The organism is Listeria immobilis (assembly GCF_014322845.1).
Taxonomy (GTDB): domain Bacteria; phylum Bacillota; class Bacilli; order Lactobacillales; family Listeriaceae; genus Listeria; species Listeria immobilis.
The window spans coordinates 173,014-227,776 of record NZ_JAASUA010000004.1; the positions used below are offsets into that span (position 1 = coordinate 173,014).

Sequence of the window (54,763 nt, forward strand, 5' to 3'; positions counted from 1 at the left end):
CAACAACAAAAAGTCGCGTTATTCGCAGCAGGAGCCATTCTTGCCGCTTTACCGATTTGTTTACTGTTCTTCTTCTTGCAAAAGAATTTTGTTTCTGGCCTAACTGCTGGTGGAACAAAAGGATAATCGATTTTTAAAAAGGCTGTGATATCAATGAAAAAAGTTCCATTTATCATTCACTATGTAAAAAGCACATTAGGTCCAAGCGCCATTTTTGACGGACGAAAAGCACTTAAATTTTGGCAAATGGTGATTGTATTTATTTTCTTAAATGCATTACTGTTACTACCAGTTTCGGCTCATTTTGCTAATCAAACAAGTTTTGACTTACCAGAAATAATGCCGGGAATGGCTGCGCTTGGAACAGATCAGTTGGCAAATGATATACAAGGCTTATCGCTTGAAAATGGCGAATTAACGGATAAAAATGCTCATCTAGTAGAGAAATCGGCTAATGGCGTTTCTGGGGTTAATTTAACTGATGCAGAACTTGGCAATGCTAAAAATGTGATTAATTTCAAAAATAATGAAATGGTGTTAAAAGATGCAAGTGGCTATACATTCCAAGTAAGCCACCCAAAAGATGCCACATTAGCGGAAATTACTTCTGGTGAATCATTAGTAAATTGGATTTCAGCTCAATGGTATTTAGAAAACCAAGCATTTGTCTTTCTTTCGATGGTTATGATGATTGGTTCGATAATCTTTGTGAGTTCGCTTATGCTAGCTATATTCACGTCGCTTTTCATTTGGATGACAAAACGGAGCAGCTTTTCAAAGATTGGCTCTTTTAAAGAATCTTTTAATTTAACGCTGAATGCACTGGGAATTCCAGTGATTGCAGCATGCGCTATCGGCTTTATCTATTTTGATATAACCATCATTATGGCTGTCCAATCACTTGGAATGGTATTAATGATAGCTTGGACATTTTTAAAGACAAGATTTTATAAGACTAGTGAGAAAAATATGGCTGCTAGTCGCTAATTAGGAGGATTTAGTATGGCACAGAAACAATTATTTGAGATTAGTCCATGGACATTACGAACAACCAAACTAGATAAAGAAAATAGACGGTTGCAAGAGAGTTTAACTTCCCTTGGTAATGGTTACATGGGAATGCGCGGGAATTTTGAAGAAGGATACTCCGGCGATGGCCATATTGGAACATATTATGCAGGTGTTTGGTTTCCTGATAAAACGCGTGTTGGTTGGTGGAAAAATGGCTATCCGGATTATTTTGGTAAAGTCATTAATGGATTAAATTTTATTGGGATTGACGTACGACTGGACGGTGAAAAACTAGATTTATTTACAGATGAAGTAAGTGATTTTGAACTTACCTTAGATATGGAAAAAGGAACGCTGAGTCGTCATTTTACAGTAGTTAAAAATAACAAGTCTTTCCGGATTTCAGCAGAACGTTTCTTAAGTGTAGCCACAAAGGAACTCGCAGTTATTCATTATCAAGTGGAAGCGTTAAGTGATGCTACAGTCGAATTATCTTCTTATTTGGATGGCAATGTGCAAAATGAAGATGCTAATTATGAAGAAATGTTTTGGCAAGAAGTAGAACAAAGCGCTAGTGAACATCAGGGAGCGCTAGTTACAAAAACAATTCCAAATAACTTTGGGACACCGCGCTTCACTGTTTCAGCCGTGATGGAGAACCGCAGCAATGCGAAAAAAGAAACAAACCAAACGAAATCACTTTATGCAGAAAATAGCTATTATTTTGAATTAAAGGCGAAGGAAGTGGCACGAATCGAAAAACGAGTTGTGATTACAACTTCTCGTGATTATGAAGATGCAGCGCTTTTAAATGCTGGTAAAAACATTTTACAAAACCTTCAAGCTAGTTCCTATGACGAGTTGCTCGCAGCACATATTGCTGGATGGCGCGAACGATGGGACAAAGCAGATGTTGAAATTGCTGGGGATGATTCAGCGCAACAAGGAATCCGTTTTAATATATTTCAATTATTTGCTACTTATTATGGAGAAGATGCCCGTCTTAATATTGGCCCTAAAGGATTTACTGGAGAAAAATATGGTGGGGCAACCTATTGGGATACAGAAGCATTTGCGCTACCGATGTATTTATCACTAACAGATAAGTCTGTTAGCCATAATTTGTTGAAGTATCGTCATGAGCAACTGGACGGTGCAAAAATCAATGCGCAGAAAATCGGCTTAGGTGGAGCACTTTACCCAATGGTTACTTTCACGGGGATTGAATGTCATAATGAATGGGAAATCACTTTTGAAGAAATTCATCGAAATGGCGCAATTGCTTATGCGATTTATAATTACACAAATTATACGGGTGATGAGACTTATTTAAAAACGGATGGTATCGAAGTTTTAACAGAAATTACTCGTTTTTGGGCAGACCGCGTGCATCTTTCTGATCGTTTAGACAAATATATGATTCATGGAGTAACTGGGCCAAATGAATACGATAATAATGTTAGTAATAACTGGTACACCAACTATATTGCTGCTTGGACGATTCGCTATACTCTTCAAAATTTAAATGATGAATCGAAAAGGCGTTTTGGTATTACAGAATTCGAACTAGCTAAATGGGAAGATATTGTGTATAGAATGTATTATCCGTTTGATGAAAAATGGCAAATATTTGTTCAGCATGATACATTTCTGGATAAAGAATTACGTTCAACAGATACACTTAAACCGGAAGATAGACCTATCAATCAAAACTGGTCTTGGGATAAAATTTTACGTTCTTGCTTCATTAAACAAGCGGATGTGCTACAAGGATTATATCTATTTCATGATGATTTCGATTTTGATACAAAACAGCGTAACTTTGAATTTTATGAGCCATTAACTGTTCATGAATCAAGTCTATCACCAGCTGTTCATTCTGTTTTAGCTGCGGAAATTGGCAAATATGATAAGGCGGTAGAACTTTATAAACGGACCGCACGTCTGGATTTAGATAATATTAATAATGATACAGAAGATGGATTGCATATTACATCCATGGCAGGAAGCTGGCTTTCCATTGTTCAAGGCTTTGCAGGCATGCGAATTTCAAATGGAAAACTTCAATTTGCGCCATTTTTACCAAATGGGTGGAGCAATTACCGTTTTAAGATCAACTTCCGCGATCGTTTGCTAGAAGTGAATGTTGCTAAAGGAGACGTGACAATTAAACTTTGTCACGGAGAACCAATAGATTTAGAAATGTATAAGGAAAACTATTCACTTGAAACATCAATAACTATACCAATAAATTAATAAAAAACTTGTTGAAAACTTTGTAAAATGTTTTCAGCAAGTTTTTTTCTTTAACAAATCTTTCCAATTTTTGGCAGGATGATTCCTTTTTCCACCCGGTCTCTTATGCTATAATAAAGAAAGTGAACAATTAAATGACTACTAAAATAGCATAAAAGGTTTACAAAAGGCGCGGAGGTGAAGTGATGGATTTTTCCAATATGTCGATATTGCACTATCTAGCAAACATTGTAGATATTCTTGTCGTATGGTTTGTAATTTATAAAGTGATCATGCTAATCCGAGGGACAAAAGCAGTTCAATTATTAAAAGGTATTTTTATCATCATTGCAGTAAAACTATTAAGCGGATTTTTTGGTCTCCAAACAGTAGAATGGATTACGGATCAGATGCTTACTTGGGGATTTCTTGCAATCATAATTATCTTCCAACCAGAATTGCGCCGTGCTCTAGAGACGCTTGGTCGAGGGAATATTTTTACTCGTTATGGTTCAAGAATTGAGCGTGAACAACACCATCTAATCGAATCTATCGAAAAATCTACCCAATATATGGCGAAACGTCGTATCGGAGCATTAATCTCTGTTGCACGAGATACGGGGATGGATGATTATATCGAAACAGGCATTCCATTAAACGCAAAAATTTCTTCTCAGTTATTAATTAATATTTTTATTCCCAATACGCCGCTTCATGATGGCGCCGTTATAATTAAAGGAAATGAAATTGCATCGGCTGCGAGTTATCTGCCGCTTTCTGATAGTCCGTTTTTGTCCAAAGAACTTGGAACACGACACAGAGCAGCACTTGGAATTAGTGAAGTAACAGATAGTATCACAATAGTTGTATCCGAAGAAACAGGCGGAATTTCATTAACAAAAGGCGGAGAACTTTTCCGTGATGTTTCAGAAGAAGAGTTACATAAAATTCTTCTAAAAGAACTAGTGACAGTTACAGCTAAAAAACCTTCTATCTTTTCTAAATGGAAAGGAGGGCAAAGCGAATGATGGATCGAATTTTAAATAATAAATGGTCGATTCGGATTATAGCTTTATTACTTGCTGCTATCCTATTTACATCGGTTAATGCGAGTAATAATAGTGCAACAAGCCTCTCCACCACTGCTTCAAGCGACACAGAAGTAATCGAGAATGTACCAGTAAAAGTGTATTATGATAAAACTAATTTATATATTTCAGGGGTTCCTGAAACCGTTACTGTAACAATTTCTGGACCAAGAAGCATTGTCCAATCTGCTAAAGCACAACAAGATTTTACTGTTTATGCTGATTTAAGAAATGCCTCCATTGGTACCCAAGAAGTTAAACTACAAGTGAAAGACATTTCTGATCGTCTTAAAGTAAAAGTAGACCCTGTATCCGTTAATGTTAATGTTCAAGAAAAAGTAACAAAGAAATTCTCTGTAGATGTAGAGTTAAGTAAATCAGTCATTGCGGATGGATACCAAGCTGGTACACCCGTTGTTGATCCTAAAAAAGTATCAATTACTGGGGCAAAAGACACGATTGAACAAATCGCTTATGTCAAGGCAACCTTAGAAAGTGATGGGAAGCATAAATCAGAATTCACCGATAAAGCTACCGTTTCCGTTTTTGATAGTAACTTAAATAAACTCGATGTGGAAGTAAGTCCGCAAGAAGTAGAAGTTACCGTCCCTGTTGAGAAAGTTGGGAAATCTGTTCCAATTAAAATCAATCAAGAAGGAACACCAGAGAGTGATATTGAAATCTCCAGCATAACTCCTGATAAGTCAGAAGTGGTTGTGGTGGGGGATGATACGGTCCTTGATAAAATAAAAGAAATTGAAATCCCAATTGATGTAACAAAAATAAAAGCCGATACTGTAAAAGAAGTGACGGTCCCAGTTCCAACTGGAGCAAAATCCGTCCAACCAACGACAATAGAGGTTAAAATAAAAACTATAAAAAAGTCTGAAGCAAGTGGCGATACAAACAGCACAGAAAACAAAAAAGAACCTGAATCAAATGATACAACTACCAATGACTCAGAAGATACAGACACAAAAGAATCTAAAGTATCTAAATCATTCTCAGATATGCAAGTGTATATGAGCGGACTAAAAAATACATTGGACGCACAAATGGTTACACCTGCAAATGGTAAAGTTACTGTAACTATTACTGGTGAGAAAAAAACGGTAGATAGCATCGTAGCAAAAGATTTAAGTGTTATCGCTAACTTAAGTAAAGGAAATGCTGGGGACTTCTCGACTCCGCTGGAAGTGAACGGTTTACCAGATAATGTTGCTTATGAAGTTAATCCAGTATCAGCAGATTTTATTATTAAGGAAAAAGAAGCACAGAATACCGTTCCATCCAAGAACACATAAAAATAAGGAGTATGGGATTTAGAGTCTCGTACTCCTTATTTTATATTTTTACATAGAAAAGAATGAGAATTAACAACACTTTATTGCAGAAGGATGAAATTTTTTCTTAAAAAAGGTATAATAACAGGTATATGGTTGAAAGAAAGTAGATAAAACCAGAATTAGGAAAAAATAAAACTAAAACAACAAACAAAAATCATTTAGATAATGAATGACTTAGAAGGAGAGTAATAAAATGGGTAAATATTTTGGTACGGATGGAGTTAGAGGGGTAGCAAACTCAGAATTAACACCAGAACTAGCTTTTCGATTAGGACGAATGGGCGGTTATGTTTTAACTCGTCATGTAGGGGAACATCCACGTGTGCTTGTTGCGCGTGACACAAGAATCTCAGGAGAAATGCTTGAATCTGCTTTAATCGCTGGACTTGTTTCAGTTGGTATAGAAGTAATGCGTTTAGGAGTAATCTCAACTCCAGGAGTAGCGTATCTAACAAAAGCACAAGGAGCATCCGCTAGTGTAATGATTTCAGCTAGTCATAATCCAGTAGACGATAATGGAATTAAATTTTTCGGTTCAGATGGTTTTAAACTTTCTGATGACCAAGAAGAAGAGATTGAACAGCTTCTTGATACGGCAGAAGATACACTACCTCGCCCAAGTGGAGAAGGTTTAGGAACGGTTAGCGATTACTTTGAAGGAAAGCAAAAATATATTCAATACTTAAAACAAACAATTGAAAATGATTTTAATGGCTATCATATCGCTTTAGATTGCGCTAATGGAGCAACTTCTGGACTTGCAACACATTTATTTGCAGACTTAGATGCTGATATTAGTTCTATGGGAGCTTCTCCAAATGGGCTTAATATCAATGATGGCGTTGGTTCTACACATCCAGAAGCCTTAGCTGCCTTTGTTTTAGATAAGAAAGCAGATGTTGGTTTAGCATTTGATGGAGACGGAGACCGAGTAATTGCTATTGATGAAATCGGCCAAATTGTTGATGGTGACAAAATAATGTTTATCTGTGCGAAGTATTTACGCGAACAAGGTCTATTAAATAGTAATACAATTGTTTCTACTGTAATGAGTAATCTAGGTTTTTATAAGGGGTTAAAAGAGCTTAACATTGAAGATGTACAAACAGCTGTTGGGGATCGTTACGTAGTTGAGGCGATGCGTGAAGGTAATTATAATCTTGGTGGAGAACAATCAGGTCACATTATTTTCCTAGATCATAATACAACAGGGGATGGACTTCTTTCCGGAATTCAATTAATAAATGTAATGAAAGCAACTGGGAAAAAATTATCAGAACTTGCTTCTGAAATGAAAACATTCCCGCAAAAATTAGAAAACATCCGGGTTAGTGATAAAAATCATGTAACAGACAACCCGCAAGTTAGTAAAGTAATTAGTGAAGTAGAAGCTGAAATGGCAGGTAACGGCCGTGTTCTAGTTCGTCCATCTGGAACAGAACCACTTGTAAGAGTCATGGTAGAAGCTGCTTCAAAAGATGAAACAGATGAATACTGCGAACGTATTTCAGCTGTTGTCCGCGCGGAAATGGCACTTAACGACTAAACGAGAAAACAAAAATCCTGATGATATTTGTCATCAGGATTTTACTAGTTTTAGTAAAATGATTTGATCTAAACAAGGAATATCATTTTCGATAATAACTTGTTCAGGGTAGTGGTCGGAAAAATAATCTGGTATAATTTGTTGCATTCGAAAACCATTTTTTTGATAGAATGCTAGCTGATTAATACTCGAATTTCCAGTTTTGACGATAATTTCAGAAAAATGATGACTTTTTGCAAAATCGAAAGCTTTTTCTAATAGCTTTTTTCCAATCCCTTTATTTTGAAAAGGTTGAAGAACTGCTATATTCATGATTTCTAGTTGATGCTTGTTTAATGGTAAAAGACAGATTACCCCAATAGTTTTTTCGGAATTTTGCCATTCAAAGACAATAGATTTTTCCAGATATTTCTTGATTTGGATTTCGCTAGGATCAGCTTCAAGAAGGAGTTCAAGTGGTACTGGCTGGCTTTTGTCCCAGATTTTCCAGTTCATTTTTATCACCTCGATTTTAGGTTAACATGGTAAATGAAAAATAGGAAGGGAAGTGGGCAAATTGCCTGATAAATTAAGAGGCGTATGTGGTAGTTTGCTAGTTGCACTTGGTGTGACACAGTTATATAGTTTTGTCAGTGCTATAGTAGGTTATTTTAGTGTGGAAGAAAATAATTTTATTATTGTTTGGAATTATTGGGTAATATTAATATTTGGTTTAGGTTTTTTTATTTTAGGATTTTGTTTAATTAGGAATGAAAAATTTTGGCTGGGTAGTGTTATTTTGACCGTTTGTTTTATTCTGTTTCAAGGTTTTTCGGTATATTACTATCAAATTAGAATCTTAGCTGAAATTAAAAAGAATGCTCCCTTTGAATGGTCAGGAACCATCCTATTTATTGCGGGGATTTTAGTTTTAATCTTGTTAGTTATGTCATCTAAAATGCCTAAACGAGAAGGGCTAACGGATCAGAGTTGGAAAACAAAATGGCGATATGCAGCTGGCTTTTTTTCGCTTATCGGGGCAGTAACCGCCGTATTTGCAGCGGTGACTATTTTTAAACAACTTCATTCCGATAGTATAAAAGAAGGCTATTTATTTACAATGCCGTTAGATGCGTATTTTGCTTGTTTTATGGCTATCATATTTATCATGGTAACTATTCTTTCATGGCGAAAAGTTTCTTATTTGTTGATTGGGATATTGCTAGGAGCCTCATTTATTTTATTTACGAATTACTTATCTGTGAATAATTGGATTGATTTTGCAAAAGATAATCTAGCTATTACATTTGGAAACAATGAACGCCAAGTATTTGGTATGCAATTTCTGATGGGGGCTTCGGCGCTTATTTCTAGCATATTTGCTTATATTGCTAAAAAATAATACGATTAAATCTAGTATTAAAATAACAAGCAGAAACCTTATATAAAACCATTTTTATGGAATATATAAGATTTCTGCTTGTTTTTCTTTTAAAATTAATTTGGGTTTATTGTTTTTTCCCTACAACGATATTGGTATAACTATTTAGCGTAAGGAAGTAATAGACAATATACATTAACGTGTAGATTCCTGTGGAAATAATTACGGGCATTGTTAAATCTAAAAGCAACATATGCGAAAGTCCAACTAGCGCAAAGCTACTATGCAAAATGCCGATTACTAGTGGAATTAAGAATACAACTAGTAACTGTTTAGCAAGTGTTTTCCGAATGTCTTTACGATTAAGTCCGATTTTTTGCAGAATATCAAAAGTACCAATATCATTATAAGCTTCTGTTAATTGTTTAAAGTAAATGATGCTTCCTGTCGCTGCTAGGAAGACGAAGCCAATGAACATTCCTATGAAAAGAAGTACGCCTGTAACAGTAATGATTTCTTGATAAGTAGCGTTATATGAAAGTAACATACTATCTTTTGGTGTGACTGCTTGCATTTTTTCATTTAATTCTTTGGCGTTTTTGGCATTTTTAATGGAAATGGATTCAAGATTAACAGGTTGAATATTTTTGTCTGCGGCGATTTTCTTTACTTGACTATCGGCTAAAACAAGTAGCCCAGGAACCGTTCCAAGTGGTGAGTCTTGCACGACAGATTTAATTTGAACTGTTGGGCTTCCTGGTGCGATTAAATGATATTTTTCTCCAATCATTTCTTCTTTGGAGCGATCATCATACATAAATGAAAGAACCATTTGAGCTTGGTTTTCTTTTAACTGTACAGCATTTTCGTTATTTCCTTGATTTTTAACAAGTGCATTATAATCAGATTCTGAAATAACAGGGAAACCTTCATTTACACTATATTCAATAAAATCGGGGTTTGTTTCTTTTGCTGGAACAATGTAGTACGTACTTTGTTGTTTGGACTCGATTGGATGGTCTGAATCACTACCAGCTGTTTGGATGATTTTTTTATTGATAGATGTATCTTTTGGAATAATATATTCAAAACTGGATGGAGCTGTCGTGCTGGCTGAACTATTTGCTTGATAGTAAATACTGCTAATTGTACCAATAACAGAAAGCGTTGTGGCACTAAGAATAGAAATAACAATCAATGTTTTAGCATTTGACGAAATTCGGAATGTTAATTGTGATGTGGAAATAATATTGCTTCCTTTATAAAAAAGTTTCTTATTATTTCGCAATTTTGTAAGTAGATAAGGCAGGAAGAATGTAATAAAAAGAGCTGTTCCTACAATAACTGAACCTAAAATAATTAGCGCACCAATTGGCAGTCCAAGTTTTATCCAGATGGATCCCTTTGCATCAAGTGGTTGCCCAGCGATTGTATAACCGAGCGCAATAAATAATAGTGAAAGTAATGCTAAAATGAACGATGGTTTGGGGCTTTTTTCGCGTTTTGCCTCAGAATGGAATAAATCTATTAATGTAGTGCGATAGATAATTCGGTAACCTGAGAAGGATGTAAACAAGGTGATGATTAGGAAGACGATACTAGTTTGAATGACAGCTCCCCACGAGAAAGCAAAACCACCGATGTTTTCAATATTAATTAGCTTCAGTAATATAGTAACAAAAATTTTGGAAAGCAGAGTACCTGCTAAAATACCAATTACTAGGGCGCCAAGACCCATTAAGAAATTTTCATAAAACAACATTCGACCTATTTCTTTTTTTCGTAAGCCAAGTAAGGAATAAAGTCCAATCTCTTTTTTGCGTTTTCTAGTGAAGAAATTATTGGAGTATAGAATGAAAATCGCTACAAAAATAAGCAAAATCACCGAAGAAGTGGAAAAAGCAGTGGATAATTTGGTCGATTTATCAATTCGTTCTACTACAGATGGATCTTTTGAGAGTACGAGAAAGGTAAAATAAATCATAATACTAAAAATCATCGAGGCAAAATATAAAAAGTAATGAACAAAATTATGGCGAATATTTTTTTTCGCTAAATCAAATAACGTCATCTGCGTCGCCTCCCAGTTTAGCAAGCACATCAAGAATTTTTTGGAAGAACTCCTTACGTGTTTTGCTTCCACGGTAGATTTCAGTATATAATTCGCCATCTTTAATAAATAAAATTCGTTTACAGAAACTTGCTGCAAAAGCATCATGGGTTACCATCATAATTGTTGCCTCATCTTGTTCGTTTAAATCCCGCAAACTTTCTAATAGGTTGCTAGCTGATTTTGAATCAAGTGCACCTGTTGGCTCATCGGCAAAAATCAGACTTGGGGAAGTAATGATTGCTCTGGATGCTGCAGTACGTTGTTTTTGACCTCCGGAGACTTCATTTGGATATTTATCAAGAATTTCTGTGATACCAAATTTTTCGCCAATAACAGCAAGTTTGGCATCAATTTCTTTTACAGGTCGTTTGGCAAGTGCAAGTGGTAAAATTATATTTTCACGAATAGTAAGTGTATCCAGTAAGTTGTAATCTTGAAAAATAAACCCTAATTTATTGCGGCGGAACATAGACATTTGCTGTTCATCCATATTTTCCAGTTCTTGCCCGGAAATCATAATCTCACCAGATGTAGGTTTATCAATCGTGGATAATACATTTAAAAGTGTGGATTTTCCGGCACCAGAAGGACCCATAATACCTGTGAATTCTCCTTTTTTAATATCAATACTGATGTTTTCAAGAGCAGTATAGACATTGCCTTTAATTCCATAAATTTTTCGAACATTTTTTGCTTGTAAAACTGTTTCCATTGTTTTCGCTCCTTAAATAAACTAAATTCTAATAAGTATATGTATTATTCTAACGTTAAAAATAGCTTGATTCCATCGTCTCAAATGACAATTATAATAATTATCCTTACAAAATTGTTAGTTTAGTGAAATAAAAAAACCGGAATTCCCGTAAACAAATCTGCGTTACAACATAGATTTGTTACTAGGAATTCCGGTTTCTACTTATTAAATGGTAAATAGTTTAGATAGTTCTTCTGAAGGTAATAGGTTTCCGATAAAGAATGAGCCAAATTCTGCATATCTAGCACTTGCTTCATCAAAACGCATTTCAGTAACAATGCGTTTAAATTCAAGTGCATCGTCAGAAAATAAAGTGACACCCCATTCGTAGTCATCAAAACCAATCGAGCCGCCAATGATTTGTTGTACTTTACCTGCATAGGTACGGCCAATCATCCCATGATCACGGATAAGTTTTTGACGTTCCTCCATTGGGAGCATATACCAGTTATCCGCACCGTCACGTTTTTTACTCATTGGATAAAAACAAATATGCTTTTTAGGCGGAAGAGCCGGATACAGTCTTGCACGAACACCTTTATTTTGGTAAGGATCTTCGCCACCTGCCATATGAGAAGCAAGATAATTACTTAATTCGACAACCGATATATACGAATAGGTTGGTAATAAATAATCCGCAATGGCTAGTTTATTGAACTGATTTTCGACTTCATTTAAAGACTCAAGGGAATCTCGTAAGGTGAAAAAGACAAGATCTGCTTTTTGACCTAGAATGCTATAAATCGTGTGTTCTCCTTCACCAATATTTTTGGTAATTTCCATATCACTTAAAAAATGACTTAATTCATTTAACATTAGTTCTTGGTTAGTTGGATTTAATTCACGCCAAGCCGCCCAATCTATCGAACGAAAATCATGAAGACAAAACCAACCATCTAATGTTTTTACTGCTTCATTCACTATGTATCACTCCTTGTTTATAATATCACTAACTAAAGTGTACCATATCAGACTATGTTCGTCTGTTTCGCTGTTTGTGAATCTAGATTTCAAATGGACGATATTTTTTACGCAAACTTTGTTGATTTTCTAAGCGAAGTTCAATGTCTATTCGGTGAAAGAGAATCATGTTGCCTTTTTTCGTATAGGGGAGAACATTACGTTTTGCTAGGGAAAGGAGCGCTTGTTTTGAAATACCTAAAAACGCTGCTGCTTCATTTGCGGTGAGGAAATTTTCTTCTAACCATTTAAAGTCAATTTGTTGTTGGCCCATACCTTTTCACCTCTTTCTTTTTAAGTTTAGAAAATATCTCGTGAAAATACAAGGGAAAACATTAACAATTGCCCAAAAACAAGCTATACTTTAACTAATGAAATTAAAAATTAGGAGGTAGAAATATGAATGAGGTTTTAAAGTTGCTTAGAAATCATCGCTCATTTCGTAAATATAAAAAGGACGTAACGATACCTGAGGAAAAGTTGGATGCAATTATCCGTGCAGCTCAAAGCGCTCCTTCTTGGATTAATGGACAGCACTATTCAATTATTGCAATAAAAGATCAAGCGCGCAAAAATAAAATGGCAGAACTTTGCGGTAATCAACCATACATAGCTGAATGTTCTGTGTTTCTATGCTTTGTAGCAGATTTTTATCGAGTGAAAATTGCTAGTGAGATGCATGGGAAAAGTTTCCAAATTTCTGGTGAGGAAGATTTGCTAATGGTTGCGGCAACAGATATTGGTCTAAGTATGCAAAATGCGCTAACTGCTGCTGAATCGCTTGACTATGGCACTATTTGTATTGGTGGCTTAAGAAGGAATATCACTGCAACTTCTGAATTCCTTCATTTACCCGAATTTGTTATGCCCGTAGTTGGACTTTGTATTGGTGTTCCAGATGTCGAAGCCCCAGTAAAACCAAGATTACCAAAAGAAGCTGTTTATTTTGAAGAAACATACCAAACGGATGTTATGCCATTACTAGAAGCCTATGATAAGGAAATCATTCCATTTTCAGAACGAGAAGGTTTTGTTTCTTTTACAGAGCGATTAGCGAAATTTTATGATAAACCATACTATCCAAATTTAACCGAACAAATCAAAGAAAGAGGCTTTTTGGGCGGAAAATAACTAGCATCTTCGCGGTTAATAGTATATACTTTTAGTTGACAAAAACCAGCAGAAAAAGCTGGAATGGAGGTAAGTTGATAATGACAGAAGCATTATTTTTAAACCCTGTTTTTCAAGACCGAATTTGGGGGGGAACAAAATTACACGATTACTTTGGTTATGATATTCCGTCCGATACAACTGGGGAAGACTGGGCGATTTCCGCTCATCCAAATGGACCTTCCGTAATTAAAAATGGAGAATTTAAAGGGAAAACACTAGCTGAATTGTGGCAAGAAAATCCGGCACTTTTTGGGAATCCAACAGAAGAAGTGTTTCCTCTACTAACTAAAATTTTAGATGCAAATACAGACCTTTCTGTACAAGTGCATCCGAATGATGAATATGCAAAAACGCACGAAAATGGTGAACTTGGCAAAACGGAATGTTGGTATATTATTGACTGCGCTCCTGGTGCGGAATTAATTTATGGGCATAAAGCTGCTAGTAAGGAAGAATTTGCTAGCTGGGCAAAAAATGGTGAATGGGATAAATTACTTCGCAAAGTAGCGATTAAACCGGGTGAATTTTATTATGTTCCTAGTGGTACGATTCATGCGCTTGGTACAGGGACATTAGTGCTTGAAACACAACAAAGCTCTGATACAACTTATCGTGTATATGATTATGATCGTAAAGATGCAGAAGGAAACTTACGAGAACTACACTTAGATAAAGCGATTGATGTAACAACAGCGCCACACGTTGATGCAAAACTAGATATTCATACAGAAACTCGTGGTGGTCTAACTGAAACTACATTTGTTTCCAATGATTTCTTTAGTGTTTATAAATGGGAAGTAGATGGCTTAGCTAAATATACAGCGAAAGCGGCATATACGCTAGTTAGTATTTTAGATGGGGAAGCTGTACTTACCATTGATGGAAATGAACAAGCTATTAAAAAAGGGGACCATTTCGTTTTACCAAATGAAGTGAAAAATTGGGAAATAACTGGCAAAATCACAGCGATTGTTTCTAATCCTCCTGTAAAATAAGGAAATGTGGGCTTTGCTGTTTCGGCAGCAAAGCTTTTTTTATAGAAAATAAAACGAAAAAAGCAACTTAGAGGTGAAAAAATGACTTGGAAAATCAAATTACTTATCGTAGCAGGCATAGTTATTATTTTGCTTATTATTGGCTGGTTTGCTGGAACACGTTTAACGATAAAACAATATGAAGTCACAACTACTAAAATCGACTCAGAAATAAAACTTGTGCAATTATCTGATTTGCATTTTAGCGAGTTTGGTGAGAATAATAGTAAGCTTGTTACAAAGGTAGCTGAATTAAAGCCAGATGTAATTTCGATTACTGGAGATCTTTTTGATAAGCAAGGAGATAGTGTTCCCAAGTCATTAGTAAAGCAATTAACCGAAATTGCCCCTGTGTATTTTTCGCCGGGAAATCATGAATATGATGTTAAGGATGCTTATGAAGATGACTACAAGCTTTTTTTGAAAGAAGCGGGTGTCATTAACCTAGAAGATAAAACCGCAACAATTGATGTAAATGGTCAAAAATTTCAAATGTCTGGTTTGCGTAGTAGTGCGAAGTTAACGTTCGATTATCCCTATTACGAAGAGGGATTAGCAGAGATTAAAAAGCAACAAGATCCTGCTTATTATCAAGTTTTGCTATCGCATATGCCGGATTATTTTGAGTTATATGTTGCAAATGATTTTGATTTAACCTTAAGTGGACATACGCATGGTGGAATTATTCGGATTCCTTACACTAATATAGGGGCTATTGCGCCAGGACCTCAACGCTTAATATTACCAAAATATGTTTACGGAGAACATACGAAAAATGGCAAGAAGATGATTATTTCCGCAGGGCTTGGAGCAGGAAGTTTTCATCAAAAGGCCTTTCCTAGGTTAGGAAATCCGTATGAAATAGTGGAAGTGATAATACGTCCTAAATAAAAGAAAGAGCCGAATGATTTCCATTCAGCTCTTTCTTTTATTTAAATATATGATCCAAGTTTGGATGTTCTTCAGTTTCGCAGTTACATGCTTTTTCCAATTCGCAACCGCCACACTTTCCTTCTTTACTACGCTTAATAAATTTAATAATTGCATAGATAGTATAACCAAAAATGGCGCCACCTAGTAGTAAATTAACGATAATACTCATCCTAAAGAGCCTCCTTAAACGAATAGACTTCCAATCTGATATACAAGAAAGACAATTACATATGCAGTGACAAGTGGATAGGCTACAGAAAAGGCTGTCCATTTCCACGAAGTTGTTTCTTTTCGAATAGCGGCAACGGTTGCTAAACAAGGAATATACAGTAGAATAAAGAGCATAAAACAGTAAGCGGAAAGTGGCGTATAAAAGGAACTAACCACACTTCCGAGAGAGCTTTCACCAACTGTATAGATGATTGCCATCGTTGAAACAACTACTTCTTTTGCAAGAAATCCTGGAATAAGAGTTGCACCAGCTTGCCAAGTTCCAAAACCAAGTGGAACAAGTAAAGGTGCAATTATACCACCGATAATAGCTAGGAAACTTTCACCCATTGGGACATCAAAGCCAGATGGTCCGGCATAATTAAGTAACCAAATAACGACGGAACCAGCAAAAATAAATGTTCCAGCTTTCCGTAAAAATCCTTTTCCTTTTTCCCATGTACTACGCCATAAAGTCTTAAGAGAAGGAAGACGATAAGGTGGAAGTTCAACAACAAAAACAGAATTATCTTTTTTAAGTAATGTTTTTGAAAGAATTTTAGTAACAATTAGGGCTATTAAAATACCGATAACATAAAGCGACAACACAACAAGTGCTTGATATTTCTCGAAAAATACGCCCACAAAAAGTGCATACACTGGAAGACGTGCGGAACAAGACATAAAAGGTGAAACGAGTATGGTTAGTGTTCGTTCCTTCGATTCTTCAATGGATCTTGCCGCCATAATTCCCGGAACATTACAGCCAAAACCGATAATCATTGGAATGAATGCTTTACCATTTAGACCGAAAAGCTCCATTATCCGGTCCATAACAACAGCTATTCGCGCCATATAACCAGAGTCTTCTAAAACTGATATAAAGAAGAAAATAACAAGAATTTGTGGTACAAAGACGAGAACTCCACCAACACCTGCGATAATTCCGTCTGTAATCAAATCGATTATAAAGCCAGATGCACCAATAGTTGTTAAAGCAGAAGTTACCCAGTCAGTGAACGTACCGCCAATAAAACCGTCCAGTAAATCTGATAGCGGAGCACCAACCCAAGTAAAGGTTATTTGAAAGATTAACCACATAATTCCTAAAAAAAGAGGAATTCCTAATAATTTATGGGTGAAGATTCTATCTAGCTTATCAGACAAAGGAGTGTCAGAATTGCGAGTATATTCAACTGCGGTTAAACAAATATCATGAATATAATTGGCACGAATTTGATGGAAATGATTTTCTATATTGCCATCAAGTGCTTTATCAAGTTCGTTTCGAATAGTAATGAGTTGTTCGAAATTAGGAGTCATTTCTAAAAATTCTTCGGTAACTTCATTTTTTGAAAGAAATTGTACTGCTAGCCAGCGTGATTGTTTAGGCGCGATAACCCCTTTTGTTAATTCCATAATGGTACTAATAGCTTTTTCTGCTAAATCTCCATATGGCAAAACAAGGGGAATTGCTGGAGCTACATGTTTTTCAGATAAAGTAGTAAGAATATCATCTGTACCTTTACCTGATCTAGCAACGACTGGTAAAATGGGAATTCGTAATTTTCTCGCAAGATTTTGGATGTTTAAATGGATACCGCGTCCTGTCGCAACATCAATCATATTAAGGCCCATGACAACAGGCGCGCCAAACTCAAGTAATTGAATGGTTAAATTTAAGTTTCGTTCAATTTGTGAGGAGTCAACAATATTTAACATACAATCAAATTTTTCTTCTAATAAATAACGGGTAACAACAGTTTCATCACGAGAAATAGGGTTTAAATCATAAATACCAGGCAAATCAATCAGTTTTCCGGTTTTTGAACGTAAAGTACCGACTTTCTTTTCAACCGTTACTCCGCTCCAGTTTCCAATATATTCATAGGAGCCAGTTAGTGCATTAAATAAAGAGGTTTTTCCTGTATTCGGGTTTCCAAGTAAACAATAGGTGTTTTGACTCATCTGCGTTCCACCATTATGGCACAAGCATCACATTGCCGAATACTAATATATTGTCCCTTTGTCTCAAATGTACATGGTCCGCCGAATAATCCTTTTTGTTTGATACAAATTTCACAACCCTCATCGCAACCAAGTGCAAGTAAGCGGCGTTTAAGCATGGAATTTTCTAGTTTAAACTCAGCAATGCGAACTTTATCACCGACGGCAGTTTCATTTAATTGCATAATCAAACAGGCCTCCTTTTAAATTATGTAATGAATATGATAATCATTATCAACTATGTTCATTTTATCACGAATATGTTTTAATATGAAGCTTTTTTTCGATTTAATTATGTAAGTGGCAAAAAAGTATGATATAACAGTAAAAAAATTCTTAAAAAGAGAGGGGAGTTTTTCTTAATATCATGCCTTTTTACGTCTGTATTGATACACGGAAATAAGTAGCAGTGCTGTTTTTAATTGGTTTTTGCCTATCAAGTTGATTGTTTTTATAGTAAAATGGTAACTATAACATTTTATATTAATGGAGGAAAATAACACATGAGCGATTTATTTACGACGATTAAAGGACAAGTTACTGGGAAAAATGTGCGAATTGTACTTCCAGAAGGTACGGATGAACGTATTGTTGGAGCTGCAGCACGTCTAAAAAAAGAAAATATTGTTACACCAATTTTACTTGGAAATAAAAGTGAAGTAGAAGCTGTAGCAAAAGAAATCGGTGTTTCTATTGAAGGGATTGCTATTCACGAACCTGCAACAGATCCACTTTTTGATGAATTAGTGGCTGCATTTGTGGAACGTCGTAAAGGTAAAGCAACAGAAGAAGCTGCTCGTAAAATGCTTGCAGATCCAAATTATTTTGGAACAATGCTAGTATACACAGGTAAAGCAGAAGGATTAGTAAGTGGTGCAGCTCATTCAACGGGCGATACAGTTCGTCCAGCGCTGCAAATTATTAAAACAAAACCAGGCGTAAGTAAAGTGGCTGGAGCAATGATTATGGTTCGTGGAGAAGAGCGCTATTTATTCAGTGATGTAGCAATCAATATCGCACCAGTTGCAGCAGACTTGGCTGAAAATGCAATTGTTAGTGCAGAAACAGCGGCAATTTTTGGCATTGACCCGCGTGTTGCTATGTTAAGTTTCTCAACTAAAGGTTCCGCTAAATCTGATGAAACAGAAAAAGTAATAGAAGCAACGGCACTTGCAAAAGAAAAAGCACCAGCGTTAACACTTGATGGTGAATTCCAATTTGATGCAGCTTTTGTTCCAACTGTTGCAGAGAAAAAAGCACCTGGCTCCGTAATTAAAGGTGATGCAAATGTATTTATTTTCCCAAGCTTAGAAGCAGGAAATATTGGTTATAAAATTGCTCAACGTTTAGGAAACTTTGAAGCTGTTGGTCCTATTTTACAAGGCTTAAACGCACCTGTTAATGACTTATCTCGTGGTTGTAATACAGATGATGTTTATAACTTAACATTAATTACAGCAGCACAAGCAGTTAATAAATAATTAGCAAAAAGCAGTAGATTCGCTTAAATCTACTGCTTTTTTTTATACAATTTTTTCTAAAAAGTACCGCATCCAGCGATTATCATCCGTTAATTCAGGGTGGAAAGCTGTTACAAGAATATTAGCTTGTCTAGCTGCAACGATTTTTTCATCCACTGTTGCTAATATAGTTACATCACTAGTTGCAGATACTAAGTAGGGGGCACGAATGAAGATAGCTTCAAAGGGAGTAGGCCCAAAAACATCTACAGATAAATCCGCTTCAAAACTTTCTTTTTGACGACCAAAACCATTTCGAACCGATACTGCATCCAGTAGACCTAAACTTTCTTCACCACTTTGCGTTTCCTTAGATAAGAGAACAAGTCCAGCACAAGTGCCAAAAATAGCTTTCCCTTCTTTAGCGAATGCTTGAATAGGCTCCATTAAATGATAATGCTTCATTATTTTGCGCATCGTTGTACTCTCTCCGCCAGGCAAAATAAGTCCATCTAGTCCAGCTAAATCATCTGCATGCTTTACTTTTTTTGCAAGAGCACCAGCGGATTCAATCATCCGAACATGTTCATCCACCGCTCCTTGAATTGCAAGAACACCAATTGTTTTCATCTTAAAAACTCCGATCTTGCATGCGATCTTCTGGATTTAGGCGGGATATTTCGATTCCTTTCATCGGAGAGCCTAGTTCTTTGGAAAGTTTTCCGATTAATTCATAGTCAGTATAATAAGTAGTTGCTTGGACAATAGCGTTAGCAAATTTAGCTGGATTATCTGATTTGAAAATTCCTGAACCGACAAATACGCCATCTGCTCCGAGTTCCATCATTAAAGCAGCATCAGCCGGAGTAGCGATTCCACCAGCAGCAAAATTAACAACAGGCAGCTTACCAAGTGTTTTAATTTCTTTAATTAGTTCATAAGGCGCACCAAAATTTTTCGCAGCAACCATTAACTCATCATCTGTCATGCCTGCAATTTGGCGGATTTGGCCATTGACTTGACGCATATGACGTACAGCTTCTACGATATTACCTGTTCCGGGTTCTCCTTTAGTACGAAGCATGGCAGCACCTTCTCCAATTCGACGTAATGCTTCACCAATATCACGACAGCCACAAACGAATGGAACAGTGAAATCAGATTTTAATAAATGAAATTCGTCATCAGCAGGAGTTAATACTTCACTTTCATCAATATAATCAACACCCATTGCTTCTAAAACGCGTGCTTCTGTGATATGGCCAATACGTGCTTTTGCCATAACAGGAATTGAAACAGCATTCATAACTTCTTCAACAATACGAGGGTCAGCCATACGAGCTACTCCACCAGCTGCGCGAATATCAGAAGGAACACGTTCAAGTGCCATAACAGCAACTGCACCAGCATCTTCGGCAATTTTTGCTTGTTCTGCATTTACTACATCCATAATGACGCCGCCTTTTTGCATTTGCGCCATTCCGCGTTTTACTCTGTCAGTACCAACTTTTTTTTCCATATTCATAACCTCCATCAACTTAATTGAAATTACCTGATTATTATGATAAGATAAAACCCATTTCGTACAAACGGCCAATTGGATGTTTATTTCTCCATCCAATTTAAAATAGGGGGAAAGTGCATGTGGCAGCTAAATTCAGCTTCTAAGTTACCGATTTATTTGCAGATTGTTGATTTAATTGAAACGAAAATCATGAATGGTGAACTTTTGCCAGAAGAAAAATTACCACCTGAAAGAAAACTTGCTTCAATGTTTGGGGTAAATCGCTCTACAGTTGTGCGTGCATTAGATGAATTAACTGCACGTGCAGTCATCGTTAGAAAACAAGGAAGCGGTACGATTGTAAATGCGGAAAAATGGGGGCTTTTTGCAGGACAGTCGACGAATTGGCGCCACTATTTAACGCAAGGAGGCTTTACGCCAACCGTACCTTATATGCGCCAAATTGGAATAATGGAAAAAAACCACTCAGATAAGATGCTTGATGCAGCAACCGGGGAACTTCCACTTGAAATGACGCCAAAATTAAAAACACCAAGCCTCTCATGGCAGTCATTTATTGCGGAAGAACAGTTAGAGGATGCGGCAGGTTATCAACCACTTCGAGAGACAATTGAAAAACAAATGAAGGAAGCGTATGGTTTAAATGTTAGACCAGAACAAATTTTGATAACGTCTGGAGCCCAGCAAGCATTATTTCTAATTACACAATGCTTATTAAAACCTGGAGATGCTGTTGCAATAGAATCCCCTTCATACTTTTACTCTTTATCATTATTTCAATCTGCCGGTCTAAGGATTTTCGCTTTACCAATGGATTCAGAAGGGATAATTATTTCGGAATTAAAAGATTTATATCATAAACATCGGGTGAAAATGGTGTTTATCAACCCAACTTTCCAAAATCCAACAGGGCTAGTAATGAGCCTGCAAAGAAGAAAGGAACTCGTGCAAGTTTGTGCTCATCTGCAAATCCCAATTGTGGAAGATGATCCTTTTTCGGAGCTTGCTGCATTAGATGAAAATATCCCAGTTCCACTTAAACAATTGGATATGGAAAATGTTTTATATATTGGTTCACTTTCAAAAATCATGGGTTCGACAACGCGGATTGGTTGGTTAATCGGTCCGGCTGCTGTTATTGAACGACTAGCGCTTGCTAGAAATGAAATGGATTTTGGATTAAGTATTTTTCCACAAGTTTTAGCAAATGCTGTTTTAAATACAGCTGAATATGATGTGCATTTAAAGCAGTTGCAGCAAATTTTATTAGAGCGTAGGGACTATTTGATCAACGCTTTAGAAACAGTTTTGCCTAATGAACTAAGCTATCTGAAACCGGCGGGAGGTTTTCATTTATGGGTGCATTTGCCAGTAGCGTTTCGCTCAATTCGTGACTTCGATATTTTCGCGAAAAATAATTTACTCATTATGCCAGGATTTTTATTTGGTATAAAAGAAACCATTATCCGTATTACCTTTGCTAGATTAGGTGAAAAAGAGGCTAACAAGGTAGCGGAAATTATAAAAAAAATAGTGATAGAAAATAAATTATCTCATCAATAAAAAGTGTGCTAAAGCTGATTAAAAGCCTTAGTGCGCTTTTTTTATCTATTCTTCTAAAATCTTCTATTCTATAATAAAAAGGACGCCCCAAAAATGGATCATCACAAATAAATCTTTCTGCTAAAAGATAAGTTGTGATGAATGAGCATTTTTATGTAAGGGTTATCATTTACTATTAAGTTAAGGGAGGGGAAAGTAGATGGAACAGAATTGTAAGGAATTAATTACTTATCTGCTCTTGAATCGGCAAGTAAATCTTAGAAATGTTTCTAAAAACTTCAAAGTAACAAAAGAAGTAATCAGCGAACAAATTACACAAATAAACCATCTACTAAAGTCAGAACCAATATTAATTGACCATGATATGATTTTTGTCACAGATTTATGTAGGGAAGCATGTTATCGACTTTTAACAGCTGAGGAGCAACAGTTATTTTCATTTTACGAGGTGAATATCAGGCGCAAACTTATCATGATTAAACTATTGCTGCATAATCATTATATGTCACTAGGAGCACTTGCTGAGTACGTCTATGTAAGTAAAAATACAATGCTGACAGATGTTAAAAGTATTAAAGAAAATTTGCATGAGTTTGAAATTCAGCTAGATTATTCACGAAAAGATGGCTATGCGGTTTCTGGATCTGAATTTCTTATTCGAAATTTGCTTGCTGAACTAATTCGCGAAGTAGTCCAAACACCGTATGGTAAATTCGTCCTTGATGAAAAGAAAATCATCACTGTAAACGAAGCATATTTACTAAAAAAACGGCTAGAAAAAGTAGAAAGCAAACTGCAAATTACTTTTACGGATGAACAGGTAGAAGAGTTACCCTATATTCTTCATGGAATTATCAAACGTTCTAAAGTTACCGAAAAAAAATGGACTTTTAAAATTGAGATGTATGACATTAAAAACACCCGTGAATTCCCGATTATGAAGGAAATGTTTTGGGGGTATGATTTTTTAAGTGAAAATGACTTGCTTTACTTATCGTTGCAAGTACTTGCATCTAATTTAGTCGAATCGGCACTTCATTTCTCAGACAGTGAAGAAATTGCCTATGCGGTTGATGAGTTTATCCGTTTACTTGAAATGTACTTTGCCATCGAAATAGTAAAGAAAAACGAGTTTAAAGAAAAAGTGATTTTACATGTCCGACCAGCGATTTATCGAACAATTTTAGGTTTTCAAATTAATAACCCACTTAAAAAGCAGTTTATAAAAGAATACACCCCAACATTTAATATTGTAAAAAAAGCTTCAAAACCGTTTGAAAAGCTGGTCGGTCATGCTTGGTCGGAGGAAGAAATCGTTTATCTTTCAATGATTGTACTTGGATGGATGTATCAGATAGAAGAAACAGAACAACCTATTTTTCGGGCAGTGGTTCTTTGCAAAAGCGGAACATCTATCTCAAAGTTACTACTCGAAAACTTAAAAATGATGTTTCCGAATATTGATTTTCAAGGGGCTTATGCAGTCAGACAGTTAAATACGGTTGCAAGAGATATTGATTTTATTTTCACTACCGTACCAGTTCAAAGTGACGCGACGATTTTTGTTATTCCTTCCATTTTAAACAAAGAAAGCCGTCAGATTCTTCGAGAACAAGTAAAAAAAGCAATTGAAATGGATAGCCATAAAAAAACAAAAGAACTTCTTGCTATGTTAAAAGATGAAATCCCCGAAGAAAATATTCGTTTAGTTCAAGCTAAAGTAGAGTCTTTTTTTAGTAAAAAAGAAATAGCGGTGGAAAAACAAGAACCAGCAGAGCTGCAAATTGAAGCCGGCCAAATTCATTTTTTAGAGAATAAGTCTAATTGGGAAGAATTGGTTCAAAAGGCATTTGCCCCTATGTTGGAGCGAGGAACAGTTGACTTGTGCTACATCAGAACATGCGAAGAAATATTCTACCAAAATTATGAACAAATGATGATAGGTCCCAATGTTTATTTACCACATGCAAAACCAGCGCAAGGAGTAAAAAAGCAAGATATTCAGTTAATGATTTTAAAAACAGCTGCTAAAACACCAGGAAACCAATTAGTCAAAATGATGATTGCGCTCGCACCATCCGAACAAAATAAACATATTCCATTGTTACTAAAACTAAATGAAGTATTTTTACAACCAGAAAAATTGACAAAAATTGTTGCTTCTACTAATAAACAAAAAATTGTTGAAATCCTTGAAAGGGGGTGAGCGGTACGTGGATTACCATGATTTATTTCAAAAGGAGCTAACCCTGATAAATTCTACTTACCAAAATCAGGCAGAACTTTTTGAATGCACAAGTAAAATTTTAGAAAAAGAACAGTATGTAGAAGCGACTTTTAGAGAGGCAGTAACGAATAGAGAAGTCATTTTTCCTACTGGATTAGAAATGAACGGTATTAAAATAGCTATTCCTCATACAGATACTATTTATGTGAAACGGCCTTTTGTACTTGTGAACAAACTAGCTACCCCAATACCCTTTATTCAAATGGGAACGAGCGAGAAATGGATTAATGTGGAAGTTATTTTTATACTTGGGATCAAACAACCGAAAGATCAAGTTCCACTGCTTTCAAGTATCATGGAAAAATTTATGGAAGCGTCATTTGTGGAACAGCTTAAAGAAATAAATGATAGTGCGATATTATGTGATTTTCTAAAAAAACAATTTGGAGAGTGATTAGAGTGAAAAAAGTTATCGTGGCATGTGGTTCAGGAGTAGCAACAAGTCAAACTGTGGCATCAAAAGTAGAAAGAATTTTAAAGGAAAAGGGAGTTCGTGCAACAGTAGAAGCAGTGGACATTAAGTCGCTAGATCAGCATGTTAAAACAAGTGATGTGTATGTTGCAATTACAAAAGCAAATAAGGAGTACGATATTCCAACACTTAATGGTATCGCCTTTTTGACTGGTATGGGAATGGAAGAAGAGACAGAAAAACTAATTAACGCCTTAAAATAACAAGCTAGATAAGGGAGCGTGGAAAAATGGAGTCATTACAATCAGTAATACAATTTATTTTAAATCTTGGAGCGGCTGTTTTTGTTCCAGCACTAATGATTATTATTGGACTAATTGTACGGATGAAAGTAAGAGATGCTGTGAGTGCAGGGATTATTCTAGGGGTTGCTTTCCTAGGGATGAATATTGTTATTGGCTTTATGATTGAAGCATTAACTCCAGCAGCACAAGGTCTTGCAGAAAGAACTGGAATTAATTTAAGTATTTTAGATGGTGGCTGGACATCCATGGCTACACTTGCATGGGCATGGCCGTTTGCGTTCTTGATGTTCCCACTTCAACTAGGGATTAATGCGATTATGCTAGTCATCAATAAAACAAAAACCTTAAATGTCGACTTATGGAATGTTTGGGGAAAAATTTTGACAGCGGTATTAATTATCGGCGTAACAAATAATGTATATTTAGCATTTATTGTAGCTGGAATTCAAATTGTAACAGAACTAATTCTTTGTGATGCTAATCAACGCCAAATTCAAGAGTTAAATGGAATTCCTGGCGTGACAGTTTCACATGGTATGATGATTTTCTGTATTTTCTTAATGCCAATCGATTGGTTGTTGAAGAAAATTCCAGCCCTTCGTAAAGACATGGATGCGAATGCTTTAAAAGATAAAATTGGGATTTTTGCAGAAAACCATGTGATGGGATTTATCATTGGTGGGCTTTTAGGTATAGCGGCAGGTTATGATGTAGCGAAAACATTGATGCTAGCTATGCAAGCCGCTGCAGCCCTTACATTATTCCCAATGGTTGCCAAATTATTTATGCAAGCATTGTCTCCACTTTCTGATGGTATTTCAGAGTTTATGAAACGTAAATTTAAAAATCGGGAATTGTTTATTGGACTAGATTGGCCCATTTTAGCAGGATGTAGCGAAGTTTGGGTTGCTATCGTACTTATGGTACCGGTAACGCTTATATTTGCTCTTATTTTACCAGGAAACGGTGTACTTCCTTTTGCTGGGATACTAAATATTTCTTTATGTGCACCAGCCTTAATTGTCACAGGTGGAAACCTAATTCGGATGATTATTCTTGGTATCGTTACTACACCAATTTTCCTTTATGTATCTACTTTCTTCGCAGGAACAATTACGGACTTAGCGCATTCTACGGGAGCGATTTCTCTTAAAGAAGGACAAGAAATTACATGGAGCACACTTGAATATCCTGTCTTCCGTTATATTTTTGCAGAGGCTAGTCAATTTACGATTTTAGGTTTTATTTTTGTCGCAATATGGGTACTATTACTAGTATTTTATGTAAAAATGATGAAAAAACGAACAATTGAACTAGAAAAAGCCAGTTCTTAAAAAGCAGGAGTGATAAGATGATTTACACAATAACGTTAAATCCAGCAATTGATCGATTACTTTTCATTCATGGTGAGTTAGAAAAAAGGAAGACGAATCGGGTCATAAAAACAGCTTATGATTGCGGAGGAAAGGGACTTCATGTTTCAGGGGTACTAGCCAAATTTGGCATTAAAAATGAAGCACTTGGAATTGCGGGATCAGACAATCTTGACAAACTGTATGCCATTCTAAAAGAAAAGCATATTAACCATGATCTTCTTGTTGAAGCTGGAACTTCGACAAGAGAATGCTTCGTCGTACTTAGTGATGACACAAATGGCAGCACAATGATACCAGAAGCGGGTTTTTCAGTAAGTCAGAATAGCAAAACCAATCTTTTAAAACAAATCGCTAAAAAAGTTAAAAAAGAGGATATGGTGGTGATTGCTGGATCTCCGCCTCCTCATTATACATTATCTGATTTTAAAGAACTACTAAGAACTGTTAAGCGTACTGGCGCTTTTCTAGCATGTGATAACTCCGGTGACTATTTAAAGCTAGCTGTCGAAATGGGCGTAGACTTTATTAAGCCAAATGAAGAGGAAGTTGTGGCGATTTTAGCGGAAAAGACAAATTCCTTAGAAGAAAACATTCGCGCATTAGCTGAAAAAATCCCCTATTTAGTCGTTTCACTTGGAGGGAAAGGATCTATTTGTGCGCATAATGGCAAATTATATCAAGTGATTCCGCCAATTGTAAAGGAACGAAATGATACAGGGGCAGGGGATGTTTTTGTAGGTGCATTTATTGCTGGAATTGCGATGGAAATGCCCATTATGGAAACGTTAAAAGTGGCAACTGGATGCTCCGCTAGCAAAGTGATGCAGCAAGACAGTTCAAGTTTTGATTTAGAAGAAGCTGGACAATTAAAAAATCAAGTTAGTATTATACAATTAGAGGAGAGATAATATGTTATACCAAAAAGAGCGTGAAGATTTAGCCAAAATAGTTAAGACGATGTTCGACCGGTTTGAAACGAATGCAGCAGGTGGGAATGTTAGTGTACGAATGAATCAGGAACATATTATTATGACACCAACATTAATGAGTCAAGCAAAACTTTGCGATCTTTCCCCGTATGAAATCCTAGTTGTGGATAATAATAATGAAGTCGTAGAAGGAGATGGACGAATTACACGGGAAATTAATTTACATCGTGCTTGTTACGTAGAGAATCCGAATATTGGCTGTGTTCTTCATGCGCATCCAAAAGAGTCCATGCTTTTTGCTACACTTGGTATGGAACTGCCAAACTTAACAGAAGCAACCCAAAAATTAGGGACTATACCAACGCTTACCTTTGCCCCAGCAACTAGTCCAGAACTAGCAGAAATTGTCCGAAATCATGTAATTGAGTTAGGCGATAAAGCAGTTCCAAGTGCGAGTTTGCTTAATAAACATGGGATTGTTGTATTAGAATCCACCCTGCATAAAGCATACGATATGTTAGAACGAATTGAGTATAATGCATATATTGCCGAGAAAGCAATGGTTTTCGATGCATTAGGAATTAAAAAATTAGTACATGATGGTGAATTAAATTATAATTTGGAGGAGTAACAAATGGATAAATTCCTTTTTAATGCGACCCTTTTTGCAAGTGCGTTACTATTAATAGTTAGTATTTTTCGAGGTTCTATCCCACTTACCGCAATATCTCTTGTATTAGCTATAATTTCGCAACACTTCTTCCGGAAAAAATATCCTAAACAAACGAGAAGTTATCGTGAAATTATTGCCGCAAAGCAGAAAAAAGGATAATAAAAAGGTGATGCAAAACTTTAACTAGTTTGCATCACCTTTTTCATTTTATAGTTGTGATCGTTGTGATTTCTTTGGTCTAACATAAAGTCCTAATTTTTCTCTTTCCCTAGTAAGAGATATAAAGAGTGAAATAATCATTAATATAATAACGATAGAAAACGGAAATGCGGCAATAATGGATGCATTTTGTAAAGCAGTGAGGCCACCAGCGTATAATAAAACACTTGCAATCCCAGCTTGTAGAAGTCCCCACGTTACTTTGACAGAGTTAGGCGGATTTAGTGAGCCACCTGTTGTTTGCATTCCAAGTACAAAAGTAGCAGAGTCAGCAGAAGTGATAAAGAATACCGCAATTAAAATCATCGCGACAATAGATAGAATCATTCCACCTGGAAGTTCATTAAAGACCCCGAATAGTACTTGTTCGGTTGCTAGATTAGAAAGGCTTGTATTTTGATGTTGATCTACAAATATTGCCGAACCTCCAAAAACAGCAAACCAGAAAATACTAACTAATGAAGGAAGTACAATAACACCTAGTAAAAATTGGCGAATGCTCCTACCACGAGAAATTCTAGCGATAAAAATACCGACAAATGGAGACCAAGATAACCACCATGCCCAGTAGAAAATTGTCCAAGAATCAATCCAAGCTCGCGCATCTGGAGCATCTGGGGCAGTTTGGAAACTCATTTGAATAAGGTTTTGCAAATAACCACCAAATGAATTAGTAAAGTTATTCATAATAAACAGTGTTGGTCCTAAAATAAGTGTTAGGATAAGTAAGATGCCGGCAACGTAAATATTTACATTACTTAAGAGTTGTATACCTCTGTCAAGACCGGACATTGCAGAAAGTAAGAATAAAACCGTAACGACAAGAATAATCGTCAGTTGGACACTAAAATTATTAGGAACACCAAATAAATAGGTTAATCCTCCATTAATTTGTTGTGCTCCTAATCCAAGTGTAGTAGCAACCCCAATAACTGTCGCAAAAACAGCTATAATATCAATCAACTGACCAATAGGACCTTTAGTATGTTTACCTAAAATCGGATATAAAGTAGCACTTATTAAGCCAGGAGCATTTTTCCTGAATTTAAAGTAGGCGAGTGCGAGTGCAACAATGGCATAAATCGCCCAAGCAGAAATACCCCAATGAAAAAACGAATAACGAAGAGCATCTTTCATTGCGGCTTGTGTACCAACTTCGCCACCAGGTGCTTGAACGGCATAGTGAGATAGTGGTTCAGCAGCGCCCCAAAATACTAAACCAATTCCCATACCAGCACTAAATAGCATGGCGAACCAAGAAAGATTGCTATATTCAGGTTTTTCTCCTGGTTTTCCAAGACGAATCGAGCCAATCGGACTTAAAACTAAAAATAAGCAGAAAATAATAATAACTGCCACAATGATTAAATAGTACCAACCGAAGTTACTAGTTAAAAATTGCTGAATATTTGTAGTTAATTTTCCAAATTGGTTGGGCAAAAAAGCACCAAACAAAACAGCTAGTAAAACTAATAAACTAGCTCCCCAAAAAACATTTGTTAATTTTTTCATTCCACCACTTCCTTTTCTATTCTCTGTATGTATTTCCCCAAGATTGAGAAAAGGTAACATTCTATAATAGTAACAAACAAACGGGTGCTTTGACAAATGGATTGTTTAGTTGCTAAACTAATTAAATGGATATTAATCAAGGAAGGCAAAACCTAAGAAATTTTATCTTACAATTAAATAAAATGGAAAAAATATCAAAAGAATTCGGTGAAGCAGGTGTCATTACGCCGGGTGAAATTAATACAATCGAGGCAATTGGCATTACAGAAAAAATGACGATGCAAGATTTGGTGATAAAACTCGAAATAACAAAAGGAGCGGTAACACAATTAGTAGATCGTTTGGAGAAAAAAGGATTAGCATGGCGAGAAATACATCCGTATGATTTAAGAACGTTTCAAATCTCTTTAACACCAAAAGGTATCTCTGCCTATAAAGCACACGAAAAGCTACAGTTCGAATTCTATCAACATTTAAGCAATCAACTAACCCCAGAAGAAATAATTGTTTTTGAAAAAAGTATCGAAAAACTAATGAAATTCTTGCAAAATTAACTTGAATGGGTAATATAGATGGATTATTTGTGGAAATAGAAATCACCGTGCTAATGAGAAGTGCTTGCTATTTTTAAGTGTTGATTATAAAAAACTAGAACACGTGTAAAAGCGCGTTCTAGTTTTTTTATAATGTTTTTTTGGCATTTGCTAATGCGATATAAATTTGATCGAATCCAGTTCCACCATAAGAATTTCTTTTTTGAACAGCTGTTTTCGAAGCAAGTACATCGTAAATATCTTCTTCAATTTGGGGATTTATTTTCTGATAATCGGCTAATGTTACATCTTGCAGAAAGATACCATTTTGGGTGCATTCAAGAACTAATTTACCAACGATTTCATGTGCTTCTCTAAACGGAATCCCTTTTTTAGCTAAGTAATCGGCTAATTCCGTGGCATTTGAAAAATCTTTTTTAGTAGATTCTTCCATAATGGTGGTATTGATTTTCATTGTTTCAATCATTCCGGCAAATATATCTAAGCTAGTTTGCACCGTTTCCAGTGTATCAAACATTCCTTCTTTATCTTCTTGCAAATCTTTATTATAAGCAAGCGGGAGTCCCTTAAGCACTGTCAGCATACTAAATAGATTGCCATAAACCCGGCCAGTTTTTCCGCGGATTAACTCAGCCATATCAGGATTTTTCTTTTGCGGCATAATAGAGCTGCCCGTCGAAAAAGCATCTGTTAATTCAACAAATTGAAATTCATGGCTTGTCCAAAGTATTAGTTCCTCACAAAAACGAGATAAATGCATCATTAAGAGGGAGCTATTACTAAGAAATTCAATAATAAAATCACGATCGCTAACACCATCTAAACTATTTTCATATACAGCAGAAAATCCAAGTAATTCTGCACTATACATCCGGTCAATTGGGAAAGTCGTACCTGCAAGTGCTGCTGAGCCTAGTGGAGAAATATCAATTCGTTTTACACTTTCTTCTAGTCGTTCCAAATCTCTTGTAAACATGCCAAAATATGCTAATAAATGATGTGCAAATGAAATGGGTTGGGCATGCTGTAAATGAGTATAACCAGGCATTATCGTTTCGACATGAAGTTCTGCTTTTTCGACAAGAACACGGCGTAAATGTTTTAAGGAAGTGATTATTTCTGCTACTGCTTGTTTTAAATATAAATGCATATCCGTCGCTACTTGATCATTTCTACTACGAGCAGTATGGAGTTTCCCAGCAACAGGTCCAATTTCATCATGTAAAAGTTGTTCCATATTTAAGTGGATATCTTCATTAGTCGTGCTAAATGTAAGTTCGCCCCTAGTTAGTTTGACTTGAAGAATCTTTAGACCAGCAGTAATTTCATTCGCTTCTGCACTAGAAATAATCCCACATTTTGCAAGCATCGCTACATGCGCCAAACTACCAACTAAATCTTCATGCGCCATTTTTTGATCAAATGAAATGGAAGCACCAAAGTCATCAATCCAAGCTTCACTTTTTCCTTGAAAACGGCCGCCCCATAATTTTTCCATTTTTTACACCTCAGTTGTGATGGTTGTTTTAGAATTTACTTCTGCACTTACTTTTGTTGGAAGTCCCCATAATTTGATAAAGCCAACAGCCGCTTCTTGATCAAATGTATCGGATGAAGTATAAGTTGCTAGGTTCTCATCATAAAGCGAATTAGGTGATTTTCTTCCTTCCACAATAGCATGTCCTTTAAATAATTTGACGCGGATAGTACCATTAACGAACTTTTGAGTGGATTTTAAGAAGGCGACTAATGCTTCTGTTAAAGGAGAGAACCATAAGCCGTTATAAATTGTTTCACTAATTTTTTGTTCAATGATTGGTTTAAAATGTGCAATTTCACGAACAAAAGTTAAGTCTTCTAATTCTTTATGTGCGGCGATTAACGTCACTGCAGCAGGGCATTCATATACTTCGCGAGATTTGATGCCGACTAACCGATTTTCAATATGATCAATTCTACCAATGCCATGTTTACCTGCGAGTTCATTTAACGCTAGAATAAGGTTGGCTAAACTCATATTTTTACCATTTAAGGAGATCGGAATTCCTGCATCAAATGTGATTTCGACAATATCAGGTGTATTTGGCGCATTTTCTAAACTAACGGTTAAGTCATATGCTTCTTCTGGAGGAGTTGTCCACGGATTTTCTAGTACACCACATTCATTACTTCTACCCCAAAGATTTTGGTCAATTGAAAACGGATTGTCCAAATCAATTGGAACCGGGATATTATGTTCCATTGCATAATTGATTTCCTCTTCTCTAGACCATTTCCAATCACGAACAGGAGAAACTACTTTTAAATCTGGAGCAAGTGCATGAATAGCCACTTCAAAACGAACTTGATCATTTCCTTTACCTGTGCAACCATGTGCAATAGCTGATGCTCCTTCTTTTCGAGCAACTTCTACTAATTTTTTGGCAATCAAAGGCCGGCTTAATGCTGAAATAAGAGGGTATTTTCCTTCATAATAGGCATGAGCTTGGAGAGCAATTAAAGCGAAATCTTCCGCAAATTCTTCTTTTGCATCAATGGTGTACGACTGGCTAGCTCCAACCGTAATTGCTTTTTCTTTAATAAAGTCTAAATTTTTTCCTTCACCAACGTCTAAACAACATGCAATAACTTCATATCCAGCTTCTACTAACCACTGAATAGCAACAGAAGTATCTAATCCACCTGAGTAGGCTAAAACAATTTTTTCTTTTGTCATCATAAACAACCCCTATTCATAAATATACAAACATTTGTATTTATATTAACACCGACACAAACATATATCAACCTTTTTGTTTTTAATTATTCATAAAAATGTTTAAAAATACATTTCTGGATAAAAAGATATTTTTAGGATAGTAATAAATTGGTTCCTGCTTCTAAAACTGCTATACTGGTTATTGAAGTAATATTGAAGGAGTTGAGCAAGTGTGAAAAATACATTAAAATGGATTGTTATTGGATTTGCTGGAATCATCTTACTTCCATTGTTAGTCGTTTTCTTTATTTATAAAAAAGCGATTGGGAGAAGAGACTATAATCCAGAGGTACTTGAAAATTTAGACGAAGCTTCACAAGAATTTGTGAAAAACACTTCCCCATTATCCGACGTAGATTCGCGATATAAATATATGCGACTGGCGACAAAAGCCTTGCCATCTGCTAAAGATATTGAAATTGGCGACGTTGAAAATAAAAAAATTGATGGTCCAGGTGGAAAAATTCCAATTCGGATTTATACACCAAAAGAAGAAGGACCATTTGAAATTATCGTCTATTATCATGGCGGTGGATTTGTACTTGGAGGACTGCAAACACATGATGCAATTGCACGTAATTTAGTACAAAAAACAGGTGCTCGAGTAGTGACGGTTGATTATCGACTTGCTCCAGAAAATCCATTCCCAGCAGCAGTAGAAGATGCATATGCGGCACTGCTTTGGGTTCAAAGCCATCGTACAAGTTTAAGAGCTAAATCATCAGATATTATTGTTGCTGGAGATAGCGTAGGAGCAAACTTAGCAGCAGTAGTAACGCAAATCGCTAAGGCAAAAGAAATGATAAATATTACTGCACAAATTTTACTTTATCCATCAACTGATATTTTTAGTCGTGATGCATCTGTACTTTATCCGTCCATGGATGAATTTGCTGAAGGTTATGTATTAACAAAAGAATCATTAGATAAATTCTTTAAACTATATATGGCAAATGCGACTGATCGTAAATATGATCCACTTGTTGCTCCAATTCGTAGTAAAAACTTAGCAGGATTACCAAAAACATTTATAGCTACAGCAGAATTTGATCCACTTAGAGATCAGGGAGAAGCATATGCGGAAAAACTGAAAAATGCTGGTGTAGAAGTTTTTGCAAAGCGTTTTGAAAAAGTACCGCATGATTATATGGCAACCAATTCTGAGGCGGCAGACGAAACATATGAATTAATCAGCGAGTTTTTAGAAGAAAAATAAATAGAAAAAACACGTTATAATTGGCGTGAAACCAGACTGTAGATAAAGTGAGTAATCATTTTATCTACAGTTTTAAAATACCGCCTTATACATTCAAGACCATTTTGGCTTAAAGGTAAATTATATAGTAAGCTTACGTTAGTGCCCTTTAGACCGTTAAAACATATGCAGAAAAGGCAGTCGCTTGTCGTGTGGCTGCCTTTTCTCATTTATCAGGGATATGTTTCATCATGTAGTAGAGAAGGTCAAGTGAGTTGGCATTTTGAAAGAAGACGAATTATCGTTTTCTTTTTTTATTTTGAGTATTACTTTATATTATGAATGATAAGTTTTAGTGGAAAATTTGTTATTGAGTTAACATTCTCACTAAAAATGTTAAACTAATACCATAAGTCTGGATGAACAATTTTTAAAACTTAAGTAATCCAAGTATTGCTACGGTAGCTAGACTAATATTAAAAAAGCTATTTGGCAAAGTTATTTATTTTTTTAGTGCAACGGGGAATATAAATTATTACTATTTGTAGTTATATGGTTTTTACTATACTAACTTGTTTGATAGGGAGCCTTTTTGAAAAATTTAGTCTCCTTTTTAAGTACATATTTAATGAGCTATTTTATAGAAAGGAAGATTACATTTATGGGAGAAGTAAAACAATTACCCTTTCACTTAACATTGATGAAAGTTAATTATGTGCCACCAAAAATAAGCAACTATTTAACTGTATTTCTTATGTTTAATGGTAGTGCGGTCGTCACAGTAGGGGAAAAAGAATATTGGTTAAATCAAGATGATATATTGGTGATTAATCCAAGGCAACAATATCAAGTCAAAAGTACCAATGATAATTTATTATTATCGTTGCGGATTGCCAAAAAACCAATTACACCACAATTTAAAGAAAATTGGCTTCCGCTTATTGAATGCTCCACAAACGGTTCGGAAACAGAGAATGCCGAAAAATTTCAACAGTTACGTGTGGCATTAGCCCATTTAATGGCTGCTTACTTTAAACAAAATGACGAAACAGAGATAGAGACCTATCAACATTTCTTTACTGTTTTAACGCTACTAGTAAAAAATTTCAAAAAAGAATATTTACCGGTTCCAACGATTACAGAAAATTTGGCAGATGAGCGGATGAGTCAATTATTAGAACAGATTCAAAAGAACTACAGTCAGCCGATTTCCCTAGAATCATTGGCCGAAATGAGTGGGATTTCATATTATTACTTATCTCGCTCGTTTAAAAAACAAGTAGGAGTCAATTTTACGGAATATCTGAACCAAATTCGCTTGATGCATGCTTCAGAAGCGCTTGTTTCAACTTCTCAATCAGTCCTTAAGGTAGCATTTAACAGTGGTTTTTCTAATGCTAAAAATTTTTATGATATATTTAAAAAACAATATGGATTAACACCAGCCAATTATCGTAAAAAGTATTCTCTTGCAAAAAATCCGGAAAAACAGCAAACCAAAGACGATGACTTTCAAGAAATAACCGGAGCGGCAGCGCTTCAGGAATTAGCAAGATACCTGGTAGAAAAAGATATTGAAGATGAAAATGCAGGGATTGAGCAACGGTTACAATTAGTCTTACCCAAAGAGTCCCAGCAAAATTATCGTAGCATCAAAAAAATAATAAAAATCGGACCAGCAGGAGAAGGCTTGGCGAACAGTGTTCAACGAGAATTATGTATTTTACAAAAAGATTTAAGGTTTGATTTGATTCAATTCGAAGGTTTTTGTGAGGAAACCAATTTTGAAAATGATGTTTTTCTAGTGTCGGAATACATATTAAATAATCAATGGTTCGATTTTTTAGTGAGTATACAATTAAAACCAATGATCCAACTGTATTTACCAGAACATTATACTGAAAAAGCGGATGTACAATTATGGTGTGATAAACAATTAAAGATTATTCGTCATTTTCTAAATCGTTATGGGAGAGATGAAGTGGGGCAATGGTACATTCAGTGGTCTCTACCAAAAGGTATCAGTATATGGAGTGAAAGTAGTCGTTGGGGTTATCGCTATTTTTACCGTAAATTAAAGCAATTAGTTTCTGAGTGTAAAGTGGGGTTAATGTCCATACGTTCGTTTGATGAAAAAGAGTATCAGCAGTATCAATTATTTATTCAGGAACAAGGATCCAAACGGTGCTTACCAGATTTTATTAGTTTTCATGCAGATCCATATGCTTCTACTACAATCAAAGATCAACATGCATTACGTTTTAAGGATTACCAACAAAAGATTTTGCACAGAGTAAAATCGGTGATAGAAAAAAGTCAGGCGGAACAAGAGACGAACTATTCAGAGTGGATGCCGGAATTATTTTTAACTGATTGGAATACATTAGTGGGAGAGGGAAATACTTTTTCTGGAACTTTTTTCCGTTCCGCTTTGATACTAGAATCTATAGTTGAGTTGTCTAAAGAGGTAAGAGGTATTGCTTTTTGGCTTAATATTAAAGTAAAAGAACGACAAACCCATACAAGAGAAGATAGTAGTCTATCTGTATTTCTATATGAAGAACTACGCCGTCCTTTATTTTTTTCATTATTCTTTTTGAATCATTTAAAAGGCGAACTGGTTGCTAGCGGTAATGGTTATCTATTGACACGAAACCAAGGGCAATATCAATTGCTTTTGTATAATTCTAGTTATCTTGATCCATTATATTCAGTAGATACATTCCAAGTTCAATATCAGACAAAAAAAATGAAGATTCATTTAAAAGGGCTTCCAATAGGCAATTATTTGATTCGAGAGTATGTGCTAGATAAGGATCATGGTGGTATATATAATGATTGGATTAGGATAGGTGGCCAAGCAGAGTTAGATTACGAATTGCAGAAATATTTAGAGCAAAAAATCGCACCTAAATTTGAATTGAAAAAAGAACAGATTGATTTGTTTGGTTATGAGTTGGAAGCAACATTGACGTTGAATGCTTGTCAATTGTATTTATTTCAGCCGTTATATTAAGCAATCATAAGAAGGATGAGCTAGTAGACCAATTATTTAAGGCTAAAGAAAAAACACCTTGAAGATAAAAATAGTTGAAAGCAAAAAAGGTTAGCACTTTTTTGCTTTTTTATTTACTTTTTTTTCAAATTGAAAATATTAACACTATATAAAGCAATTAAAGTAATTTTTATTTGTGATTTATTTCGTATAATCAATGTATGAAAACGTTTACTTATATTAAATGAGGGAGGAATACGATGGAATTACAAGTGGAAAAAACAATAGCGAAGAAAAGTAGTGCAGGGTTGATTTTTGCTTTAATGGCTGGGTATTCAATGGTCTATATGGATAAGAGTATGATTTCTACTGCTGTTTTGCCAATAGCTAATGAGTTTAATTTGAATGCAGGACAAACAGGTATGATTATGTCCTTCTTTTTCTTAGGATATTCATTGATGCAGATACCTGGTGGTTGGTTAGCAGATAAAATCGGAGCTAAAAAGGTATTAATGCTGTCACTAGCAATTATCTCCATTTTTTCATTTGCATTTGGGGCAGTTAGTAGTTTGATGTTATTTATGGTAGTTCGCTTTTTTGCAGGAATCGGACATGGAGGATATCCGCCAAGTTGTTCCAAATCAATTGCTGATAACTTCCCTCAAGAACGCAAAACCTTTGTCCAATCATTGATTCTTTCTACTTCTGGTATTGGCGGTATCTTAGCTTTTACATTAGGAACAAACTTAATTAATGCTAATTGGCGCTATGGATATTTAGCGTTAGGAACTATGTTTGCAATAGCATTAGTACTTGTTGCGATATTTGTACCGAATAAAATGGCAAGTGAAGAAACTGGCAGTAGAAATAAGCCGGTAATGAAATTTAGCCAAGTTATCACAAATCGTAATGTATTAGTTTTATTTGTTGCAATGCTTTTACTGAACTTTTTACTTTATGGAAATATGTCATGGTTACCGAGCTTTTTATCACAAAAATTTGCTTTAGATATTAAAACAATTGGTTATTTATTGGCAGTGAATGCTATTTTTCAAACATTAGCAACCATGTTCGCAGGTGCGTTGCTTTCTAAACTGTTTTTAGGAAAAGAACGGCTATTTATTCTTAGCGCTACAATAATAGCAGCGATTTTAGTTGCAGCTTTTGTAGCTTCCAATAATCTAGCAGTATCTATGATTTGTTTGATTGCAGTAAGTATTGTATCTATTAGTGCATTTACAGCAATATTTACATGGCCACATAAAATCATAGATCCATCGATTATCGGTTCTTCTATCGGGATTATTAACACTGGTGGAACATTAGGCGGCTTTTTAGCACCGATGATTTTGGGACAATTAATCAGTGCTGCTGGAGGTTCATTCACCCTAGCGTTTGGTTTTATGGCACTAGCTAGCTTACTTTGTGGATTATGTGTGTTAGCCGTGAAAAAAGAAGCATAATGCCAGAAAAATAATTTACATTTGATATTATCGGACCAATTATGATTGATTCTAATATTTTGTTGAAATTCAAAAAAATCTGGTATAACAGTAGTAATTCCTGCGAGTGGCTAAAATAAAGGAAGTGAATTTTTTGTTTGAATCAATTGAAGAGCTTGTTCAAATTGCACAAGATAAGCAGTGCACTATTTCAGAAATTATGATTAATCAAGAAATAGAAATCTCTGGACGTACTAGAGATGAAATCATGAATCAAATGATGGTAAATTTAGAAACAATGGAAGATGCTTGTGCAAAGGGAATTCAAGGCATTCGTTCATATTCTGGCTTAACAGGCTATGATGCAAAAAAGTTACAAGCATATATAGATAAGAAAAATGTATTGACGGATGATATTTTTGTAAAAGCTTTATGTTATGCAGTAGCAACTAATGAAGTAAATGCAGCCATGGGTATCATTTGTGCAACCCCTACTGCGGGTTCAGCGGGAGTTGTTCCAGGAGTATTGCTTGCGTATAGTGAAAAGTTTAATTCGACACGAGAAGATATGCTGAATTTTTTATTTACAGCGTCCGCCTTTGGTTTTGTTACAGCTAATAATGCGATGATATCAGGAGCAGAAGGTGGTTGCCAAGCAGAAATTGGATCAGCTTCTGGAATGGCAGCAGCAGCTTTAGTCGAAATGGCTGGAGGAACACCAGAACAAGCAAGCCAAGCATTTGCAATCGCCTTGAATAATATGATTGGCTTAGCTTGTGATCCTGTAGCAGGTTTAGTAGAAATTCCTTGTATCAAACGAAATGCAGGTGGAACATCTAATGCAATTGGTGCTGCAGAGATGGCTTTAGCAGGAGTTGTAAGTGAAATCCCTGCAGATGAAGTAGTAGAAACAATGTATCGTGTTGGTCGCTCTATGCCTGCTGCGATTCGAGAAACTGGTATCGGGGGATTAGCTGGGACTAAAACTGGGAAACGCATCGCTAAAGAGTTGTTTGAAAATAATAATCAAAATACTACAACAAAAGAATAGAATCAAGGAAGGGAGAATATGAAAATGGATGCAAAACAACAAATTTCACAATTAATTGATGCAAAAAAAGAGCAATTTATCACAGCCGCAGATCGGATTTGGGGTACACCAGAAACAAGATTTGCCACTACTGAATCGGTAAAACCATTTCTTGAAATTTTAGAAAAAGAAGGCTTTTTAATTGAGAAAGGTGTTGCCAACATGGAACATTCTTTTGTTGCTACATATGGTAGTGGCAACCCTGTAATTGGGATTTTAGCTGAATATGATGCACTTGGAAATTTGAGTCAAGTAGCAGATCTTGGTGAACAAAAAGCTGAAAAAGAAGGTGGAAATGGTCATGGCTGTGGACATAATTTGTTAGGAACGGGAGCTTTAGCAGGGGCGATTGGTATCAAAGATTTAATGGAAAAAGAGAATATGACAGGAACAATTAAATTATTTGGTTGTCCAGCTGAAGAAAGTGGTTACGGCAAAGCGTTTATGGCAAGAGATGGAGTATTTGATTGCTTGGATGTTGCTCTTTCATGGCATCCAATGGATACAAGTATGGCTTGGGGACTTAGTAGCTTAGCAGTTTATCAAATCTATTATAACTTTAAAGGGACATCTGCTCATGCGGCTGCTGCTCCTGAACAAGGACGTAGTGCACTCGATGCAGCGGAATTGATGAATATTGGTGTGCAGTTTTTACGTGAACACATTATTGATGCAGGTCGTATTCACTACGCCTTTATGGATGCAGGTGGTGAGTCTGCTAATGTGGTGCAGCCAACTTCAAGCTTATACTATTTTATTCGTGCACCAAAAATTGAACAAGCGGAAGAAATCTATAAACGTGTTAATAAAGTTGCAGAGGGTGCGGCTTTAATGACAGAAACAGAGCTTGAGATAGTATTTGATTCAGCTTGTGCCAACTATCTGCCAAATCAAGCAGTGACAACTGTCATGTATGAAAACTTAAAAGAATTCGGAAACATGAATTTAACATCAGAGGATCAAGCATATAGCCAAAGATATTATGATAGTTTAAATGAAGCGACAAAAGCAGGGTTGATTACTAGAGCAAGAGAAAATAACCCAACAGCTAGCGAAGAGGACATCAAACATCTTGGAACAATGCCAGTCTCGGAACAAATTGCTCCATTATTCTTTACAGATGCAACTTCTGGTTCTACAGATGTCGGTGATGTTAGTTGGGTTTGTCCAACAGCACAAGTAATGATTGGATGTGAACCACAGGGAACACCACCTCATTCATGGCAATGGGTGGCAAATGGTAAGTCTTCTGTGGCACATAAAGGAATGTTAGCAGCAGGTAAAACGATTGCTACAACTGTGTATGATTTACTGATTAACCCTGAGTTAGTAGCAAAAGCAAAAGCAGAGCACCAAGCAACAGTCGGTGGTAAAAAATATCAGTCTGCGATTCCAGCAGACGTAATGCCTAAATAATGTAAACATAGTAAGCGTAGTAGGTAAGACTAGAATCATCGTCCTGCCTACTATTTTTTTGCTCCATTATTTTTTGGTCTAATACAAAAAGATTATTGATAGGAAATAAAATACAGGTGTCAATTAGCTCTCCATATTCGAGAGCTTTTTTGTCGTACTATTTTCGGGGATAAATTTTAAAAACTAACAAAAAAAAGATACACCATCAATTAAAGCAAAATAAATCAATACAAATTTTTTCTCCAAGGAATTTTTTTATAAAATAAATAACGAATTACCCCGCATTATATAAAATTAATTACAATCAGTCTTATAAAAACACAAAATGTTCATAAATGTAGGTGCGTAGTGTGTAAATTGCACCTTACGATTAGAAAACTTCTGTCCTATAATAACGTCATGTTAAAAAACTATCCATCTTAGAAAAGCTGTATTTATTTTGTAGTGTAAATATAAAAGTTAAAGCAAACCTAAGCTCATAAATAGAAAGGATGATAAAGATGGATGTAATGGAAGAAAAAATGCTAGAAAAACTGAATTTATTTAAACTAGAGAACAATTGGGTGCAACGTGTGAAATTAAAGAAGGGAGAATCTTTATCTAAAGATGATGTGCTCAAAAGCATTCTTTGGGTTGAAAAAGGAATTCTTCATTCTGAATTGAAAATAAAAGAAAAATTTCAAGTATTCACTTTAATTAAATCAAATGAAATAATCTACCCTTCTTCTGTGGAGTATAAAAAAAATAATTGGCGAATTGTAGCAGATATACCTTCTGAAATTGTTTTGATAAATAAAGAATATTTCCTGAACTTCGCAACAGTAGAACCGGTATACATGGAATGGCTTCTAGATAAGGCGAATGACAATTTTCATAAAGCTTCTAATGAATTAACTAAATACGCACGAGGGTTAGAAGTAAAAGCAACGATAGAACAAATACTCGAAATAATGGAAAAGGAAGGAATTAGTAAAGAAGAGTTACTTAGCTACTTCTCAAAAAAAAATTAGCTTCTTATACTCAAGTGACAAGAGGGACATTCTATAATTCTTGGAAGAAATTAGAAAACAATGGCTTTTTTAGAAAGGCTCATTACTAAGGAGGAATTATATTGTCAAAAAAGAGTATTCTACTAGAGTCTTTGCAGTTGTGTGGAACCGAAAAAAAAGTGGAGGTATTTAGTAAAGGAACAATATTTGATTGTTCCAATGACCATATAATTTTGACTACATCAGGCGTTCTCCATCTGGAACAAGTAGGTAATACAGAAAGTATAATTACCTACTTAAATGGTGAATATTTACTCGATCTTTCACATATTTTACAACACAATAATCAGAAGTATCAACTTGTTAGTGATACAAATATTGAAGTAATTCAGTTATCAAAAGAAGATTTTAAAAAATTAACCATGGAAAAACCTTCGTTCATTGAGTGGTTGATTGACTCTATAGCTGCAGTAACAAATAAAATTATGACTGAATTTTCAAAAAAACATTATGGTTCTATTTCTAAAATAAAGAGAAGTATTTCTAATTTATATGATGAAGGGATTTTGAAGCCGTCTGATAAAAATAAGGAATGGTATGAAATGCCTACATTCATGTCGCAAATGGATTTGATTTCCTATTCAAATATTTCTAGAAAAACGTTTCGCATAAAATTAAAAGAGTTTATAGAAGAAAAGTATTTTAAAGTAGAAAAAAGAAAAATACTTATTCATTATTCTTTTTTTAAATCAGAAGAAGCTTGAATTGCGGATACAGTAAAGGTTTCTAGTTGGATTTTTACTATACCAGATATGAGTTTATAAGTATCTCAAAACAAAAACTTAAATAGTTAAGGGTGTTGGATATTGTTTAATATTTTCAATATTCGCATATTTTGAAGGGGGCAAGCAATTAAATTAATAATTTATACGCGTGTCAAAAATAAAAATATTTTGCAGAAAAGGAGAAAACAAATGAAATTCAAACAATTAGGAACAATAGTTTTAGCGACTGCTTTAGTTGCACAAATTCCGCTACAAGTAAATGCAGCAGGAGTTGGGGTAGAAACAAAATCTGCTTCAAAAAAACAAGTTACTGCTGATGCACGAGTAGCAGCAGCGCCTGTAACAATCAATCATGTTTATAATGGAACCATCTTTAAAACAGAAACACTTAATGGGAATGTAGGAGAAACATATACTACCAATCAAATTGAAGATCCTAATTGGAGAGTAACTACTCCAGATAATGCAACAGGTACATTTACATCAGAGCCACAAACAGTGACATATGATTACACTTCACTTTCATTAATAAATGTACTTCGATATGAATATAGAGATATTGATACTGATGGTTATATCTATGTGCATAATCCAAATTTTTATCAAAGTCAAGGCCGCAAACTTTGGGAAACAGTTGCGACAAATGCGAATGGTTATGGTGATTTCGGAAGTCCAAACATATATACTTGGGTAAAACATTATGATGCAATGGATGAAGGGTATGTTTTCACTGACGGAACAGTTGGTAAAGGCGGTACTTATGACTTTGTAAAAGCTAGTCCGGAAAATCCTGCCACTTTACCAGTAAGATTACCAGGTGAAGAACCAAAAGTTATTACTCTTTATTACAAATACAATCCAGTAACTGTTACAGGGCAAGATGTAACTGTTAAATATGTTGATACAGAAGGTAATGAAATAGCTTCTTCTGAAACGCTGTCTGGTAATGTAGATGATAACTATACTTCAGAAGCAAAAACAATTGCAGGTTATACACTAACTGAAACTCCAAGTAATGCAACAGGAACTTTCTCAGATACTGCACAAACAGTAACGTATGTTTATCAGAAAGATGCGGTTGCAGGACAAGATGTGACTGTCAAATATGTTGATACAGAAGGTAATGAATTAGCTCCATCTGAAACACTATCTGGTAATGTGAATGAAAGCTATACTTCAGAAGCAAAAACAATTGCAGATTATACATTAACTGAAACTCCAAGTAATGCAACAGGAACTTTCACAGATACTGCACAAACAGTAACGTATGTTTATGAAAAAGATAATGTTTTAGGACAAAATGTAACGGTTCAATTTGTAGATGAGGCTGGCAATCAATTAGCTGAACCAATGACACTTTCTGGAAATATTGGTGATACTTTTGAAGCAATTGCGAAAGTTATTGACGGTTGGAATTTAACAGCAACACCAGAAAATGCGACTGGTACGTTCTCTGACACTACACAAACAGTGACATTTGTTTATAAAAAAGCAGCTATTACTGGAAAAGATGTTACAGTAAACTATGTTGACACTGAAGGCAACCAATTAGCTCCATCTGAAGTATTAAATGGAGAATTTGGGGCAGCATATCTTTCAGAAGCAAAAGTAATTGATGGCTGGAAATTAACAGCAACACCAGAAAACGCATCTGGCATATTCTCTGATCAACTTCAAACAGTGAATTATGTATACGAAAAAGTGGATTCCGGTACTGGTGATAATACAAATGATAACAACAATAACACAGACAATAACACAAACACAGACAATAATACAAACACAGATAATGAAACACAAGTAACACCAACTCAGCCTTCCGTTGTAACAATAGACTCAACAGACTCTATGTCTAAGGCTGAAACAGCTAAACAATCTATCGATACAGAAAATACTTTACCAACTACAGGTGACTCAACTAATCCACTGCTTATTTTGTTCGGAAGTTTATTGGCTGTAGGGGCTTTCGGAATGTTCTTTAGACGTACAAGAAATAATAATTAGATTCAACTTTACGTTGTTTCAAATAGTATAACTAAACTAGACTACCTTTAAATTGTAAGGTAGTCTAGTTTTTCTTTTTAATGAAGCTTTTTTCGTTTAATGTCATTTTTGAACGAGGAATGACAATAACCTCATTGCCTAAATTTTGCAATTGAAAATGATTTTTTCTGTTGGAACCAAATGCTTGCTTGGATTGGAGCTGTTTTAGTAGAAAAGGCTGCAATACCAGAGATAGCTAGTTACCATATAGTGAATAAAAGCAGAATCTACTCTATCATTGGAGTGGATTTTTTGCAATTATATCGTAGTCAGATTTCATTGAGTCGTTTTAAGGAGAAATTTTTATGACTAGTAATCTTATTAGAGGATTGCTCAATTTAACAAAATCTTTCTTCTATTATTATATGTAGCATCCATTGACAAAGCTCTTTTTTTATGGGAAAATTACGTACGAACGGTCGTCAGTTTTTTGAAAGGGGCGTAAAAATGAGAAAAGAAGAAATAAAACAAGCTGCTTTAACGCTATTTGCAAATAACGGTTTTGAAGGGACATCGCTCGCGGATATTGCTGGTGTCGTTGGTCTGAAAAAACAATCCATCTACTCACATTTTAAAGATAAAGATGATTTATTTTTATCTATTATGAAGGATGCTAAATCAACAGAAATTAACTATTACCGGGTACATCTTCAAAACAGTGATTTATCTAGGCCAGATCTTGTTTTATCTAGTTTACTCTTTGGTGTGAAAAATTTATATGATACAGATGCGGGATTTAAGTTTTGGTTGCGCTATGGTTTTTATCCACCGAAGCATTTGTATGATATTGTTCAAGCGGAAATCTGCGAAAATTTGATTCAGATGGAACAAGATTTTACTAGGCTGTTTAACGATTGGATAGCGCAAAAACTAATTCCAAAACAAGATGTAGAAACGATGAAAGAAGCATATATGGGAATTCTTGATGCAGTCATTGTAGAGATTGTTTATGCAAAAGAATCGCAAAGAATAGAAAGGAAAATAACGGCTTTGTGGCAAATTTTCTGGAGAGGGATTACGCTAAAAGCTTAAGTTAGAGGTGTAACATGGCAAAAAATAAAGAAATATTAGAATCAGACTCAGTAAAAAAGGTGTATTTTAGATATTTAATCCCGTCCTTAGTGGGAATGTTATTAATGTCACTAAATATTGTTATTGATGGGATTTTTGTAGGACATAAGCTCGGCGGTACAGCGCTTGCTGGGATAAATATAGCAGTGCCAGTATTTACCATTTTCACAGCAATATCGATTTGGATTGGAATTGGAGCAGCCACGCAGTTTTCATTTGCGATGGGTGAAAAAAATGTTGCTAAAGCGCAAACTATTTTTACTAATGCGATTATAGCAGTTGTTTCCATTACTATTTTTATTGGAATTATTGCTTTTATTTTTAAAGTACCACTTGCATATTTCTTAGGGGCGAACGGAGAGACGATTAGTTATGTGTTGGAATATATGAATATTTTACTAGTGTTTGGCTTTGCGTTAACACTGGAAAATATTTTAAGTATATTTGTAAGAAATGATGGTGACCCCAATTTATCAATGATTGCACTAATTGTTACCGCAATCTGTAATGTAATTTTAAATTATATCTTTCTATTTATTTTTGAATGGGGTGTAACTGGCTCAGCACTTGCAACGATGCTTTCCATTATTATTGGGGTATTTATTCTTATAACGCACTTTTTTAAGAAAACAAACCGATTAAAATTTGTTAAAATAAATTGGAATAAAGCTTTTTTCAAAAAAACATTTTCCATAGGCTTACCGAGTTTTCTTGCAGAAGTTGGTGTATCTGTATTTACGTTTGGGTATAATATTTCCCTTGCTGCAATGGCTGGAACTGCCGGAGTAGCTGCATTTTCTGTATTAAACTATACGCATAGTGTGATTTTAATGCTTTTCCTTGGTATGGGTTCAGCTATTCAACCATTGATTAGCTATTATCGTGGAGCAAAAGCAAAACAAAAAGAACTAGAAACATTAAAATTAGCAATAGCTGTTGCATTCTGTACTGGAATCGGCTTTTTACTTGTTGGATTATTTGGATCTAACTTGCTTGTATCCATGTTTGGTGATTTTAGTCCAGAAATCAAAGAGCTAGCAAGTTCGGGAATAAAGTTATTCTACACAGCTTATTTATTTATGGGTTTCAACTTTGTGATGATGACCTATTTCCAAACTTCCGACAAAGTAAAAATGGCAACATGGATTACGATTTCGCGTGAGATTATTTTTATGGTTATCTTTTTATTAATCTTACCTTCTATTATTGGAATTACTGGTATTTGGTTAGCGATACCAATTTCAGAAATGATTGTAGCAACATCTATTGTTATTTATATGAAGAAAAAACATATTTTATTTAAATAAAAAAAGCGAAGACCTATGTAATCTCCTATAAGCTAAAATTTGGAACTAGCTTTTGTGGGAATATATGATGTCTTCGCTTTTTTAGATAAATCGGAGGTAAAACAGAGTTAGAAAGAAACTATTTTTATATTGTATCCTTTTTCTAAAATAATTGCAGTTGGGTGTTAAAATAAAAATCTGCTAAGCGTTATATTACTAAGCAAGCTTTTACGAGAAATGAATGCTTTTTATATTTTAAGAATTTGCATAAATAGAAAGAGGGACATTATGAGGTATAGGAAGAGGAAAATGGTTAGTTTGTTTGTTCTATTGCTAGGGGTTATGATTCTTACTGCTTGTGGAAATAATAAGCGCAACACGGAAGAAATAGAAACGGCACAAGGCGCATACAAAGGACAGGAACTGACAGAATACAATATGTATATTAATTTTAACAAAAATGTAAATAGTGAATTTTTAGAAGCAAAAGAAAACTATTTTGCTTCCTTTGCTGATGATAATCTCCAATATATAAAGCCAGATGGAACCAAAGAAATAGTGATTTCACGTGCGGAAAAAACGCAACAATCAATTACCGATTTAAATGAAAGGCTAAAATCTTCACCAACTTTATCACTTGAAAAAACAACTCAGGAATTATTACCTCAAGTAAAAATAGAAATGGAAGTTTTAAACGAGATGGCCGCTTACTATGAAAACAAGGAATATACGAAAGATGATTTTGCAAAAGGTAAGCAGCTGCATGAAACCTTACTAAAAACAACCAAAACAACCAACGATGCTATAGCAAGATTTGATGTGGAGCTTGGTAAAGTAGGGCAGGAACAAGCTATGGCTAAAATGGAAGAATTGAAAAATAATGGTGATATGGTCGCTTATGTTTTCGCCGACTATATTATGAAAGCGGAGGCGGTTAATTTAGAATTACAAAAGCAAAACATCCATGCCGCTAATATTTTAAAACTTGAAACATGTGCTTTTTGCCTTAAATATGACGAATTAGTGAATTCTTATAACGAACTGGATGCCGTAACAAAAGATGAAATAGAACTAGATAATTCAGGCTTAACAGAAGCTGATATGACCACTTTAAAAGCAAAAGCAACGAAAGTAAAAGTGGATGCAGAATCTATCCTAGACCGTGTCAGGAGTAAGGAAGCTGTCGATTCATATGCTTTGCAAAATACAACTGTTTTAGAAAAAACTATTGGGACACCAGAAAAGTTAGCAAAGAGTTTTAACGAGCTAGAATTGGAGTATGCGAACTTACTTGCGCTAAAATAAAGGTAAAAATTTCTTGTTTTCCGCCTTGCCAAGTATAAATAAAAGTTTATACTTAAGTTGAAAATATTTAATAAGACGGCGGTGGGCAGCATGAGTTTAATTGGTATCCGAATTAGAAACATTCGCAAAGAAAAAAAACTAACATTAAAAGAAGTATCGCAAGGGATTGTATCTGTTCCCTATCTAGCAAATATCGAAAACGGGGTTAAAACTCCTTCTATAGAAACACTTATGCATCTTGCAACACGACTTGCAGTACCAGAAGAAATTTTATTAGTTAATGAAGAAGAAATAAATGAAGAAATCTTGCAGGAATTTCAAGGCATATTTTCTTTACTAGTACACTCTAAAGTAACTGAAGCACAAGAAAGATTAAATATGATAGAAGCGAATGTGGATCTGCGTTACGAACCTGTTGCTACAGAAATTAGTTTTTATTGCTTGCAAGCAGGACTCTATTATAAAACATGGGAATTTTCAAAAGCAGAGCAAATAGAAAGAAAATACTTAAATAATAATGCAAAACGATCGACAGAAAAATTTCCGAAGTATTTGCATATATATTATTGTTATTGCCAAGCTATCAAACATGCGAGTGCTACTTGTAATTATAAACTTACAAGAGAATACTGGGGAAAATGTATTAAACTATCTAATAATCCGGAATTTGATGTTATTTTTCACTTAAACATATGTACTTTTTATATTTGTGATAATGTGTATGAACCAGCGTTAGAACATGCCGCATTAGCACTAGAATTAGTTCAAAGCTTCCCGAGTGAAAAACAAGAAAGAATCATTTCTGTTTTGTATTTCTATGGTTATATTTATTTCCAAATTGGATTTATGTCCAAAGCAAAAAGTAATTTTGAACAAGCAATGACATATTTTCCATTATTCCCAGCAACTAAAACTAGTTTTTACTTTCTTATTCGTTTTAAATTAGCAGAAATTGAACGAATAGAAGGGAATGAAACTAATTTTAACCGTCTTATTTTAGAGTTACACAAACAAATAATCACTCATAAGTCTAAAGGTTTTATCAACAATGATTTTCTAGTTATTACCGAATTAATGGTAATTTTTGCTGAATTTGGCTCAATCCAAGAAGCAAAAGAATTACTTGAAATAATGAATAGTATTGATGAAAGAGTAATGGAGCTTGATTTTTTTGTGGAATATACAGAAACATTAATTTGCTACCATCAAAATAATCAATCTAGCTATGAACAAAGTATGCTGAAATTACTTAAAAAAATAGATGCGTCTAATGATCCAATGCTCATTGAACGCGTTAAAAAACATGCCAGTAAACATTTTGCAAATGCAACAAAATATAAATTGGCATATGATATTCTTTCCTAAAAGGCAAACATCTATTTTATGTGTTTGTCTTTTTTCTTAGGAGTTAGAATACAATTGTTTTTGAGAAATATTGCTAATGAGGCAGATAAACAAACTCATAAAAAAAGGAACCCAAGTTAATAATGGATTCCTTTCGAATGATGCGGCCGAGAGGACTTGAACCTCCACGGGTTTTACCCCACTAGGCCCTCAACCTAAGCTTTATTTAAAATGAAGTTTACTGACATTATATCAATAGTTTTGGCAAAAAGAGCTAATTTAGCAGTATAAAACTATATTAAATTGAGGGGTAGAATTTGTCAAATGAGTTAGTTATTAATATTTATTTATGTGCTTTTTCACACTAACTAATTAATTGAATTACTTCTACTATTTTCCAAATCATTATTAAATCTTTCTTAATAGTTACAGTACTTTCTGAATCAATAGGTTTAAGTTGTAGCTCTTTGTCATTAAATAAATTTATATGCCCAATTATAATTTTGCTATCAGTTGTTAATAAAACTAACTCACCTTTAAAACTATCTTCATAGGGCTCTAATAATAATAATGAGTTGGAATTGAATTTACTCAAAGAAGGATTAGAGACTTCAACTAAAATTGCATTCTTAGATACAAGTTCTTGTTTATAAAGTCGGAAATCATTTGTTTCTTTTTTTGATTTCATGTCATGCAGAGTTTTATATATAGGAACTTTTGTTGCAATGACTTCATTTTTTTCTATTGAAGACGAATAGTTAGCTAGTTGCATTAATTTATCAAATGATATGCCATAACCTAGAGAAATTTTTTTCAATGTTTCGACTGAGGGCTCTATAGGAGTTTTTGTCGATGGATCAAAGCCTAATTCTAATTTTCGTATGTAATTATGACTTAATCCAGTTTTTTCTTTTGCTTCTCGTAAGGATAAACCAAGTTTCACTCTTAAATTCAATAATTCTTTCCCTAAATCAGACACTTCAGTACACATCCTATCTATTCACTTATCTATGAAATAGTATAGCATAAAGTGTAACTTGAAGATTACATTTTTCACAACGTCTTTGTAACCTATAGTTTACAAAGACGTTTAATTATCTTATAATTAAATTAAGGAGGGATTATATGGATTCAAATATGAAATTATTAAGAAAACAGCTAGGATGGAGTCAGAATCGCCTAGCAGAGGAATCAGGAGTTTCAAGAAGAACAATTAACTATATTGAGAATGGTAAAATTAAGAACCCTAAAAAGGAAACTATGAGATCAATATCAAATGCACTTAGGGCTGATGTAGAAATATTATTTTTTGACAAATCGTATACTATAAAAAATTTAGAAAGTAGGAGTTTATAAAATGGTATTTATTTTGACATGTATAGGTATTATTATTGTAAGTTATAGTCTTTATTTGCTTTATAAAATATTTAAAAATAGAACTAATAAATTTAGTATAAAACAACTAGTACTAAGTCTTTGCATACTTATTATTGGTATTTGGATCTTTCCAAGTATGAGTAATTCAGAAGCTGGTTCTTGGTACTCAGAGAAGTTCTTTCCCGCCTATTCTAGTTCTGTGTACGAGTTAGAGAATTCACGTGATTCTGTTGCTGCTTATGTGACATACTTAGGCATGGTTGAGAACGAGAACTATGATGATAACTTTTTTGCTTCTGTAAATAAAACTGATATTGCAACACATGAGGATAATTTGAAATCAGAATTAATTAGTTTGAAAAAAAGCAAACAAAGCTTAGAGGAGATTAAAGCACCGTGGTATTTATCAGATCCTTATTTTAAGGGTGGGAATAAGATTATTAACAATCAAATAGAAATATTGAAAATTCAAATAAAAGATATAAAGAGTTATTTAAAAAAAGGATCAGATAATATTAAAAAGAGCTATGAAAGAAGTGGGGAGATTGAAGAGATACAAAAGAAAATTGATTCATTAATTTTAGAATATAATTTTCATTCTTAAATTGATTTCTAATTGAAGTATTACATAAGCAAAAATATCATGAAGTAAGAAGAAAATTGTATATTTGGATATTGAATAGAAGTCGGTGGTATAGCTAATCCATTGGGAGAGTAAGTAAAAGTCAACACCTACAAGTGATAATGACATTAAGAAAAGGGTAGTTTTATGCTATAATATTAATATAGATTGTAAATAATAACTATCGAATATGTTTTTTGATTTATCCAACTGTGAAGGGGCTCCTTGCCCCTCTTTATCTCGTCACTTCGTTCCTCGTCAAATTCACCCGCCGTAAGCTTATCAGCTTAACCGATCATTACAAACTATCGAAATATTCCACGCACTTCGTGCGCGTAAATTCCATTCTAGTTGTAATGTTTATTACTAACTTACTTCTTATATTTGAACTACTATCAATAATATTTTAAATTTTTTAAGTGTATTTAATACCACTAAAAGAACCACCTATAAGTAATATGTACATTATAAGCTTAAAAAGCTTCAAAAAAAATATTTTAGGAGGAATTAATTATAAAGTCTAAAGAACAAGAGTTGAATTTTATTCTATTTCGCATTGCCACAATAGAGAATAAGGACATAAGTAATATTGCAAGGTCGTTTCCTAGTAAAACACAAGGGATGGAATATGAACATGAAAATCAAGAATGGCATTTCTATAGGCAGTTATTTTTTTCTATGCATAAGGAGTATTCTAAAGCTCTAAAGTGCGGAAAGGACATTCATTTTTTTAGAGAAGTAATACTTGACGAAAAAAAAACTACTAAAGTTTATTTCTATGACTCTGGTGACCAGATACGCCATAGAATAGTGTCTAACGCTAAGAGAGATACGACTATTCTATTACTAGAAGAGATGAACTATAGAAGAAAAAATGAATCAGAGATAAAACGTGAGAAGGAAAATGGAAATGATAAACCAAATAGATTTAAAAGAAGTACCTTCCCAATGGAAGATACTAATCTTAATTCTCTTGCAATATTTGATACATCATATTCGGTATCTATAGCTAATATGGAAACTTATGATATGGTTAAAAGAATTATAGATTCTATGGTTGAATCTGGGGAATTGAAAACTAAAGAAATTCGATTGTTACGAGAGATATGTGATGATGTGCCAAACAGTGAATTGTCAAAACAATATGGAGTTCCAGTAAAAATTATACAGCAGAAGAAAAGGCGGCTTCAGAAAAAAATGGCTAACTTTAAGGAAAACTATATGAATACGCATAAAGAATAAGTGAAGCCTTAACATTCTTTTCTTGTTGAAAATCTTACCCACCCCGTTATTTCTAAACCGTAATATTTGCATCAAACCTCTAGTTATATTTTTAGCTGGGGGCTTTTTTTATGAATAAATTTTTCTTAAAAGGCTTGAATTTGTAAGTAAATGAATTTAAGGGATAAATTCGTTGTAAACCATTATACATCAATGTTTTACAGTGTTTCATTTGTGTTTTTTGAGCTTCATGAAAAAATAGCTTTTTAAAGTTTTATGTAACTAGCAAGTGTGCAAAAATATAAATGAAATAAAAGAATGATAACTCTAGATTATTTCATTTACATATGCTATCTGAAACGAGTGTAATTATTGAAATAAATATAAGTATATATTTTATTTATAAATCTGATTTTGTTAGTATAGATGTATAAAATGATTTTGTTGTAAGCGATAACTTATTGATGGAAAATTATAAAAATGGAGCGTAATTCTATGGCATACGAGACTGCTTACAGTAAAGAACTTAAAAGAAATGATATTACTGCATTAGAGGCAAATCAATATTTTCATGAAGGGATTCTAACAGATTCTAAAGCTTTTCAATGTAGCGAAGTTTGCAGTGTACCACTAACATGTGCAAATTTCACTAAAAATCATCAGAATGGAATAAATCTTCTTACTTTAGGTCACCAGATGCAAGTATAACTCATTAAGATAATTGTTCTATTAAAACAAAAAAGAATGCACACCATATTGAGACAGAGGAGGGTTCCTCACGCGTACTATCTAATTTAGTGGACTTAAATTTATTTTTTAATCAATTGACGGGAACGGTTCCTTCTAATCTGTCTAAACTCAGCAATCTGAAATATCTTGCTTTGGCCTTCAATGAACTTACAGGAGAGATTCCACCAAAAATCACTACTTTAAGTAATTTGAAAGAACTTATAATTGGTGGTAACAATCAGACAGGTAGCATTCCTAGGAGCATAGATAACTTAACAAATTTAGAATGCCTAACTGTAAATCAGAATCAACTAACCGGAAAAATTCCAATAGAAATTGCCAATTTACCAAAGCTCAATACATTGTACTTGTATCAGAATAATTTTACAGGTGACATTCCTAACGCAATATATAAAATGCCTAGACATAGCAATTGTTAAACGCAACTGAAAAAGGGGCCATCGGATGATTCAAAAAGGGGCCAAAAAATTATTTTAGCCAATTCTTGGT

General features: G+C 34.7%; 51 protein-coding genes (1 of these 51 cut by a window edge). 37 read left to right on the forward strand and 14 right to left on the reverse strand.

The annotated features are described in order from the left end of the window. The 6 genes from HCJ45_RS07460 to glmM form a co-directional block, all read left to right on the forward strand. On the forward strand, window positions 1–126 hold the 3' portion of the coding sequence (locus HCJ45_RS07460) for a sugar ABC transporter permease (protein ID WP_003722383.1). The gene continues 726 nt to the left of window position 1, outside the view; the window shows 126 of its 852 coding nt (coding positions 727–852); its start codon lies beyond the left edge, outside the window; its stop codon occupies window positions 124–126. A 27-nt stretch (window positions 127–153) separates the two neighbouring features. Further along, window positions 154–987: a DUF1189 domain-containing protein gene (locus HCJ45_RS07465; RefSeq protein ID WP_187124385.1), complete on the forward strand. Its 834-nt coding sequence runs from the start codon at window positions 154–156 to the stop codon at window positions 985–987. Between the two features lie 15 nt (window positions 988–1,002). Next, a complete protein-coding gene (locus HCJ45_RS07470; RefSeq protein ID WP_187124386.1) occupies window positions 1,003–3,267 on the forward strand; it encodes a glycoside hydrolase family 65 protein in 2,265 nt (754 codons plus the stop codon). A gap of 185 nt (window positions 3,268–3,452) precedes the next feature. Continuing rightward, window positions 3,453–4,274 carry a diadenylate cyclase gene (gene dacA, locus HCJ45_RS07475; RefSeq protein WP_185346071.1) on the forward strand — a complete coding sequence of 274 codons (822 nt, stop codon included), beginning with the start codon at window positions 3,453–3,455 and terminating at the stop codon, window positions 4,272–4,274. Further along, on the forward strand, window positions 4,274–5,638 hold the full coding sequence (locus tag HCJ45_RS07480) for a CdaR family protein (protein ID WP_187124424.1): 1,365 nt from the start codon (window positions 4,274–4,276) through the stop codon (window positions 5,636–5,638). The genes dacA and HCJ45_RS07480 overlap by 1 nt, the downstream gene beginning before the upstream one ends. 235 nt (window positions 5,639–5,873) lie before the next feature. Beyond that, window positions 5,874–7,226: a phosphoglucosamine mutase gene (gene glmM, locus HCJ45_RS07485; protein WP_185346073.1), complete on the forward strand. Its 1,353-nt coding sequence runs from the start codon at window positions 5,874–5,876 to the stop codon at window positions 7,224–7,226. 33 nt (window positions 7,227–7,259) lie between these two features. Here glmM and HCJ45_RS07490 read toward each other — a convergent pair whose 3' ends face one another. Beyond that, complete coding sequence (locus tag HCJ45_RS07490) at window positions 7,260–7,721, reverse strand: GNAT family N-acetyltransferase (RefSeq protein ID WP_187124387.1); 462 nt, start codon at window positions 7,719–7,721, stop codon at window positions 7,260–7,262. A 61-nt stretch (window positions 7,722–7,782) separates the two neighbouring features. On the opposite strand from HCJ45_RS07490, the gene HCJ45_RS07495 reads away from it, so the two are divergent. Then, entirely contained in the window at window positions 7,783–8,607 is an 825-nt protein-coding gene (locus HCJ45_RS07495; protein WP_187124388.1) for a hypothetical protein, read from the forward strand. Between the two features lie 106 nt (window positions 8,608–8,713). On the opposite strand, the gene HCJ45_RS07500 is transcribed toward HCJ45_RS07495, so the two are convergent. From HCJ45_RS07500 to HCJ45_RS07515, 4 genes are all read right to left on the reverse strand, one after another. Then, window positions 8,714–10,657: an ABC transporter permease gene (locus tag HCJ45_RS07500; protein ID WP_187124389.1), complete on the reverse strand. Its 1,944-nt coding sequence runs from the start codon at window positions 10,655–10,657 to the stop codon at window positions 8,714–8,716. After that, entirely contained in the window at window positions 10,644–11,411 is a 768-nt protein-coding gene (locus tag HCJ45_RS07505) for an ABC transporter ATP-binding protein (RefSeq protein ID WP_185381373.1), read from the reverse strand. Before HCJ45_RS07505 ends, HCJ45_RS07500 begins: the two co-directional genes overlap by 14 nt. A 207-nt stretch (window positions 11,412–11,618) precedes the next feature. Further along, window positions 11,619–12,374, reverse strand: coding sequence for a hydrogen peroxide-dependent heme synthase (gene hemQ / locus HCJ45_RS07510; RefSeq protein ID WP_187124390.1), 756 nt, complete (start codon window positions 12,372–12,374; stop codon window positions 11,619–11,621). A gap of 82 nt (window positions 12,375–12,456) precedes the next feature. Beyond that, entirely contained in the window at window positions 12,457–12,687 is a 231-nt protein-coding gene (locus HCJ45_RS07515; protein WP_187124391.1) for a helix-turn-helix domain-containing protein, read from the reverse strand. Between the two features lie 125 nt (window positions 12,688–12,812). Here HCJ45_RS07515 and HCJ45_RS07520 point away from each other — a divergent pair, with 125 nt between their 5' ends. The 3 genes from HCJ45_RS07520 (at window position 12,813) to HCJ45_RS07530 (ending at window position 15,511) form a co-directional block, all read left to right on the forward strand. After that, window positions 12,813–13,544 (forward strand): NADPH-dependent oxidoreductase, encoded by a 732-nt coding sequence (locus tag HCJ45_RS07520; RefSeq protein ID WP_187124392.1) that lies wholly within the window; start codon window positions 12,813–12,815, stop codon window positions 13,542–13,544. An 80-nt stretch (window positions 13,545–13,624) separates the two neighbouring features. Then, window positions 13,625–14,581 carry a mannose-6-phosphate isomerase, class I gene (manA, locus tag HCJ45_RS07525; RefSeq protein ID WP_187124393.1) on the forward strand — a complete coding sequence of 319 codons (957 nt, stop codon included), beginning with the start codon at window positions 13,625–13,627 and terminating at the stop codon, window positions 14,579–14,581. 81 nt (window positions 14,582–14,662) lie between these two features. Further along, window positions 14,663–15,511 carry a metallophosphoesterase gene (locus HCJ45_RS07530; protein WP_187124394.1) on the forward strand — a complete coding sequence of 283 codons (849 nt, stop codon included), beginning with the start codon at window positions 14,663–14,665 and terminating at the stop codon, window positions 15,509–15,511. Between the two features lie 37 nt (window positions 15,512–15,548). Here the strand turns inward: HCJ45_RS07530 and HCJ45_RS07535 are convergent, their stop codons facing one another. The 3 genes from HCJ45_RS07535 to HCJ45_RS07545 are packed head-to-tail and all read right to left on the reverse strand — an operon-like array spanning window position 15,549 to window position 17,955. After that, entirely contained in the window at window positions 15,549–15,722 is a 174-nt protein-coding gene (locus HCJ45_RS07535; protein WP_187124395.1) for a FeoB-associated Cys-rich membrane protein, read from the reverse strand. 14 nt (window positions 15,723–15,736) lie between these two features. Beyond that, window positions 15,737–17,731: a ferrous iron transport protein B gene (gene feoB / locus HCJ45_RS07540; protein WP_187124396.1), complete on the reverse strand. Its 1,995-nt coding sequence runs from the start codon at window positions 17,729–17,731 to the stop codon at window positions 15,737–15,739. Continuing rightward, complete coding sequence (locus HCJ45_RS07545; RefSeq protein WP_185346105.1) at window positions 17,728–17,955, reverse strand: FeoA family protein; 228 nt, start codon at window positions 17,953–17,955, stop codon at window positions 17,728–17,730. Before HCJ45_RS07545 ends, feoB begins: the two co-directional genes overlap by 4 nt. A 318-nt stretch (window positions 17,956–18,273) precedes the next feature. On the opposite strand from HCJ45_RS07545, the gene pta reads away from it, so the two are divergent. Beyond that, window positions 18,274–19,251: a phosphate acetyltransferase gene (pta, locus tag HCJ45_RS07550; RefSeq protein WP_187124397.1), complete on the forward strand. Its 978-nt coding sequence runs from the start codon at window positions 18,274–18,276 to the stop codon at window positions 19,249–19,251. Window positions 19,252–19,293: 42 nt separating this feature from the next. Here pta and pdxT read toward each other — a convergent pair whose 3' ends face one another. Both pdxT and pdxS read right to left on the reverse strand, forming a co-directional pair. Then, the gene (gene pdxT, locus HCJ45_RS07555) at window positions 19,294–19,860 is read right to left on the reverse strand and encodes a pyridoxal 5'-phosphate synthase glutaminase subunit PdxT (RefSeq protein ID WP_185346109.1); all 567 of its coding nucleotides are present in this window, start codon (window positions 19,858–19,860) and stop codon (window positions 19,294–19,296) included. 1 nt (window position 19,861) lies between these two features. Then, window positions 19,862–20,749 carry a pyridoxal 5'-phosphate synthase lyase subunit PdxS gene (pdxS, locus tag HCJ45_RS07560; protein WP_185346111.1) on the reverse strand — a complete coding sequence of 296 codons (888 nt, stop codon included), beginning with the start codon at window positions 20,747–20,749 and terminating at the stop codon, window positions 19,862–19,864. Window positions 20,750–20,872: 123 nt separating this feature from the next. Here pdxS and HCJ45_RS07565 point away from each other — a divergent pair, with 123 nt between their 5' ends. The 8 genes from HCJ45_RS07565 (at window position 20,873) to HCJ45_RS07600 (ending at window position 28,459) form a co-directional block, all read left to right on the forward strand. Then, window positions 20,873–22,318: an aminotransferase-like domain-containing protein gene (locus HCJ45_RS07565; RefSeq protein ID WP_187124398.1), complete on the forward strand. Its 1,446-nt coding sequence runs from the start codon at window positions 20,873–20,875 to the stop codon at window positions 22,316–22,318. Window positions 22,319–22,517: 199 nt separating this feature from the next. Further along, window positions 22,518–24,524, forward strand: a complete 2,007-nt coding sequence (locus HCJ45_RS07570; protein ID WP_187124399.1) for a BglG family transcription antiterminator — start codon at window positions 22,518–22,520, stop codon at window positions 24,522–24,524. Between the two features lie 7 nt (window positions 24,525–24,531). After that, window positions 24,532–24,999 (forward strand): PTS sugar transporter subunit IIA, encoded by a 468-nt coding sequence (locus HCJ45_RS07575; protein WP_187124400.1) that lies wholly within the window; start codon window positions 24,532–24,534, stop codon window positions 24,997–24,999. A 5-nt stretch (window positions 25,000–25,004) separates the two neighbouring features. After that, the gene (locus tag HCJ45_RS07580; protein ID WP_187124401.1) at window positions 25,005–25,280 is read left to right on the forward strand and encodes a PTS sugar transporter subunit IIB; all 276 of its coding nucleotides are present in this window, start codon (window positions 25,005–25,007) and stop codon (window positions 25,278–25,280) included. 26 nt (window positions 25,281–25,306) lie between these two features. Next, the gene (locus HCJ45_RS07585; RefSeq protein ID WP_187124402.1) at window positions 25,307–26,656 is read left to right on the forward strand and encodes a PTS galactitol transporter subunit IIC; all 1,350 of its coding nucleotides are present in this window, start codon (window positions 25,307–25,309) and stop codon (window positions 26,654–26,656) included. Window positions 26,657–26,673: 17 nt separating this feature from the next. Further along, entirely contained in the window at window positions 26,674–27,606 is a 933-nt protein-coding gene (locus HCJ45_RS07590; protein WP_187124403.1) for a 1-phosphofructokinase, read from the forward strand. Between the two features lies 1 nt (window position 27,607). Next, the gene (locus HCJ45_RS07595; protein ID WP_187124404.1) at window positions 27,608–28,258 is read left to right on the forward strand and encodes a class II aldolase/adducin family protein; all 651 of its coding nucleotides are present in this window, start codon (window positions 27,608–27,610) and stop codon (window positions 28,256–28,258) included. A 3-nt stretch (window positions 28,259–28,261) separates the two neighbouring features. Then, on the forward strand, window positions 28,262–28,459 hold the full coding sequence (locus HCJ45_RS07600) for a hypothetical protein (RefSeq protein WP_187124405.1): 198 nt from the start codon (window positions 28,262–28,264) through the stop codon (window positions 28,457–28,459). A 48-nt stretch (window positions 28,460–28,507) separates the two neighbouring features. Here the strand turns inward: HCJ45_RS07600 and HCJ45_RS07605 are convergent, their stop codons facing one another. Continuing rightward, on the reverse strand, window positions 28,508–30,031 hold the full coding sequence (locus tag HCJ45_RS07605; RefSeq protein WP_187124406.1) for a glycine betaine uptake BCCT transporter: 1,524 nt from the start codon (window positions 30,029–30,031) through the stop codon (window positions 28,508–28,510). Window positions 30,032–30,156: 125 nt separating this feature from the next. On the opposite strand from HCJ45_RS07605, the gene HCJ45_RS07610 reads away from it, so the two are divergent. Then, the gene (locus HCJ45_RS07610; RefSeq protein WP_187124407.1) at window positions 30,157–30,585 is read left to right on the forward strand and encodes a MarR family winged helix-turn-helix transcriptional regulator; all 429 of its coding nucleotides are present in this window, start codon (window positions 30,157–30,159) and stop codon (window positions 30,583–30,585) included. A gap of 127 nt (window positions 30,586–30,712) precedes the next feature. Here HCJ45_RS07610 and argH read toward each other — a convergent pair whose 3' ends face one another. Continuing rightward, window positions 30,713–32,083: an argininosuccinate lyase gene (gene argH, locus HCJ45_RS07615; protein WP_187124408.1), complete on the reverse strand. Its 1,371-nt coding sequence runs from the start codon at window positions 32,081–32,083 to the stop codon at window positions 30,713–30,715. Between the two features lie 3 nt (window positions 32,084–32,086). Next, window positions 32,087–33,301, reverse strand: coding sequence for an argininosuccinate synthase (locus HCJ45_RS07620; protein WP_187124409.1), 1,215 nt, complete (start codon window positions 33,299–33,301; stop codon window positions 32,087–32,089). Window positions 33,302–33,515: 214 nt separating this feature from the next. Here HCJ45_RS07620 and HCJ45_RS07625 point away from each other — a divergent pair, with 214 nt between their 5' ends. The 12 genes from HCJ45_RS07625 to HCJ45_RS07680 all read left to right on the forward strand — a co-directional run bounded on the left by HCJ45_RS07625 (window position 33,516) and on the right by HCJ45_RS07680 (window position 50,325). Further along, complete coding sequence (locus tag HCJ45_RS07625) at window positions 33,516–34,559, forward strand: alpha/beta hydrolase fold domain-containing protein (RefSeq protein ID WP_187124410.1); 1,044 nt, start codon at window positions 33,516–33,518, stop codon at window positions 34,557–34,559. 640 nt (window positions 34,560–35,199) lie between these two features. Next, window positions 35,200–37,554 (forward strand): helix-turn-helix domain-containing protein, encoded by a 2,355-nt coding sequence (locus HCJ45_RS07630; RefSeq protein ID WP_187124411.1) that lies wholly within the window; start codon window positions 35,200–35,202, stop codon window positions 37,552–37,554. 239 nt (window positions 37,555–37,793) lie between these two features. Beyond that, window positions 37,794–38,996 carry an MFS transporter gene (locus tag HCJ45_RS07635; RefSeq protein WP_187124412.1) on the forward strand — a complete coding sequence of 401 codons (1,203 nt, stop codon included), beginning with the start codon at window positions 37,794–37,796 and terminating at the stop codon, window positions 38,994–38,996. Window positions 38,997–39,129: 133 nt separating this feature from the next. Continuing rightward, on the forward strand, window positions 39,130–40,026 hold the full coding sequence (gene sdaAA / locus HCJ45_RS07640) for an L-serine ammonia-lyase, iron-sulfur-dependent, subunit alpha (RefSeq protein ID WP_187124413.1): 897 nt from the start codon (window positions 39,130–39,132) through the stop codon (window positions 40,024–40,026). A gap of 24 nt (window positions 40,027–40,050) precedes the next feature. After that, entirely contained in the window at window positions 40,051–41,481 is a 1,431-nt protein-coding gene (locus HCJ45_RS07645; RefSeq protein ID WP_187124414.1) for an amidohydrolase, read from the forward strand. Window positions 41,482–41,990: 509 nt separating this feature from the next. Then, window positions 41,991–42,491 carry a cyclic nucleotide-binding domain-containing protein gene (locus tag HCJ45_RS07650; RefSeq protein ID WP_187124415.1) on the forward strand — a complete coding sequence of 167 codons (501 nt, stop codon included), beginning with the start codon at window positions 41,991–41,993 and terminating at the stop codon, window positions 42,489–42,491. Window positions 42,492–42,592: 101 nt separating this feature from the next. Beyond that, window positions 42,593–43,234 carry a Crp/Fnr family transcriptional regulator gene (locus tag HCJ45_RS07655; RefSeq protein ID WP_187124416.1) on the forward strand — a complete coding sequence of 214 codons (642 nt, stop codon included), beginning with the start codon at window positions 42,593–42,595 and terminating at the stop codon, window positions 43,232–43,234. A gap of 210 nt (window positions 43,235–43,444) precedes the next feature. After that, on the forward strand, window positions 43,445–45,259 hold the full coding sequence (locus HCJ45_RS07660; RefSeq protein WP_187124417.1) for a MucBP domain-containing protein: 1,815 nt from the start codon (window positions 43,445–43,447) through the stop codon (window positions 45,257–45,259). A gap of 486 nt (window positions 45,260–45,745) precedes the next feature. After that, complete coding sequence (fepR, locus tag HCJ45_RS07665; RefSeq protein ID WP_187124418.1) at window positions 45,746–46,330, forward strand: efflux pump transcriptional regulator FepR; 585 nt, start codon at window positions 45,746–45,748, stop codon at window positions 46,328–46,330. Between the two features lie 14 nt (window positions 46,331–46,344). Next, the gene (fepA, locus tag HCJ45_RS07670) at window positions 46,345–47,676 is read left to right on the forward strand and encodes a multidrug efflux MATE transporter FepA (protein ID WP_187124419.1); all 1,332 of its coding nucleotides are present in this window, start codon (window positions 46,345–46,347) and stop codon (window positions 47,674–47,676) included. Between the two features lie 288 nt (window positions 47,677–47,964). Continuing rightward, window positions 47,965–48,960 (forward strand): DUF3829 domain-containing protein, encoded by a 996-nt coding sequence (locus HCJ45_RS07675; RefSeq protein WP_246456529.1) that lies wholly within the window; start codon window positions 47,965–47,967, stop codon window positions 48,958–48,960. A gap of 90 nt (window positions 48,961–49,050) precedes the next feature. After that, the gene (locus HCJ45_RS07680) at window positions 49,051–50,325 is read left to right on the forward strand and encodes a helix-turn-helix domain-containing protein (RefSeq protein ID WP_187124421.1); all 1,275 of its coding nucleotides are present in this window, start codon (window positions 49,051–49,053) and stop codon (window positions 50,323–50,325) included. Window positions 50,326–50,668: 343 nt separating this feature from the next. On the opposite strand, the gene HCJ45_RS07685 is transcribed toward HCJ45_RS07680, so the two are convergent. Beyond that, a complete protein-coding gene (locus HCJ45_RS07685) occupies window positions 50,669–51,283 on the reverse strand; it encodes a helix-turn-helix domain-containing protein (RefSeq protein ID WP_012580961.1) in 615 nt (204 codons plus the stop codon). Window positions 51,284–51,429: 146 nt separating this feature from the next. Here HCJ45_RS07685 and HCJ45_RS07690 point away from each other — a divergent pair, with 146 nt between their 5' ends. From HCJ45_RS07690 to HCJ45_RS15160, 5 genes are all read left to right on the forward strand, one after another. Continuing rightward, window positions 51,430–51,660, forward strand: coding sequence for a helix-turn-helix transcriptional regulator (locus HCJ45_RS07690; RefSeq protein ID WP_069011817.1), 231 nt, complete (start codon window positions 51,430–51,432; stop codon window positions 51,658–51,660). A 1-nt stretch (window position 51,661) separates the two neighbouring features. Beyond that, the gene (locus tag HCJ45_RS07695; protein WP_069027496.1) at window positions 51,662–52,285 is read left to right on the forward strand and encodes a hypothetical protein; all 624 of its coding nucleotides are present in this window, start codon (window positions 51,662–51,664) and stop codon (window positions 52,283–52,285) included. A gap of 552 nt (window positions 52,286–52,837) precedes the next feature. Next, window positions 52,838–53,545 carry a hypothetical protein gene (locus HCJ45_RS07700; protein ID WP_120236597.1) on the forward strand — a complete coding sequence of 236 codons (708 nt, stop codon included), beginning with the start codon at window positions 52,838–52,840 and terminating at the stop codon, window positions 53,543–53,545. A gap of 474 nt (window positions 53,546–54,019) precedes the next feature. After that, window positions 54,020–54,232, forward strand: coding sequence for a hypothetical protein (locus HCJ45_RS14995; RefSeq protein WP_226896564.1), 213 nt, complete (start codon window positions 54,020–54,022; stop codon window positions 54,230–54,232). Window positions 54,233–54,321: 89 nt separating this feature from the next. Continuing rightward, the gene (locus HCJ45_RS15160; RefSeq protein WP_425489908.1) at window positions 54,322–54,693 is read left to right on the forward strand and encodes a leucine-rich repeat domain-containing protein; all 372 of its coding nucleotides are present in this window, start codon (window positions 54,322–54,324) and stop codon (window positions 54,691–54,693) included. Window positions 54,694–54,763: the final 70 nt, after the last annotated feature.

What these genes read in the sequence shown, in the direction of transcription:
- HCJ45_RS07465 (WP_187124385.1), top strand. Translation starts at nt 154, where the DNA reads ATGAAAAAAGTTCCATTTATCATTCACTATGTAAAAAGCACATTAGGT.
- HCJ45_RS07470 (WP_187124386.1), top strand. Translation starts at nt 1,003, where the DNA reads ATGGCACAGAAACAATTATTTGAGATTAGTCCATGGACATTACGAACA.
- dacA (WP_185346071.1), top strand. Translation starts at nt 3,453, where the DNA reads ATGGATTTTTCCAATATGTCGATATTGCACTATCTAGCAAACATTGTA.
- HCJ45_RS07480 (WP_187124424.1), top strand. Translation starts at nt 4,274, where the DNA reads ATGGATCGAATTTTAAATAATAAATGGTCGATTCGGATTATAGCTTTA.
- glmM (WP_185346073.1), top strand. Translation starts at nt 5,874, where the DNA reads ATGGGTAAATATTTTGGTACGGATGGAGTTAGAGGGGTAGCAAACTCA.
- HCJ45_RS07490 (WP_187124387.1), bottom strand. Translation starts at nt 7,721, where the DNA reads ATGAACTGGAAAATCTGGGACAAAAGCCAGCCAGTACCACTTGAACTC.
- HCJ45_RS07500 (WP_187124389.1), bottom strand. Translation starts at nt 10,657, where the DNA reads ATGACGTTATTTGATTTAGCGAAAAAAAATATTCGCCATAATTTTGTT.
- HCJ45_RS07505 (WP_185381373.1), bottom strand. Translation starts at nt 11,411, where the DNA reads ATGGAAACAGTTTTACAAGCAAAAAATGTTCGAAAAATTTATGGAATT.
- HCJ45_RS07515 (WP_187124391.1), bottom strand. Translation starts at nt 12,687, where the DNA reads ATGGGCCAACAACAAATTGACTTTAAATGGTTAGAAGAAAATTTCCTC.
- HCJ45_RS07520 (WP_187124392.1), top strand. Translation starts at nt 12,813, where the DNA reads ATGAATGAGGTTTTAAAGTTGCTTAGAAATCATCGCTCATTTCGTAAA.
- manA (WP_187124393.1), top strand. Translation starts at nt 13,625, where the DNA reads ATGACAGAAGCATTATTTTTAAACCCTGTTTTTCAAGACCGAATTTGG.
- HCJ45_RS07530 (WP_187124394.1), top strand. Translation starts at nt 14,663, where the DNA reads ATGACTTGGAAAATCAAATTACTTATCGTAGCAGGCATAGTTATTATT.
- HCJ45_RS07535 (WP_187124395.1), bottom strand. Translation starts at nt 15,722, where the DNA reads ATGAGTATTATCGTTAATTTACTACTAGGTGGCGCCATTTTTGGTTAT.
- feoB (WP_187124396.1), bottom strand. Translation starts at nt 17,731, where the DNA reads ATGAGTCAAAACACCTATTGTTTACTTGGAAACCCGAATACAGGAAAA.
- HCJ45_RS07545 (WP_185346105.1), bottom strand. Translation starts at nt 17,955, where the DNA reads ATGCAATTAAATGAAACTGCCGTCGGTGATAAAGTTCGCATTGCTGAG.
- pta (WP_187124397.1), top strand. Translation starts at nt 18,274, where the DNA reads ATGAGCGATTTATTTACGACGATTAAAGGACAAGTTACTGGGAAAAAT.
- pdxT (WP_185346109.1), bottom strand. Translation starts at nt 19,860, where the DNA reads ATGAAAACAATTGGTGTTCTTGCAATTCAAGGAGCGGTGGATGAACAT.
- pdxS (WP_185346111.1), bottom strand. Translation starts at nt 20,749, where the DNA reads ATGGAAAAAAAAGTTGGTACTGACAGAGTAAAACGCGGAATGGCGCAA.
- HCJ45_RS07565 (WP_187124398.1), top strand. Translation starts at nt 20,873, where the DNA reads ATGTGGCAGCTAAATTCAGCTTCTAAGTTACCGATTTATTTGCAGATT.
- HCJ45_RS07570 (WP_187124399.1), top strand. Translation starts at nt 22,518, where the DNA reads ATGGAACAGAATTGTAAGGAATTAATTACTTATCTGCTCTTGAATCGG.
- HCJ45_RS07585 (WP_187124402.1), top strand. Translation starts at nt 25,307, where the DNA reads ATGGAGTCATTACAATCAGTAATACAATTTATTTTAAATCTTGGAGCG.
- HCJ45_RS07590 (WP_187124403.1), top strand. Translation starts at nt 26,674, where the DNA reads ATGATTTACACAATAACGTTAAATCCAGCAATTGATCGATTACTTTTC.
- HCJ45_RS07595 (WP_187124404.1), top strand. Translation starts at nt 27,608, where the DNA reads ATGTTATACCAAAAAGAGCGTGAAGATTTAGCCAAAATAGTTAAGACG.
- HCJ45_RS07600 (WP_187124405.1), top strand. Translation starts at nt 28,262, where the DNA reads ATGGATAAATTCCTTTTTAATGCGACCCTTTTTGCAAGTGCGTTACTA.
- HCJ45_RS07605 (WP_187124406.1), bottom strand. Translation starts at nt 30,031, where the DNA reads ATGAAAAAATTAACAAATGTTTTTTGGGGAGCTAGTTTATTAGTTTTA.
- HCJ45_RS07610 (WP_187124407.1), top strand. Translation starts at nt 30,157, where the DNA reads ATGGATATTAATCAAGGAAGGCAAAACCTAAGAAATTTTATCTTACAA.
- argH (WP_187124408.1), bottom strand. Translation starts at nt 32,083, where the DNA reads ATGGAAAAATTATGGGGCGGCCGTTTTCAAGGAAAAAGTGAAGCTTGG.
- HCJ45_RS07620 (WP_187124409.1), bottom strand. Translation starts at nt 33,301, where the DNA reads ATGACAAAAGAAAAAATTGTTTTAGCCTACTCAGGTGGATTAGATACT.
- HCJ45_RS07630 (WP_187124411.1), top strand. Translation starts at nt 35,200, where the DNA reads ATGGGAGAAGTAAAACAATTACCCTTTCACTTAACATTGATGAAAGTT.
- HCJ45_RS07635 (WP_187124412.1), top strand. Translation starts at nt 37,794, where the DNA reads ATGGAATTACAAGTGGAAAAAACAATAGCGAAGAAAAGTAGTGCAGGG.
- HCJ45_RS07645 (WP_187124414.1), top strand. Translation starts at nt 40,051, where the DNA reads ATGGATGCAAAACAACAAATTTCACAATTAATTGATGCAAAAAAAGAG.
- HCJ45_RS07650 (WP_187124415.1), top strand. Translation starts at nt 41,991, where the DNA reads ATGGAAGAAAAAATGCTAGAAAAACTGAATTTATTTAAACTAGAGAAC.
- HCJ45_RS07660 (WP_187124417.1), top strand. Translation starts at nt 43,445, where the DNA reads ATGAAATTCAAACAATTAGGAACAATAGTTTTAGCGACTGCTTTAGTT.
- fepR (WP_187124418.1), top strand. Translation starts at nt 45,746, where the DNA reads ATGAGAAAAGAAGAAATAAAACAAGCTGCTTTAACGCTATTTGCAAAT.
- fepA (WP_187124419.1), top strand. Translation starts at nt 46,345, where the DNA reads ATGGCAAAAAATAAAGAAATATTAGAATCAGACTCAGTAAAAAAGGTG.
- HCJ45_RS07675 (WP_246456529.1), top strand. Translation starts at nt 47,965, where the DNA reads ATGGTTAGTTTGTTTGTTCTATTGCTAGGGGTTATGATTCTTACTGCT.
- HCJ45_RS07680 (WP_187124421.1), top strand. Translation starts at nt 49,051, where the DNA reads ATGAGTTTAATTGGTATCCGAATTAGAAACATTCGCAAAGAAAAAAAA.
- HCJ45_RS07690 (WP_069011817.1), top strand. Translation starts at nt 51,430, where the DNA reads ATGGATTCAAATATGAAATTATTAAGAAAACAGCTAGGATGGAGTCAG.
- HCJ45_RS07695 (WP_069027496.1), top strand. Translation starts at nt 51,662, where the DNA reads ATGGTATTTATTTTGACATGTATAGGTATTATTATTGTAAGTTATAGT.
- HCJ45_RS14995 (WP_226896564.1), top strand. Translation starts at nt 54,020, where the DNA reads ATGGCATACGAGACTGCTTACAGTAAAGAACTTAAAAGAAATGATATT.